This is a genomic window from Pseudomonas sp. 22490 (assembly GCF_052044465.1).
GTDB lineage: Bacteria > Pseudomonadota > Gammaproteobacteria > Pseudomonadales > Pseudomonadaceae > Pseudomonas > Pseudomonas aeruginosa.
Genome location: NZ_JBQENS010000023.1, coordinates 1 through 56,225 on the forward strand (window position 1 = coordinate 1; position 56,225 = coordinate 56,225).

Annotated in this window: 55 protein-coding genes and 2 pseudogenes (1 of these 57 running past the window's edge); 41 read left to right on the forward strand and 16 right to left on the reverse strand. The window is 62.5% G+C overall.

The window, feature by feature from the left end:
* The first annotated feature begins 6 nt into the window (after positions 1-6).
* Complete coding sequence (locus ACTJJX_RS22975) at positions 7-1,038, forward strand: methyl-accepting chemotaxis protein (protein WP_074183340.1); 1,032 nt, start codon at positions 7-9, stop codon at positions 1,036-1,038.
* Positions 1,039-1,190: 152 nt separating this feature from the next.
* Here ACTJJX_RS22975 and ACTJJX_RS22980 read toward each other — a convergent pair whose 3' ends face one another.
* The 6 genes from ACTJJX_RS22980 to ACTJJX_RS23005 form a co-directional block, all read right to left on the reverse strand.
* Positions 1,191-2,894: a GMC oxidoreductase gene (locus ACTJJX_RS22980; protein ID WP_198712313.1), complete on the reverse strand. Its 1,704-nt coding sequence runs from the start codon at positions 2,892-2,894 to the stop codon at positions 1,191-1,193.
* Between the two features lie 296 nt (positions 2,895-3,190).
* The gene (locus tag ACTJJX_RS22985) at positions 3,191-3,559 is read right to left on the reverse strand and encodes an MAPEG family protein (protein ID WP_023082269.1); all 369 of its coding nucleotides are present in this window, start codon (positions 3,557-3,559) and stop codon (positions 3,191-3,193) included.
* Positions 3,560-3,578: 19 nt separating this feature from the next.
* On the reverse strand, positions 3,579-3,926 hold the full coding sequence (locus ACTJJX_RS22990) for a copper-binding protein (RefSeq protein WP_023082268.1): 348 nt from the start codon (positions 3,924-3,926) through the stop codon (positions 3,579-3,581).
* 54 nt (positions 3,927-3,980) lie between these two features.
* Positions 3,981-5,384, reverse strand: coding sequence for a multicopper oxidase family protein (locus ACTJJX_RS22995; protein WP_031668804.1), 1,404 nt, complete (start codon positions 5,382-5,384; stop codon positions 3,981-3,983).
* Between the two features lie 41 nt (positions 5,385-5,425).
* Positions 5,426-6,880, reverse strand: a complete 1,455-nt coding sequence (locus ACTJJX_RS23000; protein WP_023082266.1) for a TolC family protein — start codon at positions 6,878-6,880, stop codon at positions 5,426-5,428.
* Positions 6,877-7,215 carry a hypothetical protein gene (locus ACTJJX_RS23005; RefSeq protein WP_071222522.1) on the reverse strand — a complete coding sequence of 113 codons (339 nt, stop codon included), beginning with the start codon at positions 7,213-7,215 and terminating at the stop codon, positions 6,877-6,879. Before ACTJJX_RS23005 ends, ACTJJX_RS23000 begins: the two co-directional genes overlap by 4 nt.
* A 186-nt stretch (positions 7,216-7,401) precedes the next feature.
* Here ACTJJX_RS23005 and ACTJJX_RS23010 point away from each other — a divergent pair, with 186 nt between their 5' ends.
* The 3 genes and pseudogenes from ACTJJX_RS23010 to cueR all read left to right on the forward strand — a co-directional run bounded on the left by ACTJJX_RS23010 (position 7,402) and on the right by cueR (position 11,379).
* A complete protein-coding gene (locus ACTJJX_RS23010; protein WP_023082265.1) occupies positions 7,402-8,478 on the forward strand; it encodes an MBL fold metallo-hydrolase in 1,077 nt (358 codons plus the stop codon).
* Positions 8,475-10,919 carry a heavy metal translocating P-type ATPase gene (locus ACTJJX_RS23015; protein WP_023082264.1) on the forward strand — a complete coding sequence of 815 codons (2,445 nt, stop codon included), beginning with the start codon at positions 8,475-8,477 and terminating at the stop codon, positions 10,917-10,919. The genes ACTJJX_RS23010 and ACTJJX_RS23015 overlap by 4 nt, the downstream gene beginning before the upstream one ends.
* Positions 10,920-10,921: 2 nt before the next feature.
* Positions 10,922-11,379: pseudogene (gene cueR / locus ACTJJX_RS23020) on the forward strand (Cu(I)-responsive transcriptional regulator).
* Between the two features lie 77 nt (positions 11,380-11,456).
* Here cueR and ACTJJX_RS23025 read toward each other — a convergent pair.
* The 5 genes from ACTJJX_RS23025 to gcvA form a co-directional block, all read right to left on the reverse strand.
* A complete protein-coding gene (locus ACTJJX_RS23025; RefSeq protein ID WP_023082261.1) occupies positions 11,457-11,981 on the reverse strand; it encodes a rhodanese family protein in 525 nt (174 codons plus the stop codon).
* Positions 11,982-12,000: 19 nt separating this feature from the next.
* On the reverse strand, positions 12,001-12,300 hold the full coding sequence (locus ACTJJX_RS23030; RefSeq protein WP_228381273.1) for an ArsR/SmtB family transcription factor: 300 nt from the start codon (positions 12,298-12,300) through the stop codon (positions 12,001-12,003).
* A 136-nt stretch (positions 12,301-12,436) separates the two neighbouring features.
* The gene (gene tehA, locus ACTJJX_RS23035) at positions 12,437-13,444 is read right to left on the reverse strand and encodes a dicarboxylate transporter/tellurite-resistance protein TehA (protein ID WP_232925152.1); all 1,008 of its coding nucleotides are present in this window, start codon (positions 13,442-13,444) and stop codon (positions 12,437-12,439) included.
* Between the two features lie 227 nt (positions 13,445-13,671).
* On the reverse strand, positions 13,672-14,511 hold the full coding sequence (gene asd / locus ACTJJX_RS23040; RefSeq protein WP_031668801.1) for an archaetidylserine decarboxylase: 840 nt from the start codon (positions 14,509-14,511) through the stop codon (positions 13,672-13,674).
* A gap of 35 nt (positions 14,512-14,546) precedes the next feature.
* Positions 14,547-15,461 carry a transcriptional regulator GcvA gene (gcvA, locus tag ACTJJX_RS23045; protein WP_023082257.1) on the reverse strand — a complete coding sequence of 305 codons (915 nt, stop codon included), beginning with the start codon at positions 15,459-15,461 and terminating at the stop codon, positions 14,547-14,549.
* Positions 15,462-15,681: 220 nt separating this feature from the next.
* Between gcvA and ACTJJX_RS23050 the strand changes: the two genes are divergently transcribed.
* The 12 genes from ACTJJX_RS23050 to ACTJJX_RS23105 all read left to right on the forward strand — a co-directional run bounded on the left by ACTJJX_RS23050 (position 15,682) and on the right by ACTJJX_RS23105 (position 26,453).
* On the forward strand, positions 15,682-16,455 hold the full coding sequence (locus tag ACTJJX_RS23050; protein WP_023082256.1) for an SDR family NAD(P)-dependent oxidoreductase: 774 nt from the start codon (positions 15,682-15,684) through the stop codon (positions 16,453-16,455).
* 77 nt (positions 16,456-16,532) lie between these two features.
* The gene (locus ACTJJX_RS23055; RefSeq protein WP_440782022.1) at positions 16,533-16,814 is read left to right on the forward strand and encodes a hypothetical protein; all 282 of its coding nucleotides are present in this window, start codon (positions 16,533-16,535) and stop codon (positions 16,812-16,814) included.
* A gap of 69 nt (positions 16,815-16,883) precedes the next feature.
* A complete protein-coding gene (locus ACTJJX_RS23060) occupies positions 16,884-17,225 on the forward strand; it encodes a carboxymuconolactone decarboxylase family protein (RefSeq protein ID WP_198712314.1) in 342 nt (113 codons plus the stop codon).
* 74 nt (positions 17,226-17,299) lie between these two features.
* Positions 17,300-17,968, forward strand: coding sequence for a cupin domain-containing protein (locus ACTJJX_RS23065; RefSeq protein WP_023082253.1), 669 nt, complete (start codon positions 17,300-17,302; stop codon positions 17,966-17,968).
* A 3-nt stretch (positions 17,969-17,971) separates the two neighbouring features.
* On the forward strand, positions 17,972-19,120 hold the full coding sequence (locus tag ACTJJX_RS23070; RefSeq protein WP_023082252.1) for a flavin monoamine oxidase family protein: 1,149 nt from the start codon (positions 17,972-17,974) through the stop codon (positions 19,118-19,120).
* 14 nt (positions 19,121-19,134) lie between these two features.
* Positions 19,135-20,313: a MalY/PatB family protein gene (locus ACTJJX_RS23075; protein WP_023082251.1), complete on the forward strand. Its 1,179-nt coding sequence runs from the start codon at positions 19,135-19,137 to the stop codon at positions 20,311-20,313.
* 45 nt (positions 20,314-20,358) lie between these two features.
* On the forward strand, positions 20,359-21,387 hold the full coding sequence (locus ACTJJX_RS23080) for an alcohol dehydrogenase (protein ID WP_023082250.1): 1,029 nt from the start codon (positions 20,359-20,361) through the stop codon (positions 21,385-21,387).
* 82 nt (positions 21,388-21,469) lie between these two features.
* On the forward strand, positions 21,470-22,369 hold the full coding sequence (locus ACTJJX_RS23085) for an MBL fold metallo-hydrolase (RefSeq protein WP_023082249.1): 900 nt from the start codon (positions 21,470-21,472) through the stop codon (positions 22,367-22,369).
* Positions 22,370-22,514: 145 nt separating this feature from the next.
* Positions 22,515-23,750 carry an MFS transporter gene (locus ACTJJX_RS23090; protein WP_023082248.1) on the forward strand — a complete coding sequence of 412 codons (1,236 nt, stop codon included), beginning with the start codon at positions 22,515-22,517 and terminating at the stop codon, positions 23,748-23,750.
* 104 nt (positions 23,751-23,854) lie between these two features.
* On the forward strand, positions 23,855-25,297 hold the full coding sequence (locus ACTJJX_RS23095; RefSeq protein ID WP_023082247.1) for a cytochrome ubiquinol oxidase subunit I: 1,443 nt from the start codon (positions 23,855-23,857) through the stop codon (positions 25,295-25,297).
* 5 nt (positions 25,298-25,302) lie between these two features.
* Entirely contained in the window at positions 25,303-26,310 is a 1,008-nt protein-coding gene (cydB, locus tag ACTJJX_RS23100; protein WP_031668800.1) for a cytochrome d ubiquinol oxidase subunit II, read from the forward strand.
* Complete coding sequence (locus tag ACTJJX_RS23105) at positions 26,310-26,453, forward strand: DUF2474 domain-containing protein (RefSeq protein WP_079279707.1); 144 nt, start codon at positions 26,310-26,312, stop codon at positions 26,451-26,453. The genes cydB and ACTJJX_RS23105 overlap by 1 nt, the downstream gene beginning before the upstream one ends.
* A 122-nt stretch (positions 26,454-26,575) precedes the next feature.
* Here the strand turns inward: ACTJJX_RS23105 and ACTJJX_RS23110 are convergent, their stop codons facing one another.
* Positions 26,576-27,259 carry an ArsR/SmtB family transcription factor gene (locus ACTJJX_RS23110; protein ID WP_031668799.1) on the reverse strand — a complete coding sequence of 228 codons (684 nt, stop codon included), beginning with the start codon at positions 27,257-27,259 and terminating at the stop codon, positions 26,576-26,578.
* A gap of 185 nt (positions 27,260-27,444) precedes the next feature.
* On the opposite strand from ACTJJX_RS23110, the gene ACTJJX_RS23115 reads away from it, so the two are divergent.
* From ACTJJX_RS23115 to trxB, 4 genes are all read left to right on the forward strand, one after another.
* Positions 27,445-27,780, forward strand: coding sequence for a DUF1360 domain-containing protein (locus tag ACTJJX_RS23115; RefSeq protein ID WP_228381271.1), 336 nt, complete (start codon positions 27,445-27,447; stop codon positions 27,778-27,780).
* 234 nt (positions 27,781-28,014) lie between these two features.
* On the forward strand, positions 28,015-28,335 hold the full coding sequence (trxA, locus tag ACTJJX_RS23120) for a thioredoxin (protein WP_023082243.1): 321 nt from the start codon (positions 28,015-28,017) through the stop codon (positions 28,333-28,335).
* Between the two features lie 82 nt (positions 28,336-28,417).
* A complete protein-coding gene (locus ACTJJX_RS23125) occupies positions 28,418-28,936 on the forward strand; it encodes a carboxymuconolactone decarboxylase family protein (protein ID WP_154355076.1) in 519 nt (172 codons plus the stop codon).
* 41 nt (positions 28,937-28,977) lie between these two features.
* Positions 28,978-29,922 (forward strand): thioredoxin-disulfide reductase, encoded by a 945-nt coding sequence (gene trxB / locus ACTJJX_RS23130; RefSeq protein ID WP_154355075.1) that lies wholly within the window; start codon positions 28,978-28,980, stop codon positions 29,920-29,922.
* A 64-nt stretch (positions 29,923-29,986) separates the two neighbouring features.
* Here trxB and ACTJJX_RS23135 read toward each other — a convergent pair whose 3' ends face one another.
* Both ACTJJX_RS23135 and ACTJJX_RS23140 read right to left on the reverse strand, forming a co-directional pair.
* The gene (locus ACTJJX_RS23135; RefSeq protein ID WP_023082240.1) at positions 29,987-31,315 is read right to left on the reverse strand and encodes an ATP-binding protein; all 1,329 of its coding nucleotides are present in this window, start codon (positions 31,313-31,315) and stop codon (positions 29,987-29,989) included.
* The gene (locus tag ACTJJX_RS23140; RefSeq protein ID WP_023082239.1) at positions 31,312-31,980 is read right to left on the reverse strand and encodes a response regulator; all 669 of its coding nucleotides are present in this window, start codon (positions 31,978-31,980) and stop codon (positions 31,312-31,314) included. Before ACTJJX_RS23140 ends, ACTJJX_RS23135 begins: the two co-directional genes overlap by 4 nt.
* A gap of 146 nt (positions 31,981-32,126) precedes the next feature.
* Here ACTJJX_RS23140 and dsbD point away from each other — a divergent pair, with 146 nt between their 5' ends.
* The 7 genes from dsbD to ACTJJX_RS23175 are packed head-to-tail and all read left to right on the forward strand — an operon-like array spanning position 32,127 to position 39,207.
* Positions 32,127-33,995, forward strand: a complete 1,869-nt coding sequence (gene dsbD / locus ACTJJX_RS23145) for a protein-disulfide reductase DsbD (RefSeq protein WP_031668798.1) — start codon at positions 32,127-32,129, stop codon at positions 33,993-33,995.
* Positions 33,992-34,831, forward strand: coding sequence for a TlpA disulfide reductase family protein (locus ACTJJX_RS23150; protein WP_023082237.1), 840 nt, complete (start codon positions 33,992-33,994; stop codon positions 34,829-34,831). Before dsbD ends, ACTJJX_RS23150 begins: the two co-directional genes overlap by 4 nt.
* A gap of 7 nt (positions 34,832-34,838) precedes the next feature.
* Positions 34,839-35,642 carry a thiol:disulfide interchange protein DsbG gene (gene dsbG, locus ACTJJX_RS23155; RefSeq protein ID WP_023082236.1) on the forward strand — a complete coding sequence of 268 codons (804 nt, stop codon included), beginning with the start codon at positions 34,839-34,841 and terminating at the stop codon, positions 35,640-35,642.
* 49 nt (positions 35,643-35,691) lie between these two features.
* Positions 35,692-36,492, forward strand: a complete 801-nt coding sequence (locus ACTJJX_RS23160; protein ID WP_023082235.1) for a sulfite exporter TauE/SafE family protein — start codon at positions 35,692-35,694, stop codon at positions 36,490-36,492.
* Positions 36,493-36,549: 57 nt separating this feature from the next.
* Complete coding sequence (locus tag ACTJJX_RS23165; protein WP_023082234.1) at positions 36,550-37,920, forward strand: dihydrolipoyl dehydrogenase; 1,371 nt, start codon at positions 36,550-36,552, stop codon at positions 37,918-37,920.
* A 36-nt stretch (positions 37,921-37,956) separates the two neighbouring features.
* On the forward strand, positions 37,957-38,280 hold the full coding sequence (locus ACTJJX_RS23170; protein WP_031668797.1) for a DsrE family protein: 324 nt from the start codon (positions 37,957-37,959) through the stop codon (positions 38,278-38,280).
* Positions 38,281-38,316: 36 nt separating this feature from the next.
* On the forward strand, positions 38,317-39,207 hold the full coding sequence (locus tag ACTJJX_RS23175) for a LysR family transcriptional regulator (protein ID WP_023082233.1): 891 nt from the start codon (positions 38,317-38,319) through the stop codon (positions 39,205-39,207).
* Positions 39,208-39,228: 21 nt separating this feature from the next.
* Here the strand turns inward: ACTJJX_RS23175 and ACTJJX_RS23180 are convergent, their stop codons facing one another.
* Positions 39,229-39,453: a helix-turn-helix domain-containing protein gene (locus ACTJJX_RS23180; RefSeq protein ID WP_023082232.1), complete on the reverse strand. Its 225-nt coding sequence runs from the start codon at positions 39,451-39,453 to the stop codon at positions 39,229-39,231.
* Positions 39,454-39,623: 170 nt separating this feature from the next.
* Between ACTJJX_RS23180 and ACTJJX_RS23185 the strand changes: the two genes are divergently transcribed.
* Entirely contained in the window at positions 39,624-40,265 is a 642-nt protein-coding gene (locus ACTJJX_RS23185) for a substrate-binding domain-containing protein (protein ID WP_031668795.1), read from the forward strand.
* A 53-nt stretch (positions 40,266-40,318) separates the two neighbouring features.
* On the opposite strand, the gene ACTJJX_RS23190 is transcribed toward ACTJJX_RS23185, so the two are convergent.
* A complete protein-coding gene (locus ACTJJX_RS23190; RefSeq protein WP_023082230.1) occupies positions 40,319-42,262 on the reverse strand; it encodes a tyrosine-type recombinase/integrase in 1,944 nt (647 codons plus the stop codon).
* Between the two features lie 873 nt (positions 42,263-43,135).
* On the opposite strand from ACTJJX_RS23190, the gene ACTJJX_RS23195 reads away from it, so the two are divergent.
* The 13 genes and pseudogenes from ACTJJX_RS23195 to ACTJJX_RS23255 all read left to right on the forward strand — a co-directional run.
* Complete coding sequence (locus ACTJJX_RS23195; protein ID WP_023102554.1) at positions 43,136-44,035, forward strand: LysR family transcriptional regulator; 900 nt, start codon at positions 43,136-43,138, stop codon at positions 44,033-44,035.
* Between the two features lie 479 nt (positions 44,036-44,514).
* On the forward strand, positions 44,515-44,727 hold the full coding sequence (locus tag ACTJJX_RS23200) for an AlpA family transcriptional regulator (protein WP_012248278.1): 213 nt from the start codon (positions 44,515-44,517) through the stop codon (positions 44,725-44,727).
* Between the two features lie 37 nt (positions 44,728-44,764).
* Positions 44,765-45,628, forward strand: coding sequence for a ParA family protein (locus ACTJJX_RS23205; RefSeq protein ID WP_023102553.1), 864 nt, complete (start codon positions 44,765-44,767; stop codon positions 45,626-45,628).
* Complete coding sequence (locus ACTJJX_RS23210; RefSeq protein ID WP_023102552.1) at positions 45,612-45,869, forward strand: hypothetical protein; 258 nt, start codon at positions 45,612-45,614, stop codon at positions 45,867-45,869. Before ACTJJX_RS23205 ends, ACTJJX_RS23210 begins: the two co-directional genes overlap by 17 nt.
* Positions 45,862-47,586, forward strand: a complete 1,725-nt coding sequence (locus ACTJJX_RS23215; protein WP_146537834.1) for a ParB family protein — start codon at positions 45,862-45,864, stop codon at positions 47,584-47,586. The genes ACTJJX_RS23210 and ACTJJX_RS23215 overlap by 8 nt, the downstream gene beginning before the upstream one ends.
* Before the next feature lie 11 nt (positions 47,587-47,597).
* Positions 47,598-48,158 carry a DUF2857 domain-containing protein gene (locus ACTJJX_RS23220; RefSeq protein ID WP_031633189.1) on the forward strand — a complete coding sequence of 187 codons (561 nt, stop codon included), beginning with the start codon at positions 47,598-47,600 and terminating at the stop codon, positions 48,156-48,158.
* Between the two features lie 2 nt (positions 48,159-48,160).
* A complete protein-coding gene (locus ACTJJX_RS23225; protein ID WP_105608946.1) occupies positions 48,161-49,351 on the forward strand; it encodes an STY4528 family pathogenicity island replication protein in 1,191 nt (396 codons plus the stop codon).
* A 502-nt stretch (positions 49,352-49,853) separates the two neighbouring features.
* The gene (locus ACTJJX_RS23230; protein WP_023102548.1) at positions 49,854-50,675 is read left to right on the forward strand and encodes a PFL_4669 family integrating conjugative element protein; all 822 of its coding nucleotides are present in this window, start codon (positions 49,854-49,856) and stop codon (positions 50,673-50,675) included.
* Positions 50,672-51,202: a DUF3158 family protein gene (locus tag ACTJJX_RS23235; protein ID WP_023102547.1), complete on the forward strand. Its 531-nt coding sequence runs from the start codon at positions 50,672-50,674 to the stop codon at positions 51,200-51,202. Before ACTJJX_RS23230 ends, ACTJJX_RS23235 begins: the two co-directional genes overlap by 4 nt.
* Complete coding sequence (locus ACTJJX_RS23240; protein WP_146537835.1) at positions 51,199-52,158, forward strand: DNA-methyltransferase; 960 nt, start codon at positions 51,199-51,201, stop codon at positions 52,156-52,158. Before ACTJJX_RS23235 ends, ACTJJX_RS23240 begins: the two co-directional genes overlap by 4 nt.
* Positions 52,159-52,201: 43 nt before the next feature.
* A complete protein-coding gene (locus ACTJJX_RS23245; RefSeq protein ID WP_023102545.1) occupies positions 52,202-52,645 on the forward strand; it encodes a single-stranded DNA-binding protein in 444 nt (147 codons plus the stop codon).
* Positions 52,646-53,050: 405 nt separating this feature from the next.
* Positions 53,051-55,072 carry a DNA topoisomerase III gene (locus ACTJJX_RS23250; protein WP_043081838.1) on the forward strand — a complete coding sequence of 674 codons (2,022 nt, stop codon included), beginning with the start codon at positions 53,051-53,053 and terminating at the stop codon, positions 55,070-55,072.
* A 550-nt stretch (positions 55,073-55,622) separates the two neighbouring features.
* Positions 55,623-56,225, forward strand: a pseudogene (locus ACTJJX_RS23255) (DNA cytosine methyltransferase); its annotated part runs 24 nt beyond the window's last position; the annotation flags it as partial.

The window sequence follows — 56,225 nt, forward strand, 5'->3', positions numbered from 1 at the left end:
ACTTTAATGTCAGGAAGCTTAAGCTCTGTTAGTGTTTTGGCTATTCTCTCTCCTCTTGGAAGACTGGTTGAAAGAGCCAGGAATATTTCCAATAACCCATTAAGTCAATCCCTCTACACTGGGCGCACCGATGAGTTTGGCCAAATAGAGTTTGCTTTACGAATGATGCAAGCTGAAACAGGCGCCATAGTAGGTCGCATAGGTGATGCATCAAATCGGCTTAGCGAACACACCCGAGGCCTACTAAAGGATATTGAGTCAAGCAATGTACTTACAGTTGAGCAGCAGGCAGAGACAGATCAAATAGCAACGGCAGTAAACCAAATGGCGGCAAGCATTCAAGAGGTTGCGAGCAATGCACAGCATGCTGCAGATGCGGCCGGAAGAGCAGACACTGAGACGGCATCTGGCCAGCGTCTGGTAGCCCACACAAGCCAGTCAATCACTGCCCCTGAAGGTGAAATTAGGCAAGCCGCTCAGGTTATTCATGAGCTTGAAGGTCAAAGTAACGAGATATCAAAAGTTCTTGACGTTATACGAGGGATCGCCGAGCAAACGAATTTGTTGGCACTCAACGCAGCAATTGAGGCCGCGCGTGCTGGTGAGCAGGGGCGTGGTTTTGCTGTTGTCGCCGATGAGGTTCGCAGTCTTGCTGCTCGCACACAGCAATCGACAACGGATATTCAAAGCATGATCAGCGCTCTACAAGAGCGAGCGCAATCCGCTGTTACAGTCATGGAGCAAAGTAGTCGGCAAGCGCACACGAGTGTAGCTCACGCAGAGGAAGCAGCTACAGCTCTTGATGGAATTGGCCAACGCGTTAACGAAATTACCGACATGAACGCGCAAATAGCGACTGCGGTCGAGCAGCAGGGAGCAGTAAGTGAAGACATAAACCGCAGTATTATCAATATACGCGATGCTGCTGATACCAATGTACAGACCGGGCAGAATAATTTGCAAAGTGCGAAATCTGTCGCTCAGTTAACTAGCGCTCTGAGCGAACTGGCAAAACAGTTTTGGGAAAAACGAGGATAACGCTTTTCAGTATCTCGACAGGGATAACTTACTTTACCATCGGTTATCCCTTTTAGCCGCACAAATTTTAGCCATGGCTTTTCAGGAAGTCAGGGCTATCAGAATGGCCTTAGAAAGCCTAGTCAAAGAGCTGTCACGAGAACACCGTTAGCTTAGCGTACGATTTTTTCCGAATTCTGCGGTTCCCCCTGTAACGACGCCAGCAGCCGATCCGCAACATTGGCGGCCCATACCGCGATCGTCAGGCTTGGCGGCCTGCCGGTCGATTCCGGCAGCGCTGCGGCATCGACCACATAGAGGCCCGGGTTATCGAAAACTTCGCCATTAGCATCGATCACGCCATCGGCGTTTGACGTACCCAGACATGCACCACCTAGCGGCTGCACGGTGAGCGGTGATGCAGGGGCGTAGATTTTTGTGCCTGTTGCACGTTGAATTGTTTCAACTTCGTAGTCGATCTCATGATAGACGCTGCTCTCATTCTTGTCGTAGGTGATTTGGAATTTCCCGCTCTCCATCGTCATCGCGCCGTTATTGTTGTCCTTGCCCAAGGCGACGATGAATGAATTCCGACGCAACCAGCGGCGGAGTATGGCCGGCATGGGAATATCATCGATGCCCTGGATGGCGGCGCGCAGCACCTGCACCGACTTGCTGGGGGAGTCTTTCGACCGGAATGGCCCGGCCAACGGCAACCCCTCGGAGAGATCTTTGGAACTGTTTTCTTTCCAGAAGGCGAAGTATCCGCCATTGGTGCCGAAGCTCATACCGAGCCGTGGCATTCCATCCAGCGCGCCGTCGACATCTCGGCTTTTGAACAGCAGTCGAACTGTGTTCAGGCATCCGGCGGCGAGGACGACGTGCTTGGCGAATACCTTTTCGTCACGTCCTTCCCGGTGGTTGCGATAAAGGATTTCATAGCGCATTCCCTCAGCGCTCGCTTCGCTCAACTTGCGGATGGTCTGCACTTCGCACAGGTCACGGACCTTCAGTCCGCGCTGCATGGCGGGCCAAATCGCGGCAAAGTCCAGTGTCGTTTTGGCACCGGACGGGGACCCCAGCACACTGTTGTTGCGGTAGTCGCATTCCCAGCGATCAATGCCATTGGCATCTGTGACTTTCGATGCGCTGCCTGGTTGCTTCGGAAAGAGCACACCGATGAGTGGACTCGCAAGCCCTGCGGTGGACAGCTCTCCACCGTAATTTGTCTCACTGATGCGGTTCGGACTCTTGTCTTCTTCCGTGGCCGCCCGGGTCTGTAGCAGCGCGATGATCTCGGAATAGTATTTGTCCATGCCAGCTTGCGAGATCTGGGGATGGCGACCGTCCCAGTACGCTGGGTTGGAGGGTTTTGCCAGCATCCCGGCATAGATGTGGCTGCCACCACCCACGTTGGATGAGCAGATCACGTTGATGCCGTTGCCTAGGTACGCTTCAACAAAGCCCTTTGTGTTCAGAACCCATTGTCCCTGGAACAGATGGGACCGAATCGATCTCAGACCGTGGGAAAAAGCCTTTGCTCCTTGCGGCAGCGGTGTCAGATCCGTCATGCCGACTGATCGATTCGGCACCGTATCGCGCCAGGGGCCGCGCTCAAGCATTACGACGTCTCGCCCCGCTTCGGCAAGTCGCTTGGCTGCAATCGATCCACCGAAACCACTGCCGATGACGATTATTTCAACTTTGCTTGCCGGGACTGCATCCAGGGAATTCTCGGTAGATTCTTCGGTTGCAGCCACGGTTTGCGCGCCGGCCGATCTCGCGTATGCAAGCGTCGACAGCGCCCCACCAATCAGCACTATCGCCTCTCTTCGACTCAGGTTTATCTCATCGTCTGTCTCAGATTTACTGTCCATTTCGTCCCCATGAAATTGAATGAGTTCAAGGACCTGTTTGCAATGTGCAACGGCCCATATGGCGATCGCCTGGTTCGCGGCCTGCGCGCGATTCCGGTAGCACCGCAGCATCGGCTAGGCTGATTGGTGCCAGCCTTGTTGAGGATTTCGCGGGCGTGTCGCCTCGTTGTTCATCAACTACAGGTCGTGTCTTTGACTTCAAAGGGGGTCATGGAATGTCTCCGGTGCGTTTGGTGTTAGAACGCCGGAACTATCGACCTTACTATCGTGGGAATGTCAAGAGGCGTGGGAAGGTGTCAAACGAATTGCGCGGCCACACCGGCCAGCAGCGATACGAAGGTGGCCATCATGCCCATGCGACGAAGGGGCATGATCCCGCCAAGCATGCCGACTGCATGGGCGACACGCCCGATCACCAGCGGCCCTGCGATAGCGAAGACAAAGCCCTGCGGCACCCCCCGATACTCTGCGAGCGCGAGCAGGATGAGCACGATTGGCACGTATTCGGTGAAGTTGCCCTGCGCGCGGATGCGGCGCAGCAGCGCCGGGTCATCGCCCGGCCCCAGGGGCTGCTTGACCGCCATGCGACGCAGGGACACGGGAACGCTCAGTGCGATGAGACCGATGGCTGCGAAGGCGGCAACGGTGGAGGTGATGGGAAGCATGTGTATTTCCTTTGCCTAATCAGCGGATGGGCTGGATGTCCGTGACGATGAGCTTCTCGCCATCTTTGTCCGCACCGAATCGCACCTTGTCTCCCGCCTGAACCTTGTCCAGTAAGGTGGCATCACGTGCCTGGAACACCATGGTCATGGCGGGCATATCGAGGTGCTTGATCCGCCCGTGCTTGATGGTGATCTTGCCGGTGGTCTTGTCCACCTTGCGGATCTCGCCGTCGGTGAGGTCTGCACTGGCAGGTGCAGCAGCTTGGTTCGCAGGGGCCGCCTGGGCAAAGGCTCCGGGTGTCCAAGCCGCGGCCGTGACGCTCAGCATCGCGCCGAGCGTCACGGCAAAAATGGCTTTCGATTTCATAGAGTTTTCCTTGGAATGAAACGGTAAATCGCTGTGCGCAGAGTGGTCAGACAATCAATGGCCCGCGTGGCTGGCCGGCTTGCGTACCTGCACCTCGACTTGCGACGTGGACTTGGATGCACGGGGCATGGAGCTGCCTCCGGTGGAAGACGAGCGCACCGGCTCGGTCATCGTCCCTTGGTACTCGGTGGCGACCGTGCCCGGCGGCTGTTGGTACCAGCCCGGATTGCCATAGTCGCCGGGCTTCTGGTCGCGCCGCACCTTGAGCACGCTGAACATGCCGCCCATCTCGACCGATCCGAACGGGCCGTCGCCGGTCATCATGAGCGCGGTGTTATCGGGGATGGGCATTTCCATCTCGGTCATGTCGGCCATGCCGCGCTCGCCCATCACCATGTAGTCGGGGATCAGCTTGGCGATCTTGCCGGCCACGCCGCTGTGATCCACCCCGATCATGGTGGGCACGCTGTGCCCCATGGCGTTCATGGTGTGGTGGCTCTTGTGACAGTGGAACGACCAGTCCCCTTCTTCGTCGGCGACGAACTCGAACTGGCGCATCTGCCCCACGGCCACGTCGGTGGTCACCTCGGGCCAGCGCGCGGCTTTCGGGATCGGTCCGCCGTCCGTACCCGTGACCATGAACTCGTGGCCATGCAGGTGGATCGGGTGGTTGGTCATGGTCAGATTGCCGACGCGGATGCGCACCTTATCGCCCAATCGCACGTTCAGCGAGTCGATGCCAGGGAAGATGCGGCTGTTCCACGACCAGAGATTGAAGTCCAGCATGGTCATGACTTTGGGCGTGTAAGCCCCCGGCTCGATGTCGTAGGCGTTGAGCAAGAAGCAGAAGTCGCGCTGCACCTCGTCGATCAAGGGGTGCTTGGCCTTGGGGTGCGTTACCCAGAAGCCCATCATGCCCATCGCCATCTGCACCATCTCGTCTGCATGCGGGTGATACATGAAGGTGCCGGGGCGGCGCGCCGTGAACTCGTAGACGAAGGTCTTGCCCGGCGGAATGGCCTTCTGCGTCAGGCCCGCCACCCCGTCCATGCCATTGGGCAACCGCTGGCCGTGCCAATGCACGCTGGTGTGCTCGGGCAGGCGGTTGGTGACGAAGATGCGCACGCGGTCGCCTTCGACCACCTCGATGGTCGGCCCGGGGGACTGGCCGTTGTAGCCCCAGAGGTGAGCCTTGAAGCCGGGAGCCATCTCGCGCACCACGGGTTCTGCCACCAAGTGGAACTCCTTGACGCCGTTGTTCATGCGCCAAGGGCAAGTCCAGCCGTTGAGCGTGACGACGGGGTTGTAAGGGAGGCCCGTGTTGGGCGTGAGTGGCGGCATGGTGTCGGCCGAGGTCTGCGTGACCGGCTCGGGCAGCGCCGCCATGGCGACGCGGCTGACGCTGGCTACCGCCACCGTGCCGCCCGCCATTGCAAGAAATTGCCTTCTGGAGTTCATGGCTGTGTCTTTGTGTGGAATCTGTCGAAGAGTTGGCCGGCTTAGTGCCCGGCATCGTCGCTGCTGGCCGGCTGCGGGTTGCCTCCGGCCGCTACGGCGCTAGCCATGGGCCTGCCGATCAGTGCCGCTTGCAGTGCTGCATCGGCCAACCAGAACTGCTGCTCGGCCGTGATGGTCGACATCACCGCACCGACCTGGTCACGTGCGTCGGCCAGCAGGTCGAAAACACCGATCAACATGCCGTTGTAGCGAAGCAGGTTCTCCTCCGAGATGGTCTTGCGCAGCGGCACGACTTCGTCGCGCTGGTGCCGCGCGATGTCGTAGGTCGAGCGGTAGGCCGAATAGCTCTCTCGCACGTTCGATCCCGCCGCGCGCAGCGTGGCATCCAGGCGCTGGGCCGATGCCAGCACCTGGGCCTTGGAGGCATCGCGCTGCAAGTCACCCCAGTCGAACAACGGCAGGCGCACGGAGATTTCGTAGCCTCGCCCGGTGGCCTTGTGTCCATCGGCGTTGTCGAACGTGGTGTTGCGGGTCACGCCAAGTTCCATATCCGTCACGCTGGTGATGCCAGTCAGGCCCCGTGAACGTGCCGAGGCATCGAGTTCGGCCTGGGCCAGCCGCACGTCCAGGCGCGCGCGGCTGGCGGTTTGGCCTACTTCCTCCGGCTGCAATGGCTGCTTGGGCAGTTCGGGCAGGCGTTCAGGCAGCGTCAACTCCTGCGCTTGGACGTCAGTCAGGCCCAGTTGGCGTACCAGTTCCTCCCGCGCTGCCATGGCGGCATGGCGTGCGGATGCGAGCTGGGTGCCCGCGTCGGCGTAGAACGCTTGCTGGCGGGCGCGCTCCAGCTTGCTGAAGTTGCCCACGGCCTGCATACGCCGCGCCAATTCGGCACTGGCCTCTGCGCTCTCGTACACCTGACCGGCATATTGCAGGCTTTGCTGTGCGGCCACCGCGCGCACCCAGGCTTGGCGCACCAGCGTGATCTGATCCACCACGTCGGAAGTCAGGCGCAGGCGCGACTGCTCGATCTGGCGGTCAGCCAGTTCCTTTCGCGCAGGAAGGGTCAGCAAATCCAGTAGTCCGAAGGACAACAAGCGGCCGAATTCCAGTTCGCTGCCTGTGCGCAGCCGCTCGAAGCCGAACACCGGATTGGCGATGCGCCCCCCCTGCGCGGAGCGGGCCGCGTCGGCGCCATGCTGTGCCAGCAGGGCCTGCAACGCCGGGCTATTGGCCAGCGCCAGTTCCACCGCCTGCGGCTGGCCAAGCGGCTGAGCCAGCAGATCGGAAGCCACTTGGCGGCGCTGCGCATGGTCTTCATCCGAGCGAGCCAGGGCCAGACGCCCGCCGGTGAAGCTGGCGGCCTCGTCATTGGTGCGCGACAGGTTTTGCGCCAGGTCCACGCTGGCGCAGCCGGAGAGCGCCGCCAAGGCCAAGGCGGCGAGTGAGAAGCGAGCGCGGGAACGTCGATGGGACGTGGAGTGGATGCTGCTGCTCATGGCTGGGCCCCTGTATGTGCCTCATGCCCGCCACCGTGTGGGGGCAGCACCGGAGCGGTGGCCGCAGGTGCCGTGGATGGCGTCTCCTCTGAGGCTTCTTTGGCATAGCCGCGCCAGCCGCCAATGCGGCCCACGGTGTCGTTCGCTTCGCGCCAGGGCGTGATGGGCTGATCTGCAAACCGCTGGTAGGTGGCGAAAGCCGGTGTATAGGCCAGTGGCGGCACGGTGGGCGACGAGGTCTGCTGCGGCGCTTCTGCATGGGCTGCCACGGCCGCAAGAAGCAGGGCCACCGCGGTGCCTGCATGAGCGGGCCAACGAGAGACGGGTCGGGTCATGGGTGTTGTCTTCCGGGAGTGGTGCGGTGCGTCAATGGCAGCACTGTCACCCTTCCCATCGTGGGAGAGTCAACACCCATCCGAAATAACCTGATCCCGTAAAAAAAATGTTTCATTTCCGCTTGACTCTCCCATGATGGGAAGGATCAAGCTGACGGCATATTGGAAAACAAACTCGGAGATCCCATGGGTACACCCCTGGCGTTCAAGCCCCTCAACGACAGAGTCTCAGCGCCGCAGGCTGATTCGGCTGCTGCTTCTGTGAAGTGGCCCAAGCGGGGCTTCTGGAAGAGCTTGCGCATGACGCTGCGCTTCATCAACCGCCCACCAGGCCCTACTGGCCGCTGGCCCGCACAGCCGCTACCGATCCATGCGCTGACCCGCGCGGAGATTCTTGCGGCGCCTGCGCGCACCTTGTTCCGCTTGGGGCATTCGACCATCCTGCTCAAGCTGCGCAGCGGCTTGTGGCTGACGGACCCGGTGTTTGTCGAGCGAGCGTCGTTCGTTCAGTGGGCAGGCCCCAGGCGCTTTCATGCCCCTCCGATTGGTTTGGACGCGCTCCCGGACATCGAGGGCGTCGTCCTGTCCCATGACCACTACGATCATCTGGACCGCAACAGCATCCTTGCCCTTGCGCCCAAGGTGCGGCACTTCCTGACGCCGCTGGGTGTTGGCGACCGGCTCATCAGCTGGGGCATTGACGCGCGCAAAGTGGTGCAGCTGGGCTGGTGGCAGTCGGCCACGGTCGGGGACACGGCGGGCGGGCTGCAATGCACGGCGACTCCGGCCCAGCATTTTTCCGGTCGAGGGCTGTTCGATGGCGACCGCACACTCTGGGCCTCCTGGGTGCTGGCCGATGGCGATGTCCGCATCTTCTTCAGCGGGGACTCGGGCTATTTCGACGGTTTCAAGACCATCGGCGAGCGCCTGGGACCGTTCGATCTAACGCTGATGGAGGCCGGGGCCTACGACGCCCACTGGCCCCACGTCCATATGTGGCCACCGCAGACGGTGCAGGCCCATATCGACCTGCGTGGCAAGCGCCTGCTGCCAATCCACAACGGAACGTTCGATCTGGGAGGCCATAGCTGGCAGGACCCTTTCGAGCAGATTTCCGCCATGGCGCAGACCCGCGGAATCGGAGTGCTGACCCCGCTCATCGGAGCGCCGATGGACATGCTTCATCCCGATCCCACACCGGCCTGGTGGCGTGATTCGCAGCCCCAAGCCTCTATGCAATTTCATAACAGAGTTCTCTCATGACCACCTCTCTCACTGCCACAGTTCCGATGGAGTTCAAGCTCCCCATCGAAGGAATGACCTGCGCGAGCTGCGTTTCGCGCGTCGAAAAAGCGCTGAACACGTTGCCCGGCGTGGAAAGTGCCACCGTGAACCTCGCCACCGAAGAAGCCACCGTTCGCGCCTCCGGCGTGGATGCAGCGGCACTGGCGGGCGCTGTCCGCAAGGCCGGCTACGAAGTTCGCGCCGACGAGATCCAGCTTCAGATCGAAGGCATGACCTGCGCGTCCTGCGTGTCGCGCGTCGAGAAAGCGCTGCTGCAGGTCCCCGGCGTGTCCGCCGCGTCGGTGAACCTCGCGACCGAGAAGGCCACCGTCACTGCGCTCTCCGGGGTGTCGTTCGCGACGCTGGCGGCCGCCATCGACAAGGCCGGCTATGTCGCCAAGCCGGTCGAGGGCGCTGCCACTCCCCAGACCGCCAAGCGCCTTCCCGAATGGTGGCCGGTTCTCGTGGGCGCGTTGCTGACGCTGCCGCTGGTGCTGCCCATGGCGCTGCAATTGTTCGGCCTGGACTGGATGCTCGATGGCTGGACCCAGATGGCGTTGGCCACGCCGGTACAGTTCTGGCTGGGCGCGCGCTTCTACCGTGCCGGCTGGAAGGCCGTGAAGGCCAGGACTGGCAACATGGATCTGCTGGTCGCGCTGGGCACGAGCGCGGCCTACGGGCTGTCGGTCTATCTGCAATGGAAGCATTCGGGCCACGGCATGCCCCACCTGTATTTCGAGGCCTCGGCCGCGGTCATCACGCTGGTGCTGCTCGGCAAATGGCTCGAAGCCCGCGCCAAGCGGCAGACCGCCGATGCCATCCGCGCGCTCAATGCCCTGCGGCCCACGGTTGCGCGGGTTCTGGTCGATGGGGTTGAAGTCTCTACGCCGGTGGAACAGGTGGCGGTGGGCGACGTCGTCGTCGTGCGCCCCGGTGAACGGATGCCGGTCGATGGCGAGGTGATCGACGGACGCAGCCACCTGAACGAATCGCTCATCACCGGCGAGAGCCTGCCGGTGCCCAAGGCGGTCGGCGACAAGGTGACCGGCGGCTCGGTCAACGAGGAAGGCGTGCTGCAAGTCCGCACGGCGGCCATCGGCGCTGAAACCACGCTGGCCCGGATCATCCGCATGGTGGAGTCGGCGCAGGCAGCCAAAGCGCCGATCCAGCGTGTTGTCGACCGGGTGAGTGCGGTCTTCGTGCCGGTCGTCCTCGGGGTGGCGTTGCTGACCTTCGTCGGCTGGCTCCTGTACAACGGCGGCGACGTGGAACAGGCATTGATCAGCGCGGTGGCGGTGCTCGTCATCGCCTGCCCTTGCGCACTCGGCCTGGCCACGCCCACGGCGATCATGGCCGGCACCGGTGTGGCTGCCCGTCAGGGCATTCTGATCAAGGATGCCGAGGCGCTGGAAGTGGCGCACTCGGTCACCACCGTGGCCTTCGACAAGACCGGCACGCTGACCGAAGGCAAGCCGTCGCTGGTTGCCATCGAAGCGATGGGAGACGTGCATCCCGATGAAGTGCTGCAGCTCGCCGCCGCGCTCCAGCAGACCAGCGACCACCCGCTCGCGCATGCGGTGATGGAGAAGGCCCGGGCGCAAGGCGTGGCGGTCGAGTCCGCACGAGAGGCGCAGGCCCTGCCCGGCCGGGGCGTGCAGGCCGTCGTGGGCGGCCAGCACATCCTGCTGGGCAGCACGCGGCTGATGAACGAGGAAGGCGCCAACCCGGGCGCGCTGCTGGCCGAGGCGCTGCGCCTCGAAGGCGAAGGGCGAACCATCTCTTGGCTGCTGGAGCGGGACGGCGACCTGGTCCGCGTGCTGGGGCTGCTGGCCTTTGGCGACACGATCAAGCCCTCGTCCTACGCTGCCGTGGCACGGCTGCGCGAGCTGGGCATCCGCACGGTGATGCTGACGGGCGACAACCAGGGCAGCGCGCGCGCCGTGGGCCGTGAACTGGGCATCGATGACGTCCGCGCGGAACTGCTGCCGGGCGACAAGGCGGGCATCGTGCAGGAGCTGCGCCAGCAGGGCCGCATCGTGGCGATGGTCGGTGACGGCTTGAACGACGCTCCGTCCCTTGTGGCGGCAAACGTCGGCCTGTCGATGTCGACCGGCACCGATGTGGCGATGGAAGCGGCAGGCATCACCCTCATGCGCGGCGATCCGCGTCTGGTGGCCGATTCGTTCGACGTCTCCCGTCGCACCTACTCGAAGATCAAGCAGGGGCTATTCTGGGCCTTCGCGTACAACGTGCTGGGTATTCCGCTGGCCGCGCTGGGTATGCTCAGCCCGGTGATTGCAGGCGCGGCCATGGCCTTCAGCAGCGTGAGTGTGGTCACCAATGCCCTGATGCTGCGGCGCTGGCGCGGTGCTGCGACCGGCACCAACGGCAGCGGCCAGAATCAAGAAGAAGGAGCCTGACGATGAACATCGGTGAAGCCTCTACCGCCTCGGGCGTCTCGGCGAAGATGATCCGGCACTACGAAGACATCGGTCTGCTGCCCCCGGCCAGCCGCACCGATGCCGGCTACCGCCAGTATGGCGACAAGGACGTCAGCAAGCTGCGCTTCATCCGCCATTCCCGCGACCTGGGTTTCTCGCTGGACCAGATCAGTGCCTTGCTCGATCTCTGGCAGAACCGCAAACGATCCAGCCGCCAGGTCAAGGACTGGCGGAATCGCACATCGCCGAGCTGGATCAGAAAGTGCGGGAGCTTCAGGAGATGAAGGCCATGCTCGAATACCTCGTGCGCTCGTGCCACGGCGACGACCGGCCGGACTGCCCGATCATCGAATCGCCGGCATCTGAAACCACCGGGAACCCCGAAAAAGGCGGCGGCGACCGTAGCCGCCGCGGCAAGCGCCACCAGCTTGTTCCTTAGATTTCCCGGGGTCTCGCACCCCCCAGGATCAGGTCGCCCGCGCCAAGCACTGGAGGCTTGGCGCCTGCCTTACCGTGTCAACCGCCTACCGCCCGGCGATTCCACGGCATGCGCATCAAGACCCGAGCCATGCCGCAGAAACCGGATACCCCGGCAAATATAAAGCCGGCTCCGACAAAGCCCGACAACACGTGGAACCACGGCGAGACCGTCGCGCCCAGGACTGCTCCCAGCACGATCAAGGTGCCCGCCGTGATCTGCACCTGCCGCTGCAACTCCATCGGCTGGGACGCATCTGCGACCACAGGGAGCCCGGCCTTCTTCCAGGCATCGAGCCCGCCTTCCAGCACATAGGCGTCGCAGGCCGCGCACGCGCTCAACGTCTGGGCGTTGACCTGCGTCCGATTGCCGGATCGGCAATGGAAGATCACGCCGCCGGCAGCGTCCAGGGGGGACGCGCCTTTCAGATGCTCCATGGGCACGTGGCGGGCGGCAGCAATGTGCTCGCGCGCATGCTCGTCCGCGCCGCGAATGTCGATCAGGACAGCCCCTTGGCTGAGAAGGTCGCGGGCTGCTTGGGGAGAAATGGGCTTCAAGGACATGGCAGATAACTCCGGGTGGTCAGGGACAGAAGATGGTCTTGAGCGTGGAGATGAGGGTGGCTACATCCGGGTTGTCGATCCGGTAGTACAGCGTCTGCGCCTCCCGGCGGAACGTGACCAGGCCTTCCTCGCGCATCTTGGCCAGATGCTGAGACAACGCGGATTGGCTCAGGGGTACGTGCTCATGCAGCGCGCCTACCGACATTTCGCCGTGCTCGATCAGCAGGCACAGCAACAGCAAGCGATGCTCATTGCCCACCGTTCGCAGCAGGACGGCCGCCTGAGCGGCCCCCTCCTGAAAGAACTGCTTGTCTCTCATCTTTGCAACCATGGACGCTTTATTTCGTATTTCGCTAAATTAGCACATTCTTATGTAATAGCAATACCCCTCCGTTCTCACCGGGCTTGCGGTGCCTTTTTCTTACGATGGTCGGCGGGCATGTGCCGCCGGAGGGTTACTTGCGGGACTTGGGCTTCCCGGCAAACAAGCGAGCAGTGCGTAGGGCCAGATAGCCGATGAACAGGTTGGCCGCGACAAACACCGGCAGCGCCAGGACTTGCGCCGCACCAACACCCGACTGTGCCAGGTGCAGGCCTGTGACCGTCGCTGCGGCTACGCCGAACGTGTAGGCCCAGTAAGTGGGAATGAAGGGCTGCGCCCCCAGCCAGGGGCCCAGGCGCAGGCCGAGCAGCAGCTGAAAGAGCCCATAGCCCCATAGCATGAGCAACCAGTGGTCCGTGCTTCCCGGAGACAATGCCAGCCACGCCATCGCGCAGACGACGGGCGGCGCGAACTGGATGCCGATCAGGGGGCGCTGAGGCGTGGGCACTGAGGACGAATGCCAAAGCCGATGGATGACCAGCGATTCGAGCGCCAGCCATGAGAACAGTCCCGCTCCCAGGAACAGCCATCCCCAATCCGGCTGACCTAGCGCCCCCAATGCTGCCGCACTGACGAAATTGCCGGCGACGGTCGGCAAATACAGGGTCGGCACCATGTCTACCGTGTTTCTCCCGCCTTGCCAGAGCAAGCCGGTGTGCCAAAGGCAGAAGCCCAGGTGCCACGCGATCCCCGCGATCGTCAGAAGCCATGCCAGGATGCTTGAGTACGGGAGGACCGCGATGGCGATAAGCAAAGTGGAAACCGCCAGCAAGGCAGGCGTGCCTCCTTGCACCGGGTGAAGGAACTCGGCTTTCACGACCTCGAAGCGCCTGATTGCCTGCCACAGATAGCCAATGATCAGGACGAACCAGACCAGACCCGCGATCGCAATGACCGTCTCACCCACAGCGCCCGGCAAACTCCATCGCTGCGCCGCGATACGCCAAGCCTGCCCGAGACCTGCCAGACCCAGGACGACCCCGAAGTACGACGCCGGGATTTGCGCCTGTCTTATACCCATATGCCGAATCACCGAAGGAATTCTTGCCCCCTGAAATGCCACACAAACCCGAAAGAGCATGCGGGCCGCCATGAACGGAGACAGCTGCCAACCGCGCGCGCTCCCTTCGACGTTCCTATTCAAGCTGGCGTTTATTGTTCGCCGACCTCCCTCGCTGGACAAACGAGATAAAGTTTCTCCCGCCAAAAGAAATCATTTCCCGGTAGCTTTGAACACTCGTGCGCAGCTGCTGATCCGCCGAGCTGCTGGTGCCGGCCGCCGGGAAAGCCGCCGAGGCAGCTTCTGCTTCAATCGGCCATCACCTCTCCCAGGCGCACCGGGCGCGCGGGAGCCCATTCGGGGTTGAACCGCATCGGCCCCGGCGGAAACAACAGCACCACGGTCGAGCCCAGCAGGAAGCGCCCCATCTCCTCGCCTTGCTTCAGGCTGATGCGACGGTCGGGATAGCTCCAGTGCCGCACGCTGCGGCCGTGGGGTGGCCTGACCACGCCGTGCCAGACCGTCACGATGCTGCCGACGATGGCGGCGCCCACCAGCACCATAGCGAAGGGGCCATGCGGCGAGTCGAAGTGGCACACCACACGCTCGTTGCGCGCGAACAGCGCGTCGACGCCGCGCGTCGTGGCCGGGTTGACCGAAAACAACTCGCCTGGCACGTAGCTCATCGAAAGCAGATGCCCGTCGCACGGCATATGGACGCGGTGATAGTCGCGCGGGCTGAGGTAGAGGGTCGCGAAAGCCCCACGCTCGAACCTGCGTGCCAGCACCTGATCGCCAGCCAGCAAGGCGCCGATGCTGAAGGATTTGCCCTTGGCCTGGAGTAGCTGGCCACGTTCGATGCGGCCGAACTGACTGATCGCTCCATCGACCGGGCAGATCAATTGCGCCGTCGCCACCGGACGCACGCCGGGCCGCAGCGCACGAGTGAAAAAGGCGTTGAAGGTCTCGTAGGCTCCAGGGTCACTCGACGCCGCGTCCGCCATATCGACGTCGTAGTGGGCGATGAAACGCCGAATCACCCATTGCGTCAGTGCGCCCGCGCGCTTGTGCGCGAGTACGCCGAGCATGCGGGTGATGAAGCGCTTGGGCAGAAGATGCTGCGCTCGGACGAACACACGTTCGGACAAGCGGGGCTTCATGCCGGTGTCTGGCGCATGCCCGGTCATATGGCCGCCACCTCCGTGAGCAGCCAGTCGCGGAAGGCCACCAGTCGCGGCAGGCTCGCGCACCCGGGCCGATAGACGATGTAGTAGGCCATCGCAGACATGACGCTGATCTCGGGGAACAGCCGGACCAGGCGCCCGCTCGCCACGTCGTCGCGCGCCATCACGCTGCGCGCGAGCGCGACGCCTTGCGCCTCGATCGCGGCCTGCAGAACCGCCGCGGAATTGTTGATCTTCATGGCGCGCCGTGTGGCGGCCCCCGTCACGCCGACTTTCTCCATCCAGGTCTCCCAGGTGGGGAAGCCCGCATGACCGTCCATCGACAGGTCGTGGATCAAGGTCTCCCGTAACAGATCGGCGGGCGCGCGCAAGTCCCGGTTCCGACGCAGCAACTCGGGCGAACATACGGGGTAGACCTCCTCGTCCATCAGCTTGTCGGCCACCAGGTCTGGCCACATCCCCAGGCCATAGCGCACGCCGATATCCACCCCTTGCGCGATGAAATCCACGGGCTTGAGGTTGGTATCCAAGCGCACATCGGTATCAGGCCATGCGCTATGAAAGCGCTCGATGCGCGGCAGCAGCCACTTGGCGGCGAAAGCCGGGCTCACCGCAACGGTCAGCACGCCGCTGGCCGACCCTTCCTTGAGCCGTTCCAGCCCGAGGCCCAACCGATCGAAGCCTGCTCGGATGTCGGGCAGGGCGCGCTGCGCCACTTCGGTGGCAACCAGCCTGGATCGTCCGCGGTTGCCGCGATGGAACAGCGGTGTGCCCAGCCATTCTTCGAGCGCGCGAACGAGTTGGCCGACGGCAGCAGGCGTCACGTTCAGTTCGGCCGCCGCAGCGGAAAAGCTCTGGTGGCGGGCAGTCTCCTCGAATGCTCGCAATGCGTTGAGGTGGGCAGGCGATTTCATTTCATTAAAGTTTTTCTTTTAGATATGAACACTTTAAATGATTTGTCGAGACAAGGAAACCAAGAAAAAATATCACTTATAGAACAGGCCAGACGCTGCCTAGCTCGCGATGGCCGTTGGGCACCGAAAAGACAACGTGGCAGTAGAAGTTTTTCTTCCCGTTTCAGCCCCATCTCCGAACCTGCCACCTCGGCGGGGCAACAGTCAAAGAGGTTTTCACATGAGTCATCAATTCGACGGAAAGAAGCTCCTGGTCGTCGGGGGCACCAGCGGCATGGGCATGCAGACGGCCCGGGTGGTGCTGGCCCAGGGCGGCAGCGTGGTGATCGTCGGCAATCGCCCGACGAAGACCGAGGAAGCGCGCGAGGAACTGTCGAGCCTCGGCCCGGTCGCCGCAGTGACGGCCGACCTCTCCAGCGACGCAGGGCTGGCCGCGCTGCTCAAGGCCATCGACGAACAACATGCGGACATCGACCTGCTGGTCAACGCCGCCGGTGTGTTCTTCCCCAAGCCCTTCCTGGAGCACTCCGACGCTGACTACGACCAGTACATGAAGTTGAACAAGGCCACCTTCTTCATCACGCAGAAGGTCGCCGCCAACCTCGTCGCCAAGGACCGTCCCGGCGCCATCGTCAACATCGGTTCGATGTGGGCGAAGCAGGCCATCGCGGCCACCCCCTCGTCGGCCTACTCGATGGCCAAAGCGGGTCTGCATTCGCTGACCCAGCACCTGGCGATGGAACTGGCACCCAAGCACATCCGCGTCAATGCGGTGTCGCCGGCGGTGGTGCAGACGCCCATCTACGAGGGGTTCATCCCGAAAGCCGAAGTGCATGACGCGCTGCAAGGCTTCAACAGCTTTCACCCGATCGGCCGCGTGGGCACCCCGCAGGACGTCGCCGAAGTGGTTGCCTTCCTGCTCTCGGACAAGGCGGGCTGGGTCACGGGCGCCATCTGGGACGTGGATGGCGGCGTGATGGCCGGCCGCAATTGATGCACGGCGGGCAAGCCCCTGGCGCTTGCCCCACCTGCGCTCGTTTCTGTCAACCAACCTAGCAAGGAGAAATGCACATGGTCTATTTGCAAATCACCCTCAAGATCGCCGAAGCCAACCGGGCTGCGGCGGCTGGCATCTACCAGAAGTACAAGGGGCCGTTCCTCGACACCGTTCCCGGTGCCGAGTCCAAGGAACTGCTGGTGCGCAACGAAGACGTGCAGGTACTGCATGGCTTCGATACCCAGGAGAACGCGAGCGCCTATCTGCAGAGTGCGCTGTTCACCGCGGACGTGGTCGGTGGCCTCAAACCGCTGCTCGATTCCGACCCCGACGTGCGCATCTACCAGATTGCTTAATGTCCCTCGTCGCCGGGTGCGCAAACAGCGCATCCGGCATTTTTCTGTCAAGGAAAGGTTGATCTCATGATGCAAGACTGGAATGCCTATCGCGGCATGCTGATGGAACGGGTGGGCGAATACGCCCAGCAGAGCCCGGCGGTGATGCAGGCGCTTGGCGCCCTCAGCGGAGTCGTCGAACAAGGCGGGCACCTGACGCCAAAGATCCACGAACTGATCGCGCTGGCCGTGGCGGTGACGACCCGTTGCGATGGCTGCATTGCGGTCCATACGCAGAAGGCAGTCGAGCACGGCGCGACCCTGGAGGAAATCTCCGAGGCTCTGGGCATCGCTATCGCACTGAATGCCGGCGCTGCACTGACCTACACGGCTCGCGTGCTCGACGCCCACGCGCAACTGCCCAAACAGTAAACCCATCGGCGAACGGAAGGCAGGCCCGCAGACCGGGCCTGTACGTCGTTCCCGCCGCGACAGGAGCCCTGCCCATGCGCATCAACGCAGATTTCTCGCGCCGAGCCATCGTGACGCCCGAGCAGTACCAATGGGTCGCCTCCCCCCAGGGAGGCGTCGAGCGCATGATGCTCGATCGCATCGGCGCGGAGAAAGCCCGGGCCACCAGTATCGTGCGCTACGCACCCGATTCGCGCTTCCCGCATCACCCTCATCCGGGCGGGGAGGAGATTCTGGTTCTGTCGGGGGTCTTTTCCGAAGACGACCGGCACTATCCGGCAGGCTGGTACTTGCGCAATCCACCCGGCTCCAGCCATGCCCCGTCCAGCCACGAGGGCGCAGACATCTTCGTCAAGCTCTGGCAGATGCAGCCTGGCGAGCAGCGCAACGTGCGCATCAACACGCACGACCCGGCCGCATGGCAGCGCCGGGATGGCCGCGAGGTCTGCCCGCTGTTCTCGGATGCTTTCGAGCGTGTCAGCGTGCAACGCCTGGCACCCCTTGAAGCGTTGCTGACCGACTCGGCCGATGGCATCGAGCTGCTGGTGCTGACCGGCGAAGTCATCACCGATGGCCAGTCTTGCGAGCGTGGAAGCTGGGTGCGTCTGCCTGTCGGTGAGCGCCCCGAGATCACCGCTGGCACGCACGGCGCCACCGTCTATCTCAAGACCGGACACTTGGCCGCTGCGGTGCAGGGGGTCTAACGGATGCAGCCCACACGCATTGCCATCATCGGCGGCGGCCTCAGCGGCCTTTATGCCGCCATACTGCTGGAGGCCCGCGGCATTCGGGACTATGTGGTGCTGGAGGCTCGCGAGACCTTCGGTGGCCGCATCGTTTCCTGGCCGGACGCATCTCGTCCCCACGAGGAAGCGATTGGGAAGCTGCCCATCGCCGGGCGCTTCGATATGGGGGCAACATGGTACTGGCCGGCCATGCACCCGGAGCTGCAACAGCTTGTGGCGCAGCTTGGCCTGGAGACCGTCGTGCAGCATGAAAACGGCGACATGTTGATCGAGCGCTCCAGGACACATGCACCGAGCCGCGTCGATGGGTTCGTCTCCGCGCCGCCCGCGCTGCGCCTGGCGGGCGGCATGGCCGCGTTGGTCGACGCCATCCGCGCCCGCCTGCCTGCTGACAGGCTCCTGGCCGGCCACCAGGTCACGCACCTTCAGCACCAGGGCGAACGGATCGAGGTCCAAACCCGGGATGCGTTGGGGCAAGTCGTTTCCCGCCATGTCGCCCATGTCCTGCTGGCGATACCGCCTCGGCTGGCGGCCAACACCATCGACTTCGCACCGACCCTGCCCGACGCGCTGCAACGGCAGTGGCAGGCATGCGGGACCTGGATGGCGCCGCATGCCAAGTACGTCGCCGTCTACGACACGCCGTTCTGGCGCGAGCAAGGGCTGTCCGGCGAGGCGCGCAGCGCCGTCGGGCCGATGGGCGAGATCCACGACGCCTCGGCCGAGGGTGGCGATGCCGCGCTGTTCGGGTTCCTGGGTGTGAGCGCGCAGATCAGGCAGCAAACGCCGGAGGCGGTCCTGCTTTCCCATTGCCGGGCCCAGTTTGTCCGGTTGTTTGGCGAGCAGGCGGCACGGCCCAAGGCAGAATTCCTGAAGGATTGGACCAGCGACCCGCGCACCGCGGTCGCCGCCGACGCGCACCCGGATGTCGACCACCCGACCCCGCCTCCCAGGACACCACACGATGGCACCTGGGAAGGCCGGCTCGTCGGCATTGCCAGTGAGTGGTCGCCGCATTTCCCCGGCTACGTGGCCGGGGCCGTCGAGGCGGCACGCCTCGGGGTCGAAGCGCTGTTGTCCCCCCACACGGCGGCGTCCATCCTGAATTGAGAAAGGAAGCATTGATGTTCGATTTCGACGAGGTCATCGACAGGCGCGGCACCAACTCCATGAAATGGGAGCATGGTCGCCAGTTCCTCACGCCCGAACAGCGGGCCGCCGACCCGCTACCGATGTGGGTGGCCGACATGGATTTCCGGGTGGCGCCGCCGATCCTCGATGCCCTGCGCGAGCAGGTGGAGATGGGGGTACTCGGTTACGGCGGTACGCCGGACAGCTACCGTGAAGCCGCCGTGGACTGGCAAATGCGCCGCTTCGGCTGGCAGGCCCGCCCGGAATGGCTGGTGCAGTCCCCGGGCGTCATCAGCGCGCTCAACATGGCGGTTCAGGCGTTCACACAGCCGGGCGACCACGTGCTGGTACAGACCCCCGTCTACTTCCACTTCCTGCACGATGTGGTCAACAACGGCCGTCGCTTGGCCCTGGCGCCGCTGACGCTGGAAGCTGGACGCTATCGCTACGATCCCGAGGTCTTCGAGGCCGCCATCCAGCCGAACACCCGGCTGTTCATTTTGTGCAACCCGCACAACCCGACCGGCAATGTCTGGACGCGCGAGGAACTGCTGTCGATGGCGGCGATCTGCGAGCGTCATGGCATCCTGATCGTCTCCGACGAAGTGCATCAGGACCTGGTGTTCGGCGAGGGCCGACGGCATGTACCGCTGGCGATGCTGGATGACGGGGTCGCGCTCAACACCATCGTCTGCACCGCGCCCAGCAAGACGTTCAACATCGCCGGCCTGTCCTGCGCCAACATCTTCATTCCCAACGCACGCCACCGGCAGCGTTTTTGGACGCAGTGCGAGCGCAACGGCGTGTTCCTCGTCAACACGATGGGCACGGCGGCCTGTGAGGCGGCGTACCGGCATGGCGAGCCGTGGGTCGACGCCATGCTCGACTACGTGCGCGGCAACCAGCGCTACTTTGCCGCGCAGGTCACCGCGCTGGGGCTGCCCCTGACCATCACGCCGACCGACGCGCTCTACCTGGCGTGGGTGGACTTCAGAGCACTCGGCATGCCACCGGTCGAACTGCATGACTTCCTGCTGCGGCGCGCCCGACTCTGGCTCGACCCCGGACACAAGTTCGGCGCACCCGGTGAAGGTTTCATGCGCATCAACCTGGCCTGCCCTCGCAGCGTGGTCGACGAGGCACTGCACCGCCTGGCCTCGGCCCTTTCCTGAAGCCGCCTGCCTATTTCAACGACAACAAAGTTTGGAGCAATGACCATGAAGACTACCTATCGTGCGATGCAAGTAACCCGGCCTGGCGTCCTTGAACTGGCGGAGCGCCCGACGCCTGCGCCCGGCGTCGGAGAGGTACTGATCGAGGTCGAAGCCTGCGGTATCTGCGGTGCCGATACCGGCGACATCGAACGCGCCGATCCCACGCTGCAACCGCCGCGCGTACCTGGTCATGAAGTGGTCGGGCGCATCGCGGCGCTCGGCGAGCACACCCCGTCCAACTGGAAAGTGGGGCAGCGCGTGGGCGTGGGCCGCTTGGGTGGTCATTGTGGCGAGTGCGTCCAGTGCCGCCAGGGCCGCTTCCAGCTCTGCCAGAACCAGCCCGTCCTCGGCGCCACCTGCGATGGCGGCTACGCCGAGATGATGCTGGCACGCGCCACGGGATTGGTTTCGATTCCAGACGAACTCGACGCCGATGAAGCCGCCCCGATCCTGTGCGCAGGCATCGCCACCTTCAACGCGCTCAAGAAATGCGGCGCAGAGGCTGGCGATACGGTGGCCATCCTGGGCATCGGCGGCCTGGGGCACATGGCGCTTCAGTACGCACGAAGGATGGGGTTCAAGGTCATCGCCATCGGACGAGGCCGCGACATCGCGGAAGACGCGCTGACGCTGGGGGCTCACCTCTACATCGACACCCGTGAGGAAGACGCGGCAGCCAGGCTCAAGAGCATGGGTGGCGCGCGCGCCATCGTCACGATGATCGACCACGCGGAGACGGTATCGGCGCTGCTGGCTGGCCTGGCGCCCGAAGGGCGGCTTGTCGTGCTCAACCCCGGCAAGGAGCCCCTGCTGGTGCCCGCCGGCCTGCTGGTCGGCGGGCAGCGCAGCATCCTGGGCTCGATCACCGGCACGCCTTACGACAACGAGAAGACCCTGAGTTTCAGCGTTCTGGCGGACGTGCGCCCCTGGATCGAAACCATGCCCCTGGAAGACGCCCAGGACGCCTACGTGCGGATGAAATCCGGCGACGTCAAGTTCCGCATGGTGCTGACCATGAATCAGTCCCACTGAGGCATGCGCCCAAAGTTTCAATTAATGCTTGCCAGATAGGCTCTGCGAGCCTTTTCCCGAACGATATCCACCGGAGGCTTCCATGTCTTTACGATCTCTCGCACCAAAACTCTTTGGCATCATCGCCGCCGTTTCCCTTTCAGCCTGCGCGGCACTTGGCACGCAGACCGAATCAGGGACAGTGGCGGCCCAAGGCGCTCATCCCGTCAGCTTCGAGCAAATCCGCAATGCGACCGTCAAGGTCAGCTATGGCGACACCACTTTCCTGATCGACCCGATGCTGGCGGAGAAGGAAACCTATCCCACCGCGCCGGGTGCCTTCAACGACCACCTGCGCAACCCGCGCGTCGATCTCCCCACCAGCATCGACAAGGTGATCGAAGCCGATGCGGTCATCGTCACCCACCTGCATTTCGACCATTGGGACGAAGCGGCAAAGAAGCACATCCCCAAGGACATACCCATCTTTGCGCAGAATCCCGAGGATGCCGAAAAAATCCGGGAGGCCGGATTCCGCGATGTCCGTGTATTCGGCGAGGGCACCGAGTTCAATGGCGTGCGCCTGACGAAAACCAGCGGCCAGCATGGCAGCGATGCCGCCATGGCCGTGCGCGGCCCACAGCTCGGCAAAGTGTCCGGCGTGGTGTTCCAGCGCCCTGGATTCAAAACGCTCTACCTCGCTGGCGATACGGTGTGGAACCGGCACGTTGAGACCGCACTGGCGACCTACAGGCCGGAAGTCATCGTCCTGAACACCGGCTACGTGCGCTTCAAGGGCCTGGACGGCGCCATCATCATGGGCAAGGAAGATCTCCTCAAAGCGAGCAGGGCCGCACCCACCGCCTACATCATTGCAAGCCATATGGATGCGCTGAGCCATGCCACCCAATCACGCAAGGAACTGGCCGAGTTCATCGCCGAGAAGCAACTCGACCCGAAGCGCGTGCTGATTCCCGAAGACGGGCAAAGCTATACGTTCTAGCCCCGCCCATCGGCATTCCCCAGGTTCATGAATGCCGCGACACGTTGCATGAACCATGCGAAACACCCCTTGTACAGCCGCTTGGCACAAGGCGGTGTTTCGCCACTTCTATTGACTGGATTCTTGATCTACCCCCGAGTCGCCCATGCCAAGTCCCCACGCCGTCGTATCGAACACCCCCACGCTTGAACTCTCCGAACGCGATCAACGCGGCAACATCATCCGGCTCACCGTGGCTCAGGCGTTGGCCGGAGCCAATTCGGTGGTGGTCTATGCCACGGGCGCGATCATTGGCCATATGCTGGCACCGAGCAAGGCGCTGGCTACGCTGCCGATTTCCATCTTCGTGGTCGGCATGGCCGCTTGCATCCTTCCGGCGGGAGCCATCGCCAGACGTCATGGCCGTCGTGCGGCTTTTCTTGCCGGCACAGGCGGAGGGGTGCTGACCGGGCTGCTGGCAGCGTTGGCAGTCATGCTGGGATCGTTCTGGCTGTTCTGCCTGGCCACCTTCTTTGGCGGCGCCTATGCGGCGGTGGTGTTGTCGTTCCGCTTCGCAGCAGCGGATGGTGTCGCCGCACCGCGGCGGGCACGGGCGTTGTCCTTCGTGATGGGAGGTGGCGTGGTGGCGGGGGTCGTGGGACCGCAGTTGGTCACCCACACCATGTACCTTTGGCCAGCGCATATGTTCGCAGCCACGTTCGTCGCCCAGGCGATCGTGGCGGCGCTATCGGCCATCGTCCTGTACGGCGTGCGCCTGCCCATGCCTTCCGCCGCGGAGGTCGCGGGAGGTCGGCCGCTGGGCACCATCGCGCGCCAACCGTTGTTCATCATCGCCGCCATTTGCGGCGCGGTTTCCTACATGCTGATGAACTTCCTGATGACGGCCGCGCCATTGGCGATGCAGATGTGCGGACACTCGCAGGAAAGCTCCAATCTGGGTCTGCAGTGGCACGTCATTGCCATGTATGCCCCTAGCTTTTTCACAGGGCGACTGATCACGCGCTTCGGCGCTGGTCGTGTCGTCGTTGCAGGCCTGCTGCTTACCGGGCTGTCCGCCGCCGTGGGGTTGCTGGGAGTCGATGTCGCCCATTTCTGGCTCACCCTGGTCCTACTGGGCATAGGCTGGAATTTTGGTTTCATCGGCGCCTCTGCTTTGGTGCTGGAATGCCATCGTCCTGAAGAAAAGACACGGGTGCAGTCTCTCAACGACTTCATCGTATTCGGCACCATGGCGGTGGGCTCTTTTGCCTCAGGCAGTCTTCTGGCGGCCTACGACTGGTACACCGTCTTGTGGGTGTCGTTCGTTCCGCTCGCGATAGCTCTGGTCGCTCTGTTTGCCGCGCCAAGCGGGAACAAGCACAACGCTGTTGGTCAAGGGTAGATGTGTGTGCGGCACCCTATGCAGACATGCACCCCGGCGACTGCCTTTGAATACCGAGTAAAGGCAGCGCTCTTTGATTTCAGGATACGAACTGAGGTTTTGCCATGCTAGGCCTAGACGCTCTGGAACTCGCGCGAATCCAATTCGCCTTCACCATTTCTTTCCACATCCTATTCCCGGCCATCACGATCGGCTTGGCCAGTTATCTCGCCGTTCTGGAAGGACTGTGGCTGAAGACGGGAACCCAGACCTATCGGGATCTCTATCACTTCTGGTCGAAGATATTCGCCGTCAACTTCGGCATGGGCGTTGTGTCTGGGCTGGTAATGGCCTATCAGTTCGGTACGAACTGGAGTGCCTTTTCGGATTTCGCAGGTTCCGTTACTGGCCCTCTGCTGGCATACGAGGTGCTGACCGCATTCTTCCTGGAAGCGGGCTTTCTGGGCGTCATGCTCTTCGGATGGAACCGCGTCGGACCCGGCTTGCATTTTTTCTCTACGATCATGGTGGCGATTGGCACACTGGTGTCGACCTTCTGGATTCTTTCCTCCAATAGCTGGATGCAGACCCCGCAGGGCTTCGAGCTGATGGATGGGCGTGTCATCCCAGTAGATTGGTTCGCGGTTGTATTCAACCCTTCGTTCCCGTACCGCTTGGCGCACATGTCGACGGCCGCATTCCTTGCCACGGCGTTCTTTGTCGGTGCGTCTGCGGCATGGCACCTGCTGCGCGGCAGCACGAACCCCGCCATCCGAAAGATGTTTTCCATGGCGCTGTGGATGGCTGTCTTCGTGGCGCCATTGCAGCTTCTGCTCGGCGACCTGCATGGACTCAACACACTGGAGCATCAACCCGCAAAGATTGCCGCCATCGAAGGGCACTGGTCCAATACCCCGGGGGAATCAACGCCACTGACGCTTTTTGGCTGGCCCGATATGCAGCGCGAGGAAACCCGCTTCAGTGTGAAAGTGCCATATCTCGGGAGCCTGATCCTTACCCATTCCTTGTCCAAACAGGTTCCGGCGCTCAAGGAGTTCAAGCCAGAGGATCGTCCAAACTCCACGATCGTATTCTGGTCGTTCCGAATCATGGTGGCCTTGGGCTTATTGATGATACTTGCAGGTCTTTGGAGTGTCTTTTTGCGCTGGAATAAAAAGCTGTATGAATCGCGAGCGTTCCTGCGTTTCTGCCTGTGGATGGGGCCGTCCGGGCTGATCGCGATTCTCGCGGGCTGGATCACAACCGAGGTCGGGCGCCAACCTTGGGTAGTCTACGGATTGATGCGGACCGCGGATGGCGTTTCCGCGCACAGCGCCAACCAGTTGGGATTGTCTCTGGCCTTGTTCGTGATCGTCTACTTTGCTGTGTTCGGAGCCGGCACAGGCTACGTTCTGCGCTTGGTACGCAAGGGGCCGGCGATGGGCGAAGGCGCGGGAGCGGAGCACGGGGGCCCCGGCACGTCACGCACGCCCGCACGACCGCTATCTGCTGCGGAAAACGGCCTGGAAGGCGATCCGATGAATGCCGAACACAACGGGAGGGCATGAAGATGGTGGGCGTCGATCTGTCGATCATATGGGCTGTGATCATCGTCTTTGGGGTGATGATGTACGTCGTCATGGATGGCTTTGATCTCGGCATTGGCATCCTCTTTCCATTCGTCCGGGACAAGGCCGAACGGGACGCGATGATGAACAGCGTCGCTCCGGTCTGGGATGGCAACGAAACCTGGCTGGTGCTGGGGGGCGCGGGTCTTTATGCAGCGTTCCCGCTGGCGTATTCGGTGATTCTCAGCGCCTTTTATCTTCCCTTGATGTTCATGCTGCTGGGACTTGTCTTTAGAGGCGTGGCTTTCGAGTTCCGCTTCAAGGCCAAGGACCACAAGCGCCATATTTGGGATAAAGCCTTCATTGGAGGATCTCTCATCGCCACCTTTTTTCAGGGCGTGACGCTAGGCGCATTTATCAATGGCGTTCCGGTTCAGAATCGCGCATTTGCCGGCGACTCGCTCGCCTGGCTTTCGCCGTTCCCCCTGTTTACCGGGGTGGCGCTGATCGCGGCATATGCTTTGCTTGGCTGCACATGGCTCATTCTGAAAACAGAGGGGCCTCTGCAACAAAAAATGCACCGGATTGCTCGACCGTTGGCCGTCCTGCTTCTGGCGGCGATCGGTATCGTGAGTCTGTGGACGCCACTTGCCGAGCCAAGCATCGCCGATCGATGGTTCAGCCTGCCCAACTTCTTTTGGTTCCTCCCCGTTCCGATCCTGGTGTTGACCGCCTTTTACTTTCTGCTTCGCTCGGCGTCGAGAGGTGATCACGCAAAGCCCTTCCTGCTGACCTTGGCCATGATCTTCCTGGGATTCACTGGCCTGATCATCAGCTTGTGGCCCAACATCGTTCCGGGGTCGCTCACCCTCTGGCAAGCCGCCGCTCCACCTCAAAGCCAGGGTTTCACGCTCGTGGGCGCGCTTTTCATCATTCCGATCATTCTGGTCTACACGGCGTGGAGCTACTACGTCTTCAGAGGCAAGGTAAAGCTGGGACAGGGGTATCACTGATGCCCAGATCCGAGGGAAAAAGACCCTTATGGCAGCGCGTGCTGTGGCTGATTGCCATCTGGTCGGCAAGCGTGCTGAGCCTGGGTGTTTTGTCCTACCTTCTGCGACAGGTTATGCAGGCCGTCGGTTTAAGCACGCCATAGCGGTAGAGAGCCGGCATTGGAGCGCAATGCTTCAGACTATGCCGGGCCACTCCAAAACGTCGCTCTGCCGATGGACAGTTGGCCGCCACGGCGCGGCGCGGAAGGCGGCGCGCTGAGCTGGACTACGGTGCCGCATCAACGGCGGTTTGTAGCGGCAAGCCTGCCGCCCGCCATTCCGGCACGCCGCCGGCCAGCGCTGTGGCCTGCACACCGAGGGTTTGCAGGATGGTGACGGCCTGCATCGACAACACGCAATAGGGGCCGCGGCAGTAGGCCACCACCTCTGTTCCTCGGGACAGTTCTCCGACGCGATCCGCCAGTTGCTCCAGCGGAATGTTGATCGCACCTGGCAGATGGGCCTGTGCGAACTCGCCACCGTCGCGGATATCCAGCAGCACGACCGCTCCTTCTTCCAGACGGTCAAGCAGGCTGTCAATGGAGACGGACTCCATCTCCTGCGGCCGCTGCCGACTGTCCGTAATGGCTTCGCGGATGCGGGCGTGCTGGAACGCCACATAGTCGTGCAATGCCGAGACGACGGCGGCCAGTGGCCCTGGCCCCAGGCGATACAGCATGTGCTTGCCATCCCGCCGGGTCTGGACACAGCCAGCACGCTTCAGGTGCTGGAGGTGCTGCGAAGCGTTCGCCACCGATATCCCGGTCAGCTCGGCCAGTTTCTCGACCGACCGCTCACCACGCACGATCTGCTCCAGCAGCGCCAGGCGATGCGGATGCCCCAAGGTCTTGGCGACCTCGGCCAATGGGTCGAGACGGCTGACGCCGTCGGGATGCAAATGCGGGTTCATTGACATCACCATACCATCACACTATCATTCAAGCAATTGATTGAATGATAGTGTGATGTGCTTATTTCCTTGTTCTTGGCCACCGAATCGGCTGGCACAAGGCCCCTTGGATCAGCCGTTCTGGAGTTTTGAATATGGGCACAGTGCTTACGCCTGCCACATGGGATTCGCTATGGACCTGCTTCGTGCTCGCCCTGGCGACCAGCAGCATTTCGGTTTCCATCACCCAGGGCGAGTTGTTCGCCCCCTTGCGCAACTGGGCGCAAAAAGTCGGCCATATGACCGGCCACTTGTTCCAGTGCTTCTTCTGCATCAGCCACTGGGTTGTGTTCCTGGGCATTGCCATCTTCCGCCCCACCATCACCAGCAGTGGCTTGGTGCTGGTGGATTGGATCGTCGCTGCGTTCTTCAGCCTGACGCTGTCCACGTTGGTCAGCGGGCTGATGTTCAAGGTGCTGCTCACCGGGATGGCCAAGAAGGTACGCGACAAGGAACTCAAGGAGATGTTTGCGCCCAAGTAACCGACCGCCGTAGCCGCATCCCGCGCCAGCAATTCAGGAGTTGGTTTCATGCTTCAGACATCCCCCAATGATGATTCGGCCAGCAGATATCTCCCCGGCTTCCAGTTGCAATGGCGCGGCCCGTGCCCGCAACCCGCCGGTTACGTCCATCCCTGCCGCGTCACCGCGGTTCTCTTCCAAGTGTCCCGCGCCGGCCGTGCCGGTGATTCTTTCGCAACTCAGGAGCCCCAACCCATGCTTCAAGAACTGACAAACGAGAATTTCGATACCGCGCTCGGTCAATCGCCCGGTCTATACGCGGTCCGCTTTTGGGCGGAATGGTGTGGTCCCTGCAGGGTGATGTCCCCGGTCTTCAAGGACGTGGCGCAGGACATGCAAGGCACCGCGCAGTTCGGTGAAGTCGATATCGATGGTTCGCCGGAATTGGCGGGCCGGTACGGCGTGCAGAGCATCCCGACCGTGTTGCTGTTCAAGGATGGGCAGGTGGTTGACCGGCTGACCGGCGCTGCCCCGAAGCCCAACGTCATCCGCTTCATCAACAACCATCTTCGTTGACCGTCGTGGCCCGGCCGCTCGCATCACCGCCCGGGCCGCCATACGCATGTAGATCCCGAGCACTCCCAAGAGAGAAGCACCAATGCCCCATTTCAGAGTGAAACCGTGGCAAGACGGCGATGAAGCCCCAGCCGAGCTTCTGCAAAGCATGCGGGCGCGTCGCCCGAATGGCGAGCTGATCGGCATTGACCGCGTACTGCTCAAAAGCTTCCCGCTCGCAATGGGCTGGAACGGCTTGCTCGGTCGCGTGCGAGCGGAGTTTGAGCTCCCGCTCGAATACCGTGAACTCATCATGTGTCGCGTGGCGGTGCTCAACCGAGCCGAATTCGAGTGGAATGTTCACCAGCCCGCCTACCTGCAAGCCGGAGGCACGCAGCAGAAATGCGATGTCCTGCGTGCCGATGGTATTTCCTCGCTATTCGATAACAAGGAGCGAGCGCTGCTCGAACTGACGGACCAATCCACCCGCAATGTCGAAGTGGATGAAGTTGTCATCGAGAAGCTCAAGGAACTCTTTGGGGAGCAGCAGACTGTCGAAGCCGTTGCGACGGTCGCTGCATACAACATGGTGTCCCGCTTTCTGGTCGCTCTCGCAATCTGAGTGCTTCGGTCAGCCACTTATATGGATCACTTATTACAGCCATGAAAACACATCGCCAACTCATCATTCTCGGCTCCGGTCCCGCTGGCTGGACCGCCGCGGTCTACGCCGTCCGCGCCAACCTGAAGCCCCTGGTGATCACCGGCCTGCAGCAGGGCGGCCAACTGATGACCACCACCGAGGTGGACAACTGGCCCGGCGATGCCCACGGCCTTATGGGCCCGGACCTGATGGCGCGTATGCAGGCCCATGCCGAGCGCTTCGACACCGAGGTGGTGTTTGACCATATCCATACCGCCGACCTGTCGCAGCGGCCGTTCCGACTGGTCGGCGACAGCGCCGAGTACACTTGCGACGCGCTGGTCATCGCCACCGGCGCCACCGCCAAGTACCTGGGCATCCCGTCCGAGGAGTCGTTCAAGGGCCGCGGCGTGTCCGCCTGCGCCACCTGCGACGGATTCTTCTACAAGGACCAGGACGTGGTTGTGGTCGGCGGCGGTAACACCGCCGTGGAAGAGGCGCTGTACCTGTCCAACATCGCCCGCAAGGTCTACCTGGTGCATCGCCGCGACACCCTGCGCGCGGAGAAGATCATGCAGGACAAGCTGTTCGCCAAGGTCGAGGCCGGCAGGATCGAGACCGTCTGGCACCATCAGGTGGACGAGGTGCTTGGCAATGACGCCGGCGTCACCGGCGTGCGGGTGAAGTCGGTGATCGACGGCAGCACTCGGGACATCGAGGCCCATGGCTTCTTCGTCGCCATCGGCCACCATCCCAACACCAGCCTGTTCGACGGCCAGCTGGCGATGAACAACGGCTACCTGGAGATCCGCGCCGGCCTGGGCGGCAACGCCACCCAGACCTCGGTGGAAGGCGTGTTCGCCGCCGGCGACGTCGCCGACCAGCACTACCGACAAGCCATCACCTCGGCTGGCTTCGGTTGCATGGCGGCACTCGATGCAGAGCGTTTTCTGAGCCCGGCATAGAGGCATCGGGAACGTCCGGTAGAACCGCCTGGCTATGGGAGGCGGCTCTGCCGGAGCCGTTTGCTCAGCGCAACGGAACGAGAAGCTCGGCGACCAGGCCGCCGTTGTCTCTGGGCATCATCTCCAGCCGCCCGCCGAAGCGTTCGACGATGGCGCGGACGATCGAAATACCCAAGCCAGCACCGTCGCTGCGCTGACGCCCCTGGTCGCCGCGCCAAAAGCGTTGTCCGATTTGCGTGGTCTGCTCCGCGCTCAGGCCTGGACCACGGTCCGCCACTTCCAGCAGGCAGGCCCGCGCCGAGGCATCGAAGCGTACCCGCAACTCGACGGCGCTGTCCGGTGGCGAGTAACGCAATGCGTTGTCCACCAGGTTGCGGATCGCGATCTCCAGCATGGATCGTGGAATGGGGCTGCCCGCGTCACTACCCTCGGTCAGCAGCGTCAGCCGCCCGCCAGCATCGTCGCCGCTACGCTCGATGATGCCGTGGACTACATCCATGACCGAAGCGCACTCGTCACCGTCATGGATCGGTGCTTCGGCGCGTGCCAGCACCATCATCTGGTCCAACGTGCGCCGCAGGCGCTTCACGCCTTGGTCCGCACTGTCCAGCGAAGACCCGACGTCTTCTCCCTCGCTGACCCGCGCCACTTGAAGATGGGTGTCGATCACCGTCAACGGGGTGCGCAGCTCGTGTGCTGCAGCATCCGTGAATGCCCGTTGGTTCGAGAGCGCCCGCGCCAAGCGCCGCAGAAGGCCGTTCATGGCGTCCAGCACCGGTCGCAGTTCCGACGGCGAATGATCCACCGCGATCGGTGACGTGTCGTCCGCGTGCTTGTCGCGTAGTTGCTGCGACAGGGCTTTCAAGGGCGCCAGCCCCCGCCCGATACCGATCCAAAGTGCAACCAGCCCCCCCAGAAAGGCAATCAGAAATGGCACGCCAGCGGCGTACAGCAGATCGTTGATCAAGGTGTCCCGCTGATCGACGCGATCTGCCGTAGTGATCTGGTAGCCATTGGCACGCAGGACATACACCCGCCACTGGTGCCCCAATACTTCCCGAGTGCTGAAGCCGGCCGGTAGGGACTCGAACTCCGAATGCGGCCCAGTGGTCGTTCTTGCCAGAACCTCACCTTGCAGCGACCGGATTTCGCATGCAATGCCTTCCTTGCCGCTGACGCGCACCGCCTCGGTGAAGCCGGATGGGGCGGCGTTCGGGGCCAGCGCCGCACGTTCGAGCAGCCCCGAAACCATGCGCGCGGACATGGCCAGGCGTCCATCGAGGGTCCGGTCGAGATTGGAATGAACACCGCGCATCATCAGGGCGGCGGCGACCACCCACAGCAGGATCAGCGAGAGGCTCGCGATCAACACCGCCCGAAGACGCAGGCTCATGATGAAGGCCTCCATCCCAGGCGGTAGCCCAGCCCGCGCGAGGTCTCGATCGCTTCGGCTCCCAGCTTGCGCCGGATGTTGTGGATATGCACGTTGATGGCGTTGCTGCTGACTTCCTCGCAGAGCCCGTAGATGCGTTCATTGAGGAAGTCCGGCGACACCCAGCGGCCATCCGCACTGGCGAGGTGTGCGAGAAGATCGACCTCCCGGCGCGACAACGTGACGGACTCGCCATGAAGCCAAGCCAGCCCGCTCTCCGGCTCCAGGCGCAAGGGGCCGGCGACGATGACCTGGGCGGCGCGGCCCTGAGTTCGCCTGACCAGCGCATGCAGTCTGGCCGCGAGTTCGCGCAGATCGAATGGCTTGACCACGTAGTCGTCCGCCCCGCCGTGCAGGCCCTTCAGCCGGTGCTCGATCGCGTCGCGCGCGGTGAGAATTAACACGGGAAGATGAGGTTCAAACGCCCGCATGCTGGCCAGCAGGTCCATGCCATCGCGGTCGGGAAGGCCGAGATCGAGCACCAGGGCGTGGAAGGTGTTTTCCTTCTGCATGGCCTCCGCTTCGTGCGCGGTACAGGCGTGATGAACCTCAATGCCGTGCTTGCGCAGGCCTGCCACGATCCCCTTGCCGATCAGCTCATCATCCTCGACCAGTAACACCCGCATTGCTGCTCCATTTCACTCTCACCGAAATAGCATGTTAGGCCAAGAGTTACGGGTGTGTCAGCGAATGAAATGGGTGCCCGTCCACTTTAGTTTCGCTTAATCGGACAGCCGCATCATTCCAAGTGACCTTGCTTGGAGGATTCGATTTGTCCCTATACCGGCGCGTACTCGCGGCCTTGTTGATATGTTGCTCTGCGATCGGCGTTGCGTGGGCGAATTCCAGCCTGCTCCCTTGGGCCAGCAATGATCCGCAGTTTCTGGACGTCGCCGAGGTGCTCCAGCTTCGCCCGGTACAACAGCAGGGCGATGCCTTTTCGATGGAAGGACGTATCGCCGATGACTACTACGTCTATCGGCACTCCATCAAGTTGGTCGATGGACAGGGCCAAGAAATCGACCTGAGTCTGCCTGCTGGAACGCCCAAGCATGATGAATTTTTTGGCGACACCGAAATCTATACGGGCGATGCGCTCCGCCTTCGCTGGCCGTCAACGGTTTCCGGCCCGCTGACGCTGCACTGGCAAGGGTGTGCCGAGGCGGGCATCTGCTATCCGCCCCAAACAATCGCGGTGACGCTTCCCGCCGTAGCGAGCATTCCGTCTCCACCTGCGAACGGCACAACCTTGTCGCCGGCGGCTGATGTCGCCAGCCCTCAAGCGTCATCGCCGACGATGCCGACCGCCAAACCGGACGATGCCGGTGCCGCGTTGGATATGGCCGAGGATCAGGCTGCGGCGCAGAAGCTCGCGACGCTCGGGCCGGTGGCCGGAACCCTGTTGTTCTTCGGTTTCGGCTTGCTGCTGGCGTTCACCCCCTGCACACTGCCGATGATCCCCATCGTCTCGACGCTGGTCGTCGGCAGCCAGGCCAATCCGCGGCGCGCGCTGCTCCTGTCCTCGGCCTATGTCTTGGCGATGGCGGGAACCTATGCGGCCGTGGGCGTGGCGGCCGGACTCGCCGGCGCCAACCTCCAGGCCACGTTGCAATCCCCGTGGCTGTTGGGCGCCTTCGCCGCGCTGTTCCTCATCCTGGCAAGCTCGCTGTTCGGCCTGTTCGAGTTGCGCCTGCCGGCGGCCCTGGTCAATCGCGTCGAATCGGCTGGAAGAGGGAAGACCGGCGGGCGCATCGCCGGGGCCGCGGCACTGGGCTTTCTGTCGGCGTTGCTCGTGGGGCCGTGCATGACCGCGCCCCTGGCGGGTGCGCTGCTGTATATCGGACAGACCGGCAGCGCCTTGTATGGCGGGCTTGCACTGTTCGCGCTGGGCATGGGAATGGGCCTGCCGCTGCTGGCCATCGCCGTGTTCGGTGCCCGGGTCCTCCCGCGGCCCGGCGCGTGGATGGAGCGGGTGCGGATCATCTTCGGCTACGTCATGGTTGGCATGGCGGTCATGATGCTGGCCCGGTTCCTGCCCGGCACGGCGAGCCTGGTGCTGTGGGGTGCGTGGATCTTGTCCATCGCGGTCGGCCTGGTTGCCTGGGGCCAGGCCGTCGCGGCCCGGCATCGGCTGGCCTGGACGCTGCGTTCCGTGGCCGTGTTCGCCGGGCTGTGGTCCGTATTGATGCTCGTCGGTGCCGCGTCAGGCGGAGAGTCTGCCTTGCAGCCTCTGGCGCATCTGCGCGGAGCCGCCGCCGCGCCCGCCGCTGCCGAGATGACCTACGTTCAGGCGAAATCCGCCGCGGACGTGGATGCCCGCATCGCCGAGGCCGGCGCGCGCGGCCAATGGACGTTGATCGACTTCTATGCCGACTGGTGCGTGAGTTGCCACGTGATCGAGCGCAATGTCTTCGGCAATCCGGCCGTGGCCGCCCGTCTGGCACAGGTGCAGATCGTGCGCCCGGATGTGACCCGCAACGACGCGGAAGATCAGGCGCTGCTCAGGCATTGGCAGGTGCAAGGGCCGCCCACGCTGATTCTGGTCGGGCCTGATGGCCAGGAACGTCGGGCACAGCGCGTCGTCGGCGAAATCCACGCAGGTGGCTTCCTGGAACGGCTCGACGCCGCGGGGGCGCCATGATCGGGATTGGCCCGTTTTCCATCGACGTGGTGATCGTCGCCGTCTCCGCCTTGCTGGCCTGGACCGTGGCACGCATGCTGGCGCGCCGGTTGCCCGACTCGCCCTACAAAGCCGCAGGCAGCCTGCTTCTCGATGCGCTGCTCGTAGGTTTGATCGCTGCCAGGCTCGGCTACATCGCGCGCTGGTGGAAGGACTATGCCCAGGCTCCCTGGTCAATGATCTCGATCGGTGATGGGGGATTCCTATGGTGGGCCGGCCTACTGGCGGCATTGCTGTTCGCCGGTTGGCGCACGCGCTCGATCCGGGCGCTGCGGATGCCAGTCTTCGCAGGTGTCTTTGCCGGGATCGTGGCGTGGGGGGCTGCGGGCGGCGTGGTCGAGCTGCTGCGGCGTTCCGCACCTCCCTTGCCAGATGTGCAACTGGCCATGCTCGACGGACAACCGATTGCCCTGAATTCGTATGCCGGTCGGCCTGTCGTCGTCAATTTGTGGGCGACCTGGTGCCCCCCGTGCCGAAGGGAAATGCCGGTACTACAGCAAGCGCAGTCAGTTTTTCCGGGGATCGCCTTCGTCATGGTCAACCAAGGCGAGCAGGCCTCGGTCATCCAGAGTTTTCTCGAACAAGAAGGACTGGTGTTCAACCACGTGCTGCGTGACCCGGCATCCGACACGATGCGGGTGATGGGCGCGCGCGGGCTGCCCACCACGCTCTTTTTCGATAGCGATGGGCGCTTGGTGGATACGCATATGGGCGAGCTGACCATGGCCAGCCTCAAGAACACCATCACGCGCCGCTACGCGCAAGAGTCCAGCCCCAACAGCACAAACCAGGAGTAACAGCCCCATGTTCCAACACCACACACGCTATCGAATCCCTCTCGGGCTCTGCTTCATGCTGATGGTGGGTTGCAGCCAGGCGGAGAACGCCAATACGCCACCCGCTAATACTCCGCCCGCCAATCTGCCCCCCGCCGTCAAGGCGCTGGAGGATCAGGGCCTGACCGTGATGACGGAGTTCGACGCGGGTAAAGAAGTGCGCGCCTTTGCCGCAGTCGCGGGCGACCAGCCGATCGCGGCCTACCTCACCAAGGACGGCCATGTCATCGTCGGCACGCGGCTGGACGCCAAGGGCGATCGGATCGACGATGCCAAGCTACAGGAGCTGGTCGCCAAGCCCATGGGAGACCGCGCGTGGGCGCAGTTGGAGTCATCCACCTGGGTGCTCGATGGCAAGGCCGACGCCCCTCGCGTGATCTACACGTTCAGCGACGCCAACTGCCCGTACTGCCATCGTTTCTGGGAAGCCGCCCGGCCCTGGGTGGATGCCGGCAAGGTTCAGTTGCGCCACGTGCTGGTCGGCATCATCAGCCAGGACAGTCCGAACAAGGCGGCCGCCATCCTTGGTGCGCCTGACCGCTCCGCGGCGCTGCTGGAGAACGAGAACAAGTTCGACCGGGGCGGCATCACGCCGGCCAAGACCGTCCCGGCCGACGTGCGCAAGATTCTGGAAGACCACCAGATGCTCATGCTGACGCTGGGGTTCCGCGGAACGCCGGGGATCGTCGTCCGCGATGAGAGCGGTGCACTCAAGAAGTACAACGGCATGCCCCGCCCAGAGGCCATGGCCGAGGTGCTCGGTCCTCGCTGATGACGCGGCCGAAGGTGAGAAAGGCAACCTGCAACAGGACGGTGGCGCCATGCTGATCGGGGCGCTGCTGGGGGTGCTCATCGGCGCGCTATTGGGCCTGACCGGCGCCGGCGGCGGCATCCTGGCCGTGCCGGCCCTGGTCTTCGGATTGGGCATGGCCATGCGGCAGGCCGCTCCCGTGGCGCTGATCGCGGTGGGGGCTGCCGCAGCAGTCGGGGCGCTGCAAGGCCTTCGCCAAGGCATTGTTCGCTACAAGGCTGCGGCCGTCCTCGCGGCATCGGGGGTCGTCGCATCTCCCTTGGGAATACGCCTGGCCCACCATTTGCCGGACACCTGGCTTGCCGCAATATTCGCCGCCGTCATGGTGATCGTGGCCCACCGCATGTTCCGCTCGTCGCAAGGCCACGCCTCGGAGCCCGGGGCAACCGCGCCTCCTGGCAAGGCGTGCCAGGTTTCCGCCGAGACAGGCCGCTTCGTCTGGACCTCGCGGATGTTTCTGACACTCGTCGCGATCGGCGCTGTGTCTGGCGTGTCCACAGGCATGCTGGGAGTGGGCGGCGGCTTCATCATCGTGCCCGCACTGACCTACTTCAGCGAGCTGCGCGTGCATAGCATCGTGGCGACGTCGTTGATGGTGATCGCGCTGATATCTGCGGCAACCGTCTCGATGGCCTGGGCACAAGGGTTCACCATGACCCAAGGTGCCTGGGCGTTCTCGCTCGCGGCGGTTGGCGGCATGGGGATCGGGCGACTGGTCGCGCCGCGCATCCCAGCAAGGGAGCTGCAGCGCGGATTCGCCCTGACATGCGTGCTGGTCGCGGCCTTGATGGTCGTCCGCAATTTTTCGTAGGCACACGCGCCACCTGGAGACGGCTCCGGTGGCGGTTGACTTTGGTATGGGAACATCATGCAGACATTGAAAGTGGATATCGCGATCATCGGCGCGGGCACCGCGGGGATCACGGCATTTCATGCAGCGAGGGCCGCGGGCAAGAACGTAGTCCTCATCGATCGCGGGCCGTTGGGGACAACCTGCGCCCGCGTGGGCTGCATGCCGTCCAAGGCAGCTCTGCATGCGGGCATGCGGTGGTCGACCGCGAAAGGCCTGCCCGAAGGCAGCGCACTGTTGCAACCACATGGCCCGCAAGCATTGTGGCTCCACGCTAGGCAAACGCGGGACGCGCTGGCCAGCGGTGCTGCGCAACGGACGCGCAACGCGGCAGGAGACCAGCTGATCATGGCCGAGGCGCGCTTCATTGCTCCCGGTGTCTTGCAGGCCGGCCCCTATGTTGTCGAGGCCGACGCCGTGATCGTGGCAACCGGCTCCCGCCCCATCATCCCGCGCTTCCTGGAGGGCGTGTCCGACCGCATCCTGACCACCGATTCCCTGTTCGAGCAGGACGTGCTGCCCAAGCGCATGGGTATTCTGGGCCTGGGCGCGATCGGTCTAGAACTGGGCCTCGCGCTGTCGCGCCTGGATGTTCAGGTGATCGCGGCCGACCAGCGCGAGACCATTGGCGGAATCCTCGATCCAGAGGTGCAAGCTGCCGCCCGCCAGAGGTTCAGCCAGGAGCTTCCGATGTGGCTGGGCGGGTCGGTCGAGATCGACGACGCAGGCGAGCAGATACGCATGCGCCAGGGCGATCACAGCGCCTGCGTCGATCGCCTTCTGGTCGTGACCGGGCGCACTCCCAACACTGAAGCACTGCACCTCGGTGCTGCGGGGATTGCTCTGGATGAACATGGACGTCCACACGTCGACCCGCAGACCATGCGCGCAGCGGACGTGCCTGTGTACTTCGCCGGCGATGTCCAACCCGACCGACCGCTGATGCACGAGGCGGCGGACGAGGGGCAAATGGCCGCGCACGCCGCACTGGCCGGCCTGCACGGTCAAGCCTGGTCGGTACCCGCGCGCCGGGTGCCGATCGCGATCCTGTTCACCGACCCGGACGTGTGTTCGGTCGGCCTTTCGCATGAGGCTGCACAGCAGCGCGGCGCCATCATCGGCGTGGCGCAAGGCGGGGGCAACGGGCGCTCCAAAATACTGGACGCCCAAGACAACCTACTGCGCATCTACGTCGCCCCGGACAGCGGCGCCGTGCTCGGGGCCAGCATGCTGCTCACGCAGGGCGAACACCTGGCGCACTTGCTGGCTTGGGCAATCCAGGCGAAGCAGAGTGTCAATGATCTACTGGCAATGCCGTTCTACCACCCCTCCATCGAGGAGATGCTGCAAAGCGCATTGAAGTCGGCATTGCAGCAGCTAAACCCGTAACCGAACCTCTTTCCTCGCTATCACGCCTGAACCATCATGAGCCAAGACATCCAGAACCAAGCATTGAAAGTGATTCTGCATGCGCCGACTCCGCCAGCACTGGAGCGCGCGCGCAAGAATGCAGTCAATCTCCTGCGCGACGCGCCCGAGACCGAACTACGCATCGTCCTTAACGCAGAGGCTGTCGAGTCCGCGCTCGATCAGGCACACACAGACGTGGATACGCACACCTGGGTGTGCCCCACGACACTGACGCGAATCGGAAGAGAGAACCGACCGCCGCTTCAAGTGATGGAGGGTCCAGCCGTCATCGAGATAGCGCGCATGCAACGAGCGGGATGGGTCTATATCAGATCGTAGCAACAGGCCGCCAACGCGGCAGAAGGGGGAAAGGGCATGGAACTGCGCCATCTTCGCTACTTTGTCGTCTTGGCTGAGGAACTGCATTTCACACATGCAGCCGAGCGTCTGCACATCGAGCAGCCACCACTGTCCCGAGCCATCAAAGAGCTTGAGGATGAATTAGGTGCAACGCTCTTCGACAGGGATCGGAGAGGAACACGCCTGACTCCAGCCGGATCGGCGTTCTTGCAAGACGTGCGGAGAGTATTCTCGGCTTTGGAACAGAGCCGGGAGAACGTCAGGGCGATTGCTGCGGGCTTACAAGGCAGCCTACGCATCGCCATATCTGATGGCACTGTTGACCCGCGCCTGTCCGCCTACCTCGCCCACTGTCGCGAAGAAGAACCTGAGATAGAAATCCGGCTGAGCGAAGTTCCTCTGTCGGAGCAGTTGCGTGGGCTGCGATCGGTTGACTTCACGATCGGCTTTGCCCATACCGCAGAGGTTGGCGATGAAATCATCGCGGAGCCAATATGGCATGACCCGCTGATCTTGGCAGTACCCGCGCGACATCCACTTCTTGCTCATAAGGAGGTGCCACTTACAAAGCTTGCTTCCTATCCGCTCGTGCTGTGCGATCCGCAAGTATGCGAAGGCTACAGCCGCGAGCTGACACGGCTGCTGCGGCTACTGGAGCAAGAACCGAACGTCGTCGAGCACGCATCCTCATTGGACATGATGCTCACTTTGGTAGGCGCTGGATATGGGCTTGGTTTCACCACGGCGGCGAGGCTCGCGGTCAGCCACCGTGCAGATGTCGTTGCCCGTCCTTTAGCGGCGGATTCGGCCGTGATCACCACCTATCTGCTTCGGCCACACAGCGACACTTCATGCCCAGCATTGGAGCGCTTCATTACTCGACTGCGCTCCCAGGCGGACGGATAGAAGTCCATTTCCGGTACGGCGTTAGCCTGCGTCGGCATGAAGATTGCGTTCCGTTGCAGCCATCAGCTCGGTGCCACTCATCTTGAGTGCCGCGGCAACTTTCAGGATCACGGACAGCGAAGGCAAGTGCTCCCCGCGCTCGATCTTGCCCATGTGCGAACGCTCAATACCGGCCAGTGCCGCCAGCTCCTCCTGAGCAACACCCTGATCCATACGAAACGCGCGCACGGCCTTGCCGAATGCCAAGGCTGGCTCGGCTTCATATCTGGTGGTGCCTGGGGGACGGCCTCGTTGAACAGTACGCTTCTGCATTAACAGAAGCGTCGAACAGTCACGAGAATTTAACCACGTTAAATTTAACTCACAAGTATCATATGGGGCTGTTTTCTTAATCAATTCTCTTCTTGGGGGCTCTTATGCACGACGCCACGAGTCGATTCCCCCGTCTCAGACTTGCCGTAGCACCGGGCGTACCGTCATCGCATCTTTCAGCGCTTCTCGCGCTTCAACGCGCGGAAGAGCCAGAGGTCGCCGTCTCGTTTTTTGAGGTTGCACGTGACGTTCTGCTTCAGGGGCTTCGTGAAAGCCGCTACGACGCAGGGATGTCGCTTGAGGGGGCCAGCGACCCAGCCCTCAAGACGCAACCTTTGTGGGCCGAGAGCATGGCCGTCGCCGTGCCGCCGCGGTTCCATTTACTCGACAGGGCAAAGCTCACCATCGCCGATCTCCAGGGCTACCCGATCTATCGCTGGCAGGCCGAGGCTTGCCCTCTGCTAGATGAGAGGCTGATCTCCCTAATGCCGTTGGACCAGGAGAACATCCAGCGGGTGACTTCATTCGAGATGCTGGCGCTATGGGTTGCGGCTGGCTACGGCGTCGGGGTATCCGCGCGAGCGCGCATTGACCATGGTCAGGGATGGGGGATCACCATGCGGCCGCTCTCTGACGGTCCCTATGAGATGGTCACGTACCTGCACCGGCCCCACGCGCAAGCCGACTCCGTTTCGGAGCGCTTCGAGCAGAGAGCGCTGCAAATCACCGGGGCTGGTGCCACGTAACAACGCCCCTTTGGCCGGGGCCATTTCCCCGGCCAAAGGATGATGCACGGGGATCAGGCCCCCTCAAGCACCACCGCGTTGTCCACCAGCCTACGGACGCTCTGCCGCACATCTTCGGGGATAGGCTGCAGGGCAAAGGCCTCGGGCGCATCCTCACGGCGCTTGTAGTCGCCCATGATGACCCGGATGATCGCGGGCACGTTGGTCGGCGTGACCACATCAATGGCCGCGCGATCCCCCAGGTCCGGGTGCGGCTGGGTCAGCATGCGGTACAGGTCCCACGAGTCCGCATGCGGGCACTGGTTCATGAGCGTCTGGGCCAGCCTGTGCTTGAGCGGCACCAGTTGCCAGTCGGGAACACGCTGCCCTCGGTTGCCCAGGCTGATGGACAGCAGCTTACCCGCCTTCAGTTCCCGGTTGATCTGGTCTTTGGACTTGCCGGCCAGCTTGCCGAACAGCGGGACAGGCAGATTGTTCGGCGATTCGTACATGGCCAGCATTTCTTCGCGCTCGCGCTGGATGGCGGACACTTCCGGTTCCGGGGCATGCGTGGGAGGCGGCGGCACCTGCGACAGCCGCTGGAACGTGATTCCGCCGCTGTTCGAGGTCACGACGATGGGCGTTGCGACCACTGGCGGGACGCTAGGGACAACGGGCTCGGACACCGTGGAGGCCGCACCCACCGCTTCGTCCGCTTCCGCCATCGCCGGCACCCCATCGATGCGGATGGTCAGGTGCGCGCTCGCGGCTTCCACTTGGCCCTGTTCAAGCAGGTCCAGGCGGTCAGCCCAGTCTTGCATCATCCGGCGACGCGGTTCCACGTACTTGGCGTGGTTGTAGGCCGAGCTGACCTTGTTCGGATCGGAGTGCGAAAGCTGCGCGTCCACCCAAATCTTCGGGTAGCCGATCTCGTTGAGCGCCGTCGAGATGGTGCCGCGGATGCCGTGGCCGGTCAGGCGCCCCTCATACCCCATGAGCTGCACGGCCTTGTTGAGGGTGTTCTCGCTGATGCGCTTCTTGAGTTCGCTGCGGTGCGACAGCAGGTACTTCTGCGCCGGCCGCATCACGCCCAGGAGATAGCGCACGATCTCGATGGCCTGCAGGGACAGAGGCACGATGTAGGGCGGCACGTCCTGCGGCCGCTTGCCAGCCTTGCGCATTTCGTCCTGGAGCTGCTTGACCACCTGCGGCGGGATGATCCACAAGCCGCGGTCGAGGTCAAACTGTTCTGGTTCGGCCAACCGCAACTCGCCCGTGCGCACCCCCGTCAGGAACAGCAGCCGGACGCCAAGCTGAGTCTGCCAGCCCCGAGGGTTGTAGCACCGCAGCTTCTGAAGAAACTCGGGCATCTCGGGCAGGTGGAGGTAGGGGTTATGGGCCACCGGGGGCTTGGGTTCGGCCACCACATCCAGGTCCGCGGCCGGGTTGACTTCCAGCCCCTCGGCGATCACCAGGGCATAGCGGAACAACTGGTTGAACCAAGTGCGGACCTTCTCGGCGGTGGTGAACGCCTTGCGTTTCTCGATCGCCGCCAGAACGCCCAGGAGCTGGGGGCGGCGAATGTCGTAGACCGACATCTTCCCCAGGGTGGGCAGCACGTCCTTGTTGAAGATGCGCAGGATCTGCGAGAGCGTGCTCTGGCGGCCCTCCTTGAGTTCCTTGCGGCGATGCTCGACCCAGGCATCGAAGACGTTCTTGAAGGTATATTCGCCTGCCAGCCTGGCCGCGTGCCGACGCTGATCGCGTTCGATTTGGGGATCGATCCCCCTGGCGAGCAGGGCTTGGGCCTTGTCTCTCTCGGCGCGGGCCTCGCGCAGGCTGAGGGCGGGATAGCCGCCGAGGGACAAGCGCTTCTGCTTGCCCAGCCAGTAGTAGCGGAAGATCCACGACTTGCCGCCTGCGGCAGAGACCATCAGGCCCAAGCAGTCGTTGTCGGAGATGGTGTAGCGCTTGCCGGTGGTCCTTGCCTGCCGGACGGTCAGATCAGAGAGTGCCATTTCGAGGCTCCTAAGTTATGACTTAGGCTCTATGCTCGTCATGGTTCCCGCTCAGCCCCAGCAACTATCCGGTAGCCGCCCCACCCGTATTCTTGTGCCTCAATTGGTCACTCAAAAACGGTAGCTGTGGGTGGATTTCCGTGGCGCTCGCTGGAATGAAAAAAGGGGCCGAAGCCCCTCTTTTCAACGACTTACAGACGTCAGTAGAAGTCTGTAGATCATAACTTGGAGCGGGAAACGGGACTAGAACCTTGTCCACAACTCTTTGATTTGAAAAGAGTTTTCGTTTTTCCCGCAACAGGAATGGACAAGATTATGGACTTATTCTTTCGCGGTGGCAAGTGTTGTGACAACTTTTTTTCTACCGCAGGCTGCTGACGTCCATCGACATCTGGTCTCCCCCCCAGAGCCCTCAGTACCAATCAGGGTGATCGTGCCAGGAAAGCCTAGTACAAGCTACGCTCATACAACCAGCCCGGTCCGCTATCAACCGGGCAGAACACAAGCCAGGCAAGCGCCCGCGCCACAAAGCCGCGCTTCTGAACGCAACACGCAGGGCCTGCCCAAGACAGGCCCTCTGCACGAGCCTTGCCGTTCGCGAACACCAGATCAATGGTCGACTGGTGACTGTGTATGCACGTGAACCTTCGCCCCGTGGCAACGATGATCAACCGTCGTACGATCGTCCAGGAGGCAGGCCGATTCGTTGGTCCTATGTGCAGGCATGAGCAACGATCGGGCGTCAATGATGGAAGTACCCAAGCATGGGAGACCTTCACGACATGGTGTTCTTTCCGGTTCGTTTTCAAGCTCGAATAACAGTGTTCTGTCCGCTGCCGGAGAAGCATTTCAACAACCAAAGGAAGACACACCATGAGGATACGACACCTGCACTATTTTCTGATCGTCGCCGAAGAGCAGAGCTTCGCTCGCGCTGCAGCAAGGGTCCACATCGAACCCTCGCCGCTGTCGCGCGCCATCAAGGAGCTGGAAACCCAGCTTGGCGTCAGGCTTCTCGACCGCACCAAAGGGCGGATACGACTGACCTGGCCTGGAGAGGTTTTCCGTGAAGAAGCGCGCCGCATGCTTGCTTTCATGGACAACGCCCAGACACGCGTTAACTCGGCCTCACAGGGCTACCGCGGCAGGTTGCGAATAGGCCTGGCCGATAGCCTGGCCCAACCGCGGCTTACACGATTGCTCGCCCGTTGCCGTGAGGAAGAGCCTCGTACCGAGATCCGGATCGACGAGATGACGGTGAACGAAATGCTCCAGGCTCTTCGTCATGATCAGATTGACGTCGGCTTCACGGTAGATGGCGAGGCCACCAACGGATGCGTTAAGGAAATGGTATGGACCGAGCGTCCAGCAATTGCCATTCCCACTCACCATCCCTTACTTTCCTTCGATAAGGTTCCCCTTGGCGAAGCCCTTCGTTATCCCATGATTCTTTACCATCCGGAACGATGCGCAGGTGGACATAACGTCGTTCGTCGCTGGCTCAATGATGGCGCATTGATCTCGCCGTCTGTTGCCGAGTATGTTTCAGGTCACGAGCCGATGATCATGCTCGTCGCAGCAGGATACGGCATTGGGCTAGGCCTGGAGTCGCAGATCGCGCTTTACAGTCATCCGGATGTCATCATCAGACCGGTTGCAGACGAGGTTCCCAATACAGCGACGTTCATCGTGGTGCCGGAGAGGCCTGTCTCCAGGGAACTGGAGCGCTTCATAAAGCGAGCACAAGAAATTGGCAGAAGCGGTATCAGCTGATGGTCAGGGCTGCACCGTAAGGCATGGCACCATCAATGGTGCCATGCCTTTTTTGTCCGTTACTCGACCAAAAAAGTCACTTCCGTCAGCATCAGAAAGCCAGAGCAAGACAGGCACTTGACATAAGACACGTCATTTCAAGGACTGAAGCGCAGCACCCGTATGTCAATACCTGCCTGAACATTTTGTCGGACTTTTTTGGTCGCCCCCAAGACGAAAAACACCAGATCTCCTCTGCACAATAAATAAGCAGAGTGATATCCGCTGTCCTTCCCCTTTATCAAGCTGTCACATTTCAGAATATTGGCATTTCCAGGGATCGAGTTGGCAGCGATGAGTTCTGAAATATCACCAGGTTAATTACAACCCATGAATGCGGTGGTCAGCACGATCCTATTGTTTGATGTGTTCTGACGGTGACGCTCTTCTAATGCGGCTGAGACCCAAGAAGATCCACCGAGCATCAAGGAGTGACCATCATGTTTCAACAGAACCCCGCTCCGGCACCGGAGCGGCGCATACTGCGTCGCGCAGAAGTTGAGGCAAAGACGGGCTTCAAACGCGCCCACATCTACAGCCTCATGAAAGAGGGCAAGTTTCCCAAGGCCATGCGACTTGGCGTTCGCGCCGTGGGCTGGGATTCCGCCGAGATCGACCAATGGATCACCGACCGCCTTAAAGAGCGCGTCTGACCCTGCTCCCCATTTCCTTCACGAAGAGGAGCACGTCATGCAGGTGATTTCTGTCATCTCTACAAAAGGCGGGGTCGGTAAAACGACAATCGCCGCAAATCTCGGTGGCTTCATCGCCGACGCCGGACTGCGGGTGCTGCTTCTCGATCTCGACATACAGCCCACGCTTTCGTCGTACTACGAGCTGGCTCATCGCGCACCCGGCGGCATCTACGAGTTGCTGGCATTCAACGAGCGCGACATTTCGCAGTTGGCATCTCGTACGGCCGTCGAACGCCTGGACGTCATTCTGTCCAACGACCAGCATCACCAGTTGAACACCCTGCTGTTGCATGCACCGGATGGCAGATTGCGGCTGCGCAACCTCCTGCCGGCGTTCGAGCCGCACTATGACCTGGTTTTGATTGACACCCAGGGTTCCCGCAGCGTGCTTCTCGAAATGGCCGTGCTGGCATCCAGGTTGGCGGTTTCGCCGGTCACGCCCGAAATTCTCGCCGCTCGGGAAATGCGGCGCGGCACCCTGCAACTCATCCAGGATATCGCCCCGTATCGCCATCTCGGCATTGAACCGCCACCCTTGCAGCTGCTGATCAATCGGGTGCCGGCCGTCTCATCCAATGCCCGCCTGATCCGACAGACATTGCGGCGGATCTTCCGTGAGCAGACGGGCGTCCAGGTTCTGGATACTGAGGTCCCGGCAATCGAAGCCTTCCCGCGAGCGGCAACGCAGAGCATGCCTGCTCATCGCGTCGAGTACCGGCGTCCGACAGGCAGGATTGCCCCTGCCGCACTGGACATCGTTCGGGCTCTGGCGACCGAGTTATGCCCGCACTGGCATGAGCGCTTCGGTCTGGTCACAGGCAAGATCGGGAGGAGACATTCTCATGTCGAACGTCCATGAGCTTGCACGAGGCCACAAGCAACTCCTGCCTCTCATTGAATTTGCACTGAGCGAAGGATGGACCGTTTCCCGCACCGCAGGCGGTCATCTCAAATTCCTCAAACCGGGATTGCCGCCGATATTCACGAGTTCGACGGCCAGCGATCACCGCGCCGGGCGCAACGCCCGCGCCATGTTGCGCCGCGCGAAGCGCCAGAGCGCCGAAGCCCAGCCTGTTGGAAAGGAGACCGGCCATGGCTGATATCTCCGAACAGGAAATGGCTGCCAAGTTGATGAGCGACGGGTTCGGCCGCACAGGTCCGGTGGCCGGCGCATTGACCGATCCGGTCGCAGACACCCCGATGGTCGTAACCCTTGATGAGTTGCGTCCGTACGAGCTTGATCCGCGCCTTACCCGCAACCCACTCTACGATGAAATCAAGGCCTCGATCCGCGAACGCGGCCTGGACGCTCCGCCGCCCATCACCCGAAGGCCGGGTTCAGACCACTACATCATCCGCAACGGCGGCAACACCCGGCTGGCCATATTGCGTGAATTGTGGGCCGAGACCAGGGATGAGCGGTTCTTCCGTATCGGTTGCCTGTTCCGCCCCTGGCCCGAGCGCGGCGAGATTGTTGCCCTGACCGGGCACCTCGCAGAGAACGAACTGCATGGCAGCCTGTCGTTCATCGAGCGCGCCCTCGGCGTCGAGAAAGTACGCGAGCTCTATGAGCAGGAAGATGGCAAGTCGCTGTCGCAATCGGAGCTTGCCCGGCGCCTCAAAGCCGATGGCTATCCTGTGCCTCAGCCCCACATCAGTCGCATGCAGGAGGCCATCCAGTACCTGCTGCCGGCGATCCCGAACGTTCTTTATGGAGGGCTGGGGCGCCACCAGGTCGAGCAACTGACCGGCTTGCGGCGGGCGGGCGCCAGAATTTGGGAGGCCCGCGCCGCAGCCAGGCAGGTGGATGTTGATTTCGCCACACTGTTCCAGGACGTTCTTGCCGTCTTCGACGGGACACCCGGCAACTTCAACATCCAGCGCGTCCAGGACGAACTGATCGGCCAGATGGCCGACCTGCTCGGTGTCGTCTATGACACGCTCGCCCTCGAAATCGTCGACTCCGAAAAACGCTGGCAAATTCTGACCAGTGAACCTGTCGCGGCACCGACGGCTACGCCTTCCGTCGCAACGTTGCCGCAGACCGCGCCGACGCAGCTTTCTCCGCCCACACCCACAGCGCCGCGAACTGGTGAGACGCCAGCGCCGGCACCAGAGTCCCGCACGCAGACGAAGCCAGCCCCGGCGCAGCCTCCCGTATCTGACGATCAGCCGGAGGATGAAAACCAACGGTCTGCGCTGCTGCAGGAGCACATCGTCTCCCTCGCGCCAACGACCGATCGCCTCCAGTCGATCCAGCGCCTTATTGCCGACCATACTGGAGAGGCGCACAACGACTTCGAAAGCAACGTCCTTCAAGCCATTCCCGTGCAGGTCGGCGGCCTTTATCCGATCTCGGACGTATGGCACATCGACGCTGGCCTGGACGAACCCGAACGCTTGCGTACGCATATTGCGCAGTTCGCACTGGAAATCGCCAGTGAAGCCGGCGTGGGAGAGCATATCGTGCCGTCCGATGATGGCATCGGCTTCTCATGCGCATCCCGCATCGACCGTGCGGACCCTGCAGGCGCAATGGCGCACCCCGGCGCAATCCTGACTTTTCTGCACGTCCTGAGTGCGCCTTATCTGTCGGCCAGTTCCTCTCCGGCGCGTATCGACACTTCACGACTGGCTGGAGATTTGGGCGTCCTGTTACTGGGAATGGTACCATCGGCCATACCGTCCCGGAACCAGTCCCATGTCCTGAGCGACAACGGCCTGGTGAAACTGTTCCGGCTGGTCCGGCTCGCGCGCCGCCTGCTGGAAATCGAGGCAGGCATCATGGGTGGCGACGGCGCCATGCCCGGGTCATGAGGGGAGGCGCCATGTCGAATCCCCATCCTCTCAATCAGGCAGTGATCGCGCAGGCCCTGCATGACCTTCGCAACGGTCAGCTAAGGAGGGCCAAATCCATGGGATTCGAGGATGAGGATCTCGATGCGCTCAAGCATCCCGCCATGGCCAGCGTGCTGGCCAATGCCCTGGTCTCCTGGTGCTCTGTGACAGTCAATCGGGACGTCGTGCAACGCCTGCTGCACCAGTGGGACAATGTTCAAAAGGAAATCCATGTCATTGACCGCCTGTTGACCCTGGGTGCCAGCACTGAACTGATCAGTCGTTTCTATGGGCTGACCCATCAGGAAATCGCTGTACGCCGCGGCGTCCTCGGGCTCCCCAAGCGCAAGGGGCGCCACCCTGTCCTCACAGAAGAGCAGGATTGCGATTTATGGAATCGCTGGTCGGAAACCGTGAAAGAGCGCGGTGTGGCGCTGAACGACGAAACGGCGATGCTCGGCATCGCCGCAGACCTTGCCGAAAGCATGGGGCTTCCCATCTCAGTCATCTGGAGCGCCATCGGCAGGTGGATCGATGAAGGGCTGGTCTGAGCATGGACAGCCCACGCCGATCAAGCGGTCCCGTATCGCTGGGCGACCTCTTCGATCAGGCTCTTCAGCGGATGCAGGTTCAGCAACCGCCACCAGCACCTGTCCAGACAGCCCCAGCCCGCCAGAATGACGGTTTCATTTTCAGCGGCAATCGCCATGACTCCGTGCCACGCGCCTTGCTCACGGACAATCGCCTGACGCCGCTGGAACGCAATGCGTGGCAGGTATTCCGGTTGTTGCTCAATGACGATGGCATCACCGCTCTACCGACCTACGACCAGCTTGCGCCCTGGCTGGCCTCGATGCCATGCGCCACCAGAGCCTCACATGAAACGGTCGCTCGCGCCCTGACCCTGCTACGGCTTACACGCTGGATCAGCCTGGTAAGGCGCCGGCGCGACCCCAGGACAGGACGCATCCAGGGCAACCTTTATGTCCTGCACGACGAACCTCTCACTCCCTACGAAGCCATCCAACTCGACGTCGATTATCTGGAACTGGTCAGCCAGTCGCTGGCCCATGCCAGCAAATCCGTTCAGCGCGTCGGCGTCCACACGCTCAGGGAAATGATCGACGACCCGCTGCTCAGCGGACGGGAACTGCCGAGCCGGCTGCAGGTGATATCGCAGCGTCTGGCCGCGCAGGGATGGACCGAAGCCAGGACTTATCCACAGCCTGGGGATAATTACGATTCCGAAGACGGTGAAACCGACCTTCTTCGGAATCGTGACACACCCTCTTCGGAATCCGAAGTGGGCGAAAAAACGCGGAAAACCGGCTCACTTCGGATTCCGAAGACCGATAGTACAGTACGTAAAGAAAAAGAAATAAAAGAAGTACGTACAGTACCGCGCGGGTTGGGCATGCTTCGTCTTCCCGAGCGCTTCATGTCGCTCAAGGCAGAACAGCAATCGGGCGCACTGGCCGCATTGCAACCGGTCGATCCCGACCTGCATCAGGCTGTTCTCGATGAATGGGATGCCCGCTGCCGCGCGAGCAGCGTGCGCAATCCGGCCGGCTACCTGTTTGGCATTATCCAGAAAGCCATGCGCGGCGAGTTCCGTGCGTGGGCCGGGCAGAGGACGCCACCCGATGCGAATGGCGCAAAACCCGAGCCACCACGACAACCCGTAGATCCTGAAGTGGCGCAGGCCCATATCGCCCGGCTCCGCTCAATGCTTCGTTTGTCGTAGAGCTTGCATCTATCAACGCGCGGTCGTGCCCATGCCAGGCCAATCGCCGCCGTCGACCATGATGTAAGGTTCCACTCAGTTCCATAGTCGCCTATACCCCGGGTATAGCGGAACATGAAGCCTTCCCCCCACAGGTCAGCATGCGTTCAAGGCGGTTCAAGAATTGAGCGTCCACCGAGAGCCATGGACGCCTATACCCTGGGTATAGCGCAACACACTGCCTTCCGGCCACGGCATGCAGGCCGTGGCCCTCGCTGACGCAGCCGAACGTCCATTGAGAGCTGTGGACGCCTATACCCCGGGTATAGCGCAACACACTGCCTTCCCGATCCCGGCAGATTTCGGGCGCCTCCCTTCCGCGAACAGATTCCCGGTTCCGGAACTGCCCGGTCGTGCCGCCACCTGCCCACAAACAGGCGCTGCCTCGGTGCGGTTTGATGACTGACGGCCTTCCGGCCAATGGCGATGCTGGCCTCTCGTTCCAATACCGGGAGTCGTCAACATGGCCAACGAAACAGAATCTCTGCAATTGAACCTTGGGTCCTTGCGCAGCGCGATGTCGCTGACGCTGCACACCCACCATGCGTCGCGCATCTGGCACGGGCGCACGCCATCCGAAGGCAAGCCCGGCATCATCGGCCTCAACGGCTTTGTCGCCATCATGAACAAGCTGAAGCGCGGAGCCGAGCAGGACGACCCCTATTCGGACTGGTGGATGCTGCGCATCGAGGACAAGCTCAGCACGACCAGGGAGCAGCTTCAAACCCTGCGCGAGCAGGTGGACCAGGCGCTGGCCGACATTCCGCAGGCGCTCAGCCTCGGTGAAAATCTCAACGTGCAGCCCGTCAAGCTGCCGCTGTTCGTCTCCTCCCAGTTGGGCTTCATGGCGGTCTACCTTCTGGCCGACTATGACGATCTTGCCCGTCGCCTGATCCTGGCGCATCACACCGCCCTGATCGATCGCAGCACGCTTGAACGTTGGTTGGGCGAAGGTGCGCACTCCCTGCGCAGCCTGTTCAGCCTGGCGCAGCAGTACCGCTACTCCGGCACGAAACGTGACGATTTCGCGGCCAACAACGCCGCAGCACGCGCAGCCGTGGAGAAATATGGTGAGCTGCCGCAGGACGTGCTCGAAGGCGAGCGCCGCTCCCGCTTCGCACCGCCGCTTATTCGGCGTTCGCCACTGGCCTCAATGACAACCCGGACCTCAGCCCCGGCAGCCGTGCCGGCCAGCAATACCGAACAGACTGCGCCAGCCGCTTCCGATGAGGGGGCCGGCGATGAGGCATCCGCGTCGTCGGACGAAGAGGATGCCTCATCATGAGCGACACGATCCGCTTCGAAGCGCTGGAACAGACTGACTTCCAGAAGCTGGAACATGCAGCCTACCTAAAAGGCCTTTTGAAACCCTTTAAAGGTAATGGGGAGCTCGCGACCTGGGCCAGCCAGAGCGCAGCGCTGCGAGACGACCTGATTGGCCTGGCGCAGCGCAGGGTGCTGGCACAGGCCCGCAGCCACCCCTTCAACCTGCTCCCCGTTCAACTGGCCCAACAGAACACTGGCGCAGGAACGACCTTCCTCCGTTGGCGCAACCTCGATCGTTCCAGCATGGGTGTGGCGCTGTGGGAGGAACTGGTTGCGAGCCCCGCCACGCCGGCCGGCCTGATTGACGACCTCCTTGCACTGGAACAGCAGCGCATCGTGATCAACATGCAGATCAGCCTGTGCCACACCATTGCCCGGCAAGGTATGGAATGCGCCAGCAAGTTGGCGTCCGCGCAGGCCGTTCACCAGCGCAGGGCCGGCGGCGGGACCGGTACTGGTCCATCGACAGACGGGCCATCCTCATGAACGGTCCTCCCGCTGATGCTGCGCACTGGCTCGACCGCACCCACGCCGGGGATTGCCGCCAGTTGTTGAAGCGAATGCACGGGGACGGCGTGCGGGTGCAGATGTGCGTGACCAGCCCACCGTACTTCGGCCTTCGCAGCTACCTGCAGGACGGCCATCCAGACAAGCACCTGGAGATCGGGCGGGAGGTCACGACCCGCGCGTACATCCGCGATCTGATTGAAGTATTCCGCGCGGTTCGCGAGGTGCTGGTCGATGACGGAACTTTGTGGATCGTCATCGGCGACACCTACGCCGCGACCCGGACATGGCAGGCACCGAGCACCCGCGGCGGCCCCAAACACGCCGCTGCCCAACAGGGCGCCGGAGGCATGCGAACCGGCGACGGGCTCAAACCCAAGGACATGATGGGCATTCCCTGGGCGCTTGCTTTCGCCTTGCGGCGGGACGGTTGGTATCTGCGCCAGGACATCGTGTGGGCCAAGCCCAATCCGATGCCGGAAAGCGTCTCTGACCGCTGCACCCGGTCGCATGAATATCTGTTCCTGCTCGCCAAGAATCGCCGCTACTACTTCGATCAGGACGCGATCCGCGAACCCTCAGTCGATTCACGCGGCCCCGGCAACACACGCCCGGTCAGCGCACCGCCCGGCGAACGCGCTTCCGGCAGCAACGCAAACCTGCGCGGCAGCCTTCACAAGATCGGCGCGCGCAGCACCCGCAACAGGCGGGATGTCTGGACCATCGCCAGCAAACCATTCCGCGGGGGGCATTTCGCGGTGTTCCCCGACACGCTTGTGACGCCCTGCATTCTCGCCGGCTCCCGCATCGGCGACACCGTACTCGATCCATTCATGGGCAGCGGCACGACCGCCGTGGCAGCACTACGCCTGCAACGGAATTTCATCGGCTGCGAATTGAACCGGTCGTTCATCGACCTGCAACACCTGCACTGATGCCCATCGGTTCAGGTATTTCCCACCAGCAAGGAGTTTCACTATGAGCACGCACTACTACGGCGAGGGCAATATCGGTTCTGCGCCAGACTATCGGGAGTTTCCGAATGGGAACGACGAGCCGCGCAGGCTTCTTCGCCTGAATGTCTATTTCGACAACCCGGTTCCGACCAAGGATGGGTTCGAGGATCGCGGTGGCTTCTGGGCCCCCGTGGAAATCTGGCACCGCGATGCCGAGCACTGGAAGGACCTGTACCTGAAGGGCATGCGCGTTCTGGTCGAAGGCCGCGCCGTTCGCGACGAGTGGGAGGATGCGGAAGAAAACGAGCGCGTCACCTTCAAGATCGAGGCGCGGCGGATCGGCATCCTTCCTTATCGGGTCGAGGCCGTGACGCTCGGCGCGAAGCCACAGGAGATCGAGGGCGAAGCGGAGACGAAGCCGAAGGAGACCAGGGGGCAGAAGGAACCGAAGCAGGGTAAGGCGTAAGAACAGGCAGCACCGAGGGCGGCTGCGCCATCCGCAGCCGCCCTCAATCTTTGCTGTTAGCGCAGGGAGCAGGTCTTGCGGGGCGACTGTAGCAATCAACATGCGCCCTCAATGCGCCAGTACGTCCACCCTGCAACGGTTGCAGCCTGCACCTGCATCAGCCACGTTCGGGCCGATCCCTGACGGCGAAGTCCACTGGCTTCCACTGAGGTCCGCGCGCGCACCGATGGCGAAGCCTCAGTACATCATCCCTTTCCCGCGATCGTTAGTCACTGCCGCAACGATGCTCCCGGAGCGCAAAAAGCCGGTCAGCATCCAGTTCCCCTTGTTTGCTGCCTGCCGCTTCTACCCCCGACATGCTGATGCTCATTCGACGATCACCATGCCATTTTTCGGGGAGGCTGCATGCGACTGTATCTGTGCGAGAAGCCTTCGCAAGGCAAGGATATCGCCCGAGTGTTGGGTGCCAGGCAGCGTGGTAACGGCTGCTACAACGGACCCGGTATCGTCGTGACCTGGTGCATCGGGCATCTGGTCGAAGCGGCACCACCGGAAGCATACGGGGAACAGTACAAACGCTGGTCCATCGAACAGCTTCCCATTATTCCAGAGCGCTGGCGCAGCGAGGTCAAGGCCTCGACTGCCACGCAGTTCAAGACGGTCAAGCAACTGCTCGGACAGGCCACCGAACTGGTGATTGCCACCGACGCCGACCGCGAAGGCGAAATGATCGCCCGCGAGATTATCGACCTGTGCGGCTACCGCGGCTCCATTCAGCGGCTGTGGTTGTCCGCGCTTAACGATGCGTCCATCCGTAAGGCGCTGGATGCTCTGAAACCGTCGAGCGAGACATTGCCGATGTACTACTCGGCACTCGCCCGTTCGCGTGCGGACTGGCTGATCGGTATGAATCTCAGCCGCCTGTTTACAGTGCTTGGTCGTCAGGCCGGCTACCAGGGCGTGCTGTCGGTTGGCCGCGTGCAGACACCGACGCTGAAGCTGGTCGTTGACCGCGATCGGGAGATCGCGCGTTTCGTTTCAGTGCCGTACTGGGCTGTCGATGTGCAGCTGTCCCATGCGGGCCAATCGTTTTCCGCCAGTTGGGTGCCGCCCGAAGGCTCCACGGACGATGCCGGCAGATGCTTGCAACAGTCCGTGGCGTTGCATGCGGCAGATCAAATACGTGATGGCCGCAAGGCGCTGGTGCAATCGGTGGAAACCGAGCGCGTTCGCGAAGCTCCGCCATTACCGTTCGATCTCGGCACTCTACAGGAAACCTGCTCCAGACAGTTCGGCCTCGACGTTCAGGAAACACTGGACATTGCCCAGGCCCTGTATGAGACGCACAAGGCGACGACCTATCCGCGCAGCGATTCCGGCTATCTGCCGGAAAGCATGTTTGCCGAAGTGCCGGCAGTGCTCGATGCCATTGTTGCCACCGATCCCAGCCTGCGCCCGTTGATCGACCAGCTCGACCGCAATCAGCGTTCACGCGCCTGGAACGACGCGAAAGTGACGGCGCACCACGGCATCATTCCGACGCTGGAACCCAGCAATCTTTCGGCCATGTCGGAGAAGGAACGAGCCGTCTATGGACTGATCCGGGCGCACTTCATCGCGCAGTTCATGCCCCACCACGAGTTCGACCGGACCGTCGCGCTGTTATCCGCGAGCGGCCAGTCGCTGCAGGCGAACGGCAAACAGGTGGTCGTTCCAGGCTGGCGGCTGGCGCTTGCCGATCGGCGTCCGGTCAGCCCCGAGGGCGACGAGGAGCAATCTCAGCGCAGCCAGATCCTGCCCGCGCTGAGCAATGGCATCCAATGCGGCGTCGAGCAGGTGGAATTGAAGGCGCTGAAAACGATGCCGCCCAAGCCCTATACCCAGGGCGAACTGGTCAAGGCCATGAAGGGTGTCGCCAAACTGGTGACAGACCCGAGGCTGAAACAGAAACTCAAGGAGACCACGGGGATCGGCACCGAAGCCACGCGCGCCAGTATCATCAACGGCCTTCTCGGCCGGAGCTATCTGCTCAAGAAAGGCCGCTCCATCCGCGCTTCGGATGCCGCATTCACGCTCATTGATGCTGTACCTTCCGCCATTGCCGATCCCGGCACGACCGCCGTGTGGGAGCAGGCGCTGGACATGATTGAAGCTGGCCAGTTGACCCTGGACACGTTCATCGAAAAGCAGTCCATCTGGATCACTCAGCTGATCCAGCAGTATGGCAGCACCAGACTGGCCATCCAGGTTCCGGAGGGTCCGGCCTGTCCCGTGTGCGGCGCTGCAACCCGGCAGCGCACCGGCAAGACCGGCGTCTTCTGGTCATGTAGCCGTTATCCCGATTGCAAGGGCACCGTGGCGATCGAATCGTCCGGTGGCAAACGTCCGCCCGCCCGCAAGCGGCGCGCGCCCCGCAAGACGTCCTGAAGTCAGACACGTCCTGCCCAAACCGCGATTTCCAGCGGTTGTCAGGCATTGCCCCGCCAGCGGCGGGGTGTCCCGAGCATGTCTCCGCCTTCTGCAAAGGCATGTTCCCCTCCAGCGGTTCGTGTCGCCGGGAGGGATGAAGGTGTTTTCCTGCCCGGCTGCATAAACGCAGCCTGTTGATCAGCGATTTCTGCGTCCGATCCGAAGGGTCTCCTGGCGCCTTGCGTGCGAGGTGCCAGGAGACCCTTCGGGGACGACGGTGTTCGATTCCGGTGCCCGCCGGTGAAACAACGGGTTCCTTTTGTGCGCGGATGTGCGCCGAACGATACCGGCCCCAGCCACGAAACGGGTCGGGTGCGATCGCTGACTCAGCGACAGGCTATGACGACGGCCCGGTCCCTGCGGCAGCCCACAGGTGGTTTCCTTGTCTTTCGCTGGAGGCGCTCAGCCTCCAGCGTCCCTGTTCCTCTCCTTCCTCACCTTGCCCCCGCCGAACCTCGGATCGCGCGGTCATGGGCGCTTGCGCCCCAACCAGAACAGGAGATGCGACATGAACCATCCCAACCTTCAGTACGGCAGCGTCTGCAGCGGCATCGAGGCCGTCAGCCTGGCCTGGCAGCCGCTCGGCTGGCATCCGGCCTGGTTTTCGGAAATCGAGCCGTTCCCGAACGCTGTGCTTGCCCATCACTACCCCGATGTTCCGAATCTGGGCGACATGACGGGTATCGCGGACCAGGTACTCGCCGGAACCGCAACCGCACCCGACATTCTTGTCGGCGGCACGCCTTGCCAGGCTTTCAGCGTTGCCGGTGCGAGGAAAGGCCTCGCCGACCCGCGCGGCGCGCTCACCCTGAAATATACGGAGCTTGCAAATGTCATCGATGAAACCCGCCAGCAGTTGCACCAGCCACCCTCTGTCATCGTCTGGGAAAACGTGCCCGGCGTCCTCTCCGACAAATCCAACGCCTTCGGATGCCTTTTGGGCGCACTGGCCGGCGAAAGCCGCGAACTGCAACCACCAGGGACCAAATGGACGCACGCAGGTTGTGTGTCTGGACCCCGCCGCCGCGTCGCGTGGCGAGTTCTCGACGCGCAATATTTCGGTGTCGCCCAACGGCGCAAGCGCGTGTTTCTTGTGGCAAGTGGTCGTGAT

Coding starts and splice junctions, on each gene's coding strand:
- ACTJJX_RS22975 (WP_074183340.1), top strand. CDS start 7: ATGTCAGGAAGCTTAAGCTCTGTTAGTGTTTTGGCTATTCTCTCTCCT.
- ACTJJX_RS22980 (WP_198712313.1), bottom strand. CDS start 2,894: ATGGACAGTAAATCTGAGACAGACGATGAGATAAACCTGAGTCGAAGA.
- ACTJJX_RS22985 (WP_023082269.1), bottom strand. CDS start 3,559: ATGCTTCCCATCACCTCCACCGTTGCCGCCTTCGCAGCCATCGGTCTC.
- ACTJJX_RS22990 (WP_023082268.1), bottom strand. CDS start 3,926: ATGAAATCGAAAGCCATTTTTGCCGTGACGCTCGGCGCGATGCTGAGC.
- ACTJJX_RS22995 (WP_031668804.1), bottom strand. CDS start 5,384: ATGAACTCCAGAAGGCAATTTCTTGCAATGGCGGGCGGCACGGTGGCG.
- ACTJJX_RS23000 (WP_023082266.1), bottom strand. CDS start 6,880: ATGAGCAGCAGCATCCACTCCACGTCCCATCGACGTTCCCGCGCTCGC.
- ACTJJX_RS23005 (WP_071222522.1), bottom strand. CDS start 7,215: ATGACCCGACCCGTCTCTCGTTGGCCCGCTCATGCAGGCACCGCGGTG.
- ACTJJX_RS23010 (WP_023082265.1), top strand. CDS start 7,402: ATGGGTACACCCCTGGCGTTCAAGCCCCTCAACGACAGAGTCTCAGCG.
- ACTJJX_RS23015 (WP_023082264.1), top strand. CDS start 8,475: ATGACCACCTCTCTCACTGCCACAGTTCCGATGGAGTTCAAGCTCCCC.
- ACTJJX_RS23025 (WP_023082261.1), bottom strand. CDS start 11,981: ATGTCCTTGAAGCCCATTTCTCCCCAAGCAGCCCGCGACCTTCTCAGC.
- ACTJJX_RS23030 (WP_228381273.1), bottom strand. CDS start 12,300: ATGAGAGACAAGCAGTTCTTTCAGGAGGGGGCCGCTCAGGCGGCCGTC.
- tehA (WP_232925152.1), bottom strand. CDS start 13,444: ATGCTCTTTCGGGTTTGTGTGGCATTTCAGGGGGCAAGAATTCCTTCG.
- gcvA (WP_023082257.1), bottom strand. CDS start 15,461: ATGAAATCGCCTGCCCACCTCAACGCATTGCGAGCATTCGAGGAGACT.
- ACTJJX_RS23050 (WP_023082256.1), top strand. CDS start 15,682: ATGAGTCATCAATTCGACGGAAAGAAGCTCCTGGTCGTCGGGGGCACC.
- ACTJJX_RS23055 (WP_440782022.1), top strand. CDS start 16,533: ATGGTCTATTTGCAAATCACCCTCAAGATCGCCGAAGCCAACCGGGCT.
- ACTJJX_RS23060 (WP_198712314.1), top strand. CDS start 16,884: ATGCAAGACTGGAATGCCTATCGCGGCATGCTGATGGAACGGGTGGGC.
- ACTJJX_RS23065 (WP_023082253.1), top strand. CDS start 17,300: ATGCGCATCAACGCAGATTTCTCGCGCCGAGCCATCGTGACGCCCGAG.
- ACTJJX_RS23070 (WP_023082252.1), top strand. CDS start 17,972: ATGCAGCCCACACGCATTGCCATCATCGGCGGCGGCCTCAGCGGCCTT.
- ACTJJX_RS23075 (WP_023082251.1), top strand. CDS start 19,135: ATGTTCGATTTCGACGAGGTCATCGACAGGCGCGGCACCAACTCCATG.
- ACTJJX_RS23080 (WP_023082250.1), top strand. CDS start 20,359: ATGAAGACTACCTATCGTGCGATGCAAGTAACCCGGCCTGGCGTCCTT.
- ACTJJX_RS23085 (WP_023082249.1), top strand. CDS start 21,470: ATGTCTTTACGATCTCTCGCACCAAAACTCTTTGGCATCATCGCCGCC.
- ACTJJX_RS23090 (WP_023082248.1), top strand. CDS start 22,515: ATGCCAAGTCCCCACGCCGTCGTATCGAACACCCCCACGCTTGAACTC.
- ACTJJX_RS23095 (WP_023082247.1), top strand. CDS start 23,855: ATGCTAGGCCTAGACGCTCTGGAACTCGCGCGAATCCAATTCGCCTTC.
- ACTJJX_RS23105 (WP_079279707.1), top strand. CDS start 26,310: ATGCCCAGATCCGAGGGAAAAAGACCCTTATGGCAGCGCGTGCTGTGG.
- ACTJJX_RS23110 (WP_031668799.1), bottom strand. CDS start 27,259: ATGAACCCGCATTTGCATCCCGACGGCGTCAGCCGTCTCGACCCATTG.
- trxA (WP_023082243.1), top strand. CDS start 28,015: ATGCTTCAAGAACTGACAAACGAGAATTTCGATACCGCGCTCGGTCAA.
- ACTJJX_RS23125 (WP_154355076.1), top strand. CDS start 28,418: ATGCCCCATTTCAGAGTGAAACCGTGGCAAGACGGCGATGAAGCCCCA.
- trxB (WP_154355075.1), top strand. CDS start 28,978: ATGAAAACACATCGCCAACTCATCATTCTCGGCTCCGGTCCCGCTGGC.
- ACTJJX_RS23135 (WP_023082240.1), bottom strand. CDS start 31,315: ATGAGCCTGCGTCTTCGGGCGGTGTTGATCGCGAGCCTCTCGCTGATC.
- ACTJJX_RS23140 (WP_023082239.1), bottom strand. CDS start 31,980: ATGCGGGTGTTACTGGTCGAGGATGATGAGCTGATCGGCAAGGGGATC.
- ACTJJX_RS23150 (WP_023082237.1), top strand. CDS start 33,992: ATGATCGGGATTGGCCCGTTTTCCATCGACGTGGTGATCGTCGCCGTC.
- dsbG (WP_023082236.1), top strand. CDS start 34,839: ATGTTCCAACACCACACACGCTATCGAATCCCTCTCGGGCTCTGCTTC.
- ACTJJX_RS23160 (WP_023082235.1), top strand. CDS start 35,692: ATGCTGATCGGGGCGCTGCTGGGGGTGCTCATCGGCGCGCTATTGGGC.
- ACTJJX_RS23165 (WP_023082234.1), top strand. CDS start 36,550: ATGCAGACATTGAAAGTGGATATCGCGATCATCGGCGCGGGCACCGCG.
- ACTJJX_RS23170 (WP_031668797.1), top strand. CDS start 37,957: ATGAGCCAAGACATCCAGAACCAAGCATTGAAAGTGATTCTGCATGCG.
- ACTJJX_RS23175 (WP_023082233.1), top strand. CDS start 38,317: ATGGAACTGCGCCATCTTCGCTACTTTGTCGTCTTGGCTGAGGAACTG.
- ACTJJX_RS23185 (WP_031668795.1), top strand. CDS start 39,624: ATGCACGACGCCACGAGTCGATTCCCCCGTCTCAGACTTGCCGTAGCA.
- ACTJJX_RS23190 (WP_023082230.1), bottom strand. CDS start 42,262: ATGGCACTCTCTGATCTGACCGTCCGGCAGGCAAGGACCACCGGCAAG.
- ACTJJX_RS23195 (WP_023102554.1), top strand. CDS start 43,136: ATGAGGATACGACACCTGCACTATTTTCTGATCGTCGCCGAAGAGCAG.
- ACTJJX_RS23200 (WP_012248278.1), top strand. CDS start 44,515: ATGTTTCAACAGAACCCCGCTCCGGCACCGGAGCGGCGCATACTGCGT.
- ACTJJX_RS23205 (WP_023102553.1), top strand. CDS start 44,765: ATGCAGGTGATTTCTGTCATCTCTACAAAAGGCGGGGTCGGTAAAACG.
- ACTJJX_RS23210 (WP_023102552.1), top strand. CDS start 45,612: ATGTCGAACGTCCATGAGCTTGCACGAGGCCACAAGCAACTCCTGCCT.
- ACTJJX_RS23215 (WP_146537834.1), top strand. CDS start 45,862: ATGGCTGATATCTCCGAACAGGAAATGGCTGCCAAGTTGATGAGCGAC.
- ACTJJX_RS23220 (WP_031633189.1), top strand. CDS start 47,598: ATGTCGAATCCCCATCCTCTCAATCAGGCAGTGATCGCGCAGGCCCTG.
- ACTJJX_RS23225 (WP_105608946.1), top strand. CDS start 48,161: ATGGACAGCCCACGCCGATCAAGCGGTCCCGTATCGCTGGGCGACCTC.
- ACTJJX_RS23230 (WP_023102548.1), top strand. CDS start 49,854: ATGGCCAACGAAACAGAATCTCTGCAATTGAACCTTGGGTCCTTGCGC.
- ACTJJX_RS23235 (WP_023102547.1), top strand. CDS start 50,672: ATGAGCGACACGATCCGCTTCGAAGCGCTGGAACAGACTGACTTCCAG.
- ACTJJX_RS23240 (WP_146537835.1), top strand. CDS start 51,199: ATGAACGGTCCTCCCGCTGATGCTGCGCACTGGCTCGACCGCACCCAC.
- ACTJJX_RS23245 (WP_023102545.1), top strand. CDS start 52,202: ATGAGCACGCACTACTACGGCGAGGGCAATATCGGTTCTGCGCCAGAC.
- ACTJJX_RS23250 (WP_043081838.1), top strand. CDS start 53,051: ATGCGACTGTATCTGTGCGAGAAGCCTTCGCAAGGCAAGGATATCGCC.